This window comes from Streptomyces sp. NPDC051582, from assembly GCF_040681715.1.
In the GTDB taxonomy this organism is placed as follows: Bacteria; Actinomycetota; Actinomycetes; order Streptomycetales; family Streptomycetaceae; genus Streptomyces.
Window position 1 is genome coordinate 57,672 of the sequence record NZ_JBFAZJ010000024.1, and the last position, 57,671, is coordinate 115,342.

Annotated in this window: 46 protein-coding genes (2 of these 46 cut by a window edge); 27 read left to right on the top strand and 19 right to left on the bottom strand. The window is 72.9% G+C overall.

What is annotated here, in order from left to right:
• From AB0M92_RS27530 to AB0M92_RS27555, 6 genes are all read right to left on the bottom strand, one after another.
• On the bottom strand, positions 1-277 hold the start of the coding sequence (locus AB0M92_RS27530) for an MFS transporter (RefSeq protein ID WP_366104992.1). Its footprint begins 983 nt before the window's first position; the window shows 277 of its 1,260 coding nt (coding positions 1-277); the start codon lies at positions 275-277; its stop codon lies beyond the left edge, outside the window.
• Positions 274-1,578 carry a cupin domain-containing protein gene (locus AB0M92_RS27535; RefSeq protein ID WP_366104993.1) on the bottom strand — a complete coding sequence of 435 codons (1,305 nt, stop codon included), beginning with the start codon at positions 1,576-1,578 and terminating at the stop codon, positions 274-276. The genes AB0M92_RS27530 and AB0M92_RS27535 overlap by 4 nt, the downstream gene beginning before the upstream one ends.
• Before the next feature lie 143 nt (positions 1,579-1,721).
• The gene (locus AB0M92_RS27540; protein ID WP_366104994.1) at positions 1,722-2,930 is read right to left on the bottom strand and encodes a cupin domain-containing protein; all 1,209 of its coding nucleotides are present in this window, start codon (positions 2,928-2,930) and stop codon (positions 1,722-1,724) included.
• Between the two features lie 2 nt (positions 2,931-2,932).
• Positions 2,933-4,027 carry a SagB/ThcOx family dehydrogenase gene (locus AB0M92_RS27545; RefSeq protein WP_366104995.1) on the bottom strand — a complete coding sequence of 365 codons (1,095 nt, stop codon included), beginning with the start codon at positions 4,025-4,027 and terminating at the stop codon, positions 2,933-2,935.
• 641 nt (positions 4,028-4,668) lie between these two features.
• Positions 4,669-6,231: an MFS transporter gene (locus AB0M92_RS27550; protein ID WP_366104996.1), complete on the bottom strand. Its 1,563-nt coding sequence runs from the start codon at positions 6,229-6,231 to the stop codon at positions 4,669-4,671.
• Positions 6,228-6,638: a DUF3291 domain-containing protein gene (locus tag AB0M92_RS27555; protein ID WP_366104997.1), complete on the bottom strand. Its 411-nt coding sequence runs from the start codon at positions 6,636-6,638 to the stop codon at positions 6,228-6,230. Before AB0M92_RS27555 ends, AB0M92_RS27550 begins: the two co-directional genes overlap by 4 nt.
• Positions 6,639-7,111: 473 nt before the next feature.
• On the opposite strand from AB0M92_RS27555, the gene AB0M92_RS27560 reads away from it, so the two are divergent.
• The 21 genes from AB0M92_RS27560 (at position 7,112) to AB0M92_RS27660 (ending at position 41,171) form a co-directional block, all read left to right on the top strand.
• Positions 7,112-8,413, top strand: a complete 1,302-nt coding sequence (locus AB0M92_RS27560; protein ID WP_366104998.1) for an FAD-dependent oxidoreductase — start codon at positions 7,112-7,114, stop codon at positions 8,411-8,413.
• A 14-nt stretch (positions 8,414-8,427) separates the two neighbouring features.
• A complete protein-coding gene (locus AB0M92_RS27565; RefSeq protein WP_366104999.1) occupies positions 8,428-8,694 on the top strand; it encodes an acyl carrier protein in 267 nt (88 codons plus the stop codon).
• Positions 8,678-9,565 (top strand): alpha/beta fold hydrolase, encoded by an 888-nt coding sequence (locus AB0M92_RS27570; protein ID WP_366105000.1) that lies wholly within the window; start codon positions 8,678-8,680, stop codon positions 9,563-9,565. Before AB0M92_RS27565 ends, AB0M92_RS27570 begins: the two co-directional genes overlap by 17 nt.
• Before the next feature lie 55 nt (positions 9,566-9,620).
• Positions 9,621-16,649, top strand: a complete 7,029-nt coding sequence (locus AB0M92_RS27575) for an SDR family NAD(P)-dependent oxidoreductase (RefSeq protein ID WP_366105001.1) — start codon at positions 9,621-9,623, stop codon at positions 16,647-16,649.
• A gap of 211 nt (positions 16,650-16,860) precedes the next feature.
• Positions 16,861-24,288 (top strand): beta-ketoacyl synthase N-terminal-like domain-containing protein, encoded by a 7,428-nt coding sequence (locus tag AB0M92_RS27580; protein WP_366105002.1) that lies wholly within the window; start codon positions 16,861-16,863, stop codon positions 24,286-24,288.
• A gap of 30 nt (positions 24,289-24,318) precedes the next feature.
• Positions 24,319-25,941: a PfaD family polyunsaturated fatty acid/polyketide biosynthesis protein gene (locus tag AB0M92_RS27585; RefSeq protein WP_366105003.1), complete on the top strand. Its 1,623-nt coding sequence runs from the start codon at positions 24,319-24,321 to the stop codon at positions 25,939-25,941.
• Positions 25,938-27,845, top strand: a complete 1,908-nt coding sequence (locus tag AB0M92_RS27590; RefSeq protein WP_366105004.1) for an acyl-CoA dehydrogenase — start codon at positions 25,938-25,940, stop codon at positions 27,843-27,845. The genes AB0M92_RS27585 and AB0M92_RS27590 overlap by 4 nt, the downstream gene beginning before the upstream one ends.
• Positions 27,842-29,599 (top strand): acyl-CoA dehydrogenase family protein, encoded by a 1,758-nt coding sequence (locus AB0M92_RS27595; protein ID WP_366105005.1) that lies wholly within the window; start codon positions 27,842-27,844, stop codon positions 29,597-29,599. The genes AB0M92_RS27590 and AB0M92_RS27595 overlap by 4 nt, the downstream gene beginning before the upstream one ends.
• A gap of 22 nt (positions 29,600-29,621) precedes the next feature.
• Positions 29,622-30,392, top strand: a complete 771-nt coding sequence (locus AB0M92_RS27600; RefSeq protein WP_366105006.1) for a 4'-phosphopantetheinyl transferase superfamily protein — start codon at positions 29,622-29,624, stop codon at positions 30,390-30,392.
• A gap of 255 nt (positions 30,393-30,647) precedes the next feature.
• Positions 30,648-31,280 (top strand): sigma-70 family RNA polymerase sigma factor, encoded by a 633-nt coding sequence (locus AB0M92_RS27605; protein WP_366105007.1) that lies wholly within the window; start codon positions 30,648-30,650, stop codon positions 31,278-31,280.
• Positions 31,281-31,285: 5 nt separating this feature from the next.
• The gene (locus tag AB0M92_RS27610; RefSeq protein WP_366105008.1) at positions 31,286-31,699 is read left to right on the top strand and encodes a hypothetical protein; all 414 of its coding nucleotides are present in this window, start codon (positions 31,286-31,288) and stop codon (positions 31,697-31,699) included.
• A complete protein-coding gene (locus AB0M92_RS27615; RefSeq protein ID WP_366105009.1) occupies positions 31,692-32,087 on the top strand; it encodes a hypothetical protein in 396 nt (131 codons plus the stop codon). Before AB0M92_RS27610 ends, AB0M92_RS27615 begins: the two co-directional genes overlap by 8 nt.
• The gene (locus AB0M92_RS27620) at positions 32,084-33,496 is read left to right on the top strand and encodes an aldehyde dehydrogenase family protein (protein WP_366105010.1); all 1,413 of its coding nucleotides are present in this window, start codon (positions 32,084-32,086) and stop codon (positions 33,494-33,496) included. The genes AB0M92_RS27615 and AB0M92_RS27620 overlap by 4 nt, the downstream gene beginning before the upstream one ends.
• Positions 33,497-33,505: 9 nt before the next feature.
• Complete coding sequence (locus AB0M92_RS27625; RefSeq protein ID WP_366105011.1) at positions 33,506-33,985, top strand: DUF4188 domain-containing protein; 480 nt, start codon at positions 33,506-33,508, stop codon at positions 33,983-33,985.
• A 7-nt stretch (positions 33,986-33,992) separates the two neighbouring features.
• Positions 33,993-35,027: a helix-turn-helix transcriptional regulator gene (locus AB0M92_RS27630; RefSeq protein WP_366105012.1), complete on the top strand. Its 1,035-nt coding sequence runs from the start codon at positions 33,993-33,995 to the stop codon at positions 35,025-35,027.
• A gap of 120 nt (positions 35,028-35,147) precedes the next feature.
• Positions 35,148-35,681 carry a cobalamin-dependent protein gene (locus AB0M92_RS27635; RefSeq protein WP_366105013.1) on the top strand — a complete coding sequence of 178 codons (534 nt, stop codon included), beginning with the start codon at positions 35,148-35,150 and terminating at the stop codon, positions 35,679-35,681.
• The gene (locus AB0M92_RS27640) at positions 35,681-37,033 is read left to right on the top strand and encodes a methylaspartate mutase (RefSeq protein WP_366105014.1); all 1,353 of its coding nucleotides are present in this window, start codon (positions 35,681-35,683) and stop codon (positions 37,031-37,033) included. The genes AB0M92_RS27635 and AB0M92_RS27640 overlap by 1 nt, the downstream gene beginning before the upstream one ends.
• The gene (locus AB0M92_RS27645; protein WP_366105015.1) at positions 37,030-37,950 is read left to right on the top strand and encodes a transporter substrate-binding domain-containing protein; all 921 of its coding nucleotides are present in this window, start codon (positions 37,030-37,032) and stop codon (positions 37,948-37,950) included. Before AB0M92_RS27640 ends, AB0M92_RS27645 begins: the two co-directional genes overlap by 4 nt.
• 34 nt (positions 37,951-37,984) lie before the next feature.
• Positions 37,985-39,043 (top strand): aspartate-semialdehyde dehydrogenase, encoded by a 1,059-nt coding sequence (locus AB0M92_RS27650; protein ID WP_366105016.1) that lies wholly within the window; start codon positions 37,985-37,987, stop codon positions 39,041-39,043.
• On the top strand, positions 39,040-40,137 hold the full coding sequence (locus AB0M92_RS27655; RefSeq protein ID WP_366105017.1) for an aspartate kinase: 1,098 nt from the start codon (positions 39,040-39,042) through the stop codon (positions 40,135-40,137). Before AB0M92_RS27650 ends, AB0M92_RS27655 begins: the two co-directional genes overlap by 4 nt.
• Positions 40,138-40,142: 5 nt before the next feature.
• Entirely contained in the window at positions 40,143-41,171 is a 1,029-nt protein-coding gene (locus tag AB0M92_RS27660; RefSeq protein ID WP_366105018.1) for a TauD/TfdA family dioxygenase, read from the top strand.
• Positions 41,172-41,307: 136 nt separating this feature from the next.
• On the opposite strand, the gene AB0M92_RS27665 is transcribed toward AB0M92_RS27660, so the two are convergent.
• Positions 41,308-41,508 carry a hypothetical protein gene (locus AB0M92_RS27665; protein ID WP_366105019.1) on the bottom strand — a complete coding sequence of 67 codons (201 nt, stop codon included), beginning with the start codon at positions 41,506-41,508 and terminating at the stop codon, positions 41,308-41,310.
• Positions 41,509-41,668: 160 nt separating this feature from the next.
• On the opposite strand from AB0M92_RS27665, the gene AB0M92_RS27670 reads away from it, so the two are divergent.
• Both AB0M92_RS27670 and AB0M92_RS27675 read left to right on the top strand, forming a co-directional pair.
• Complete coding sequence (locus tag AB0M92_RS27670; RefSeq protein WP_366105020.1) at positions 41,669-42,682, top strand: LuxR C-terminal-related transcriptional regulator; 1,014 nt, start codon at positions 41,669-41,671, stop codon at positions 42,680-42,682.
• A 109-nt stretch (positions 42,683-42,791) separates the two neighbouring features.
• The gene (locus AB0M92_RS27675) at positions 42,792-43,691 is read left to right on the top strand and encodes a LysR family transcriptional regulator (RefSeq protein WP_366105021.1); all 900 of its coding nucleotides are present in this window, start codon (positions 42,792-42,794) and stop codon (positions 43,689-43,691) included.
• An 87-nt stretch (positions 43,692-43,778) separates the two neighbouring features.
• Here AB0M92_RS27675 and AB0M92_RS27680 read toward each other — a convergent pair whose 3' ends face one another.
• The 4 genes from AB0M92_RS27680 to AB0M92_RS27695 all read right to left on the bottom strand — a co-directional run bounded on the left by AB0M92_RS27680 (position 43,779) and on the right by AB0M92_RS27695 (position 46,999).
• Entirely contained in the window at positions 43,779-45,065 is a 1,287-nt protein-coding gene (locus tag AB0M92_RS27680; RefSeq protein ID WP_366105022.1) for an MFS transporter, read from the bottom strand.
• Positions 45,062-45,601, bottom strand: coding sequence for a winged helix-turn-helix domain-containing protein (locus tag AB0M92_RS27685; protein ID WP_366105023.1), 540 nt, complete (start codon positions 45,599-45,601; stop codon positions 45,062-45,064). Before AB0M92_RS27685 ends, AB0M92_RS27680 begins: the two co-directional genes overlap by 4 nt.
• Before the next feature lie 45 nt (positions 45,602-45,646).
• The gene (locus tag AB0M92_RS27690) at positions 45,647-46,099 is read right to left on the bottom strand and encodes a VOC family protein (RefSeq protein WP_366105024.1); all 453 of its coding nucleotides are present in this window, start codon (positions 46,097-46,099) and stop codon (positions 45,647-45,649) included.
• 186 nt (positions 46,100-46,285) lie between these two features.
• Positions 46,286-46,999, bottom strand: coding sequence for a hypothetical protein (locus tag AB0M92_RS27695; RefSeq protein WP_366105025.1), 714 nt, complete (start codon positions 46,997-46,999; stop codon positions 46,286-46,288).
• A gap of 611 nt (positions 47,000-47,610) precedes the next feature.
• Between AB0M92_RS27695 and AB0M92_RS27700 the strand changes: the two genes are divergently transcribed.
• From AB0M92_RS27700 to AB0M92_RS27710, 3 genes are all read left to right on the top strand, one after another.
• Complete coding sequence (locus AB0M92_RS27700; RefSeq protein WP_366105026.1) at positions 47,611-48,729, top strand: LLM class flavin-dependent oxidoreductase; 1,119 nt, start codon at positions 47,611-47,613, stop codon at positions 48,727-48,729.
• A complete protein-coding gene (locus AB0M92_RS27705) occupies positions 48,726-49,379 on the top strand; it encodes a CE1759 family FMN reductase (protein WP_366105027.1) in 654 nt (217 codons plus the stop codon). The genes AB0M92_RS27700 and AB0M92_RS27705 overlap by 4 nt, the downstream gene beginning before the upstream one ends.
• A 157-nt stretch (positions 49,380-49,536) precedes the next feature.
• Positions 49,537-50,382 (top strand): hypothetical protein, encoded by an 846-nt coding sequence (locus tag AB0M92_RS27710; RefSeq protein ID WP_366105028.1) that lies wholly within the window; start codon positions 49,537-49,539, stop codon positions 50,380-50,382.
• A 131-nt stretch (positions 50,383-50,513) separates the two neighbouring features.
• On the opposite strand, the gene AB0M92_RS27715 is transcribed toward AB0M92_RS27710, so the two are convergent.
• The 4 genes from AB0M92_RS27715 to AB0M92_RS27730 form a co-directional block, all read right to left on the bottom strand.
• Positions 50,514-50,945, bottom strand: coding sequence for a pyridoxamine 5'-phosphate oxidase family protein (locus tag AB0M92_RS27715; RefSeq protein ID WP_366105029.1), 432 nt, complete (start codon positions 50,943-50,945; stop codon positions 50,514-50,516).
• Positions 50,946-51,035: 90 nt separating this feature from the next.
• Positions 51,036-52,034, bottom strand: coding sequence for a hypothetical protein (locus AB0M92_RS27720; protein ID WP_366105030.1), 999 nt, complete (start codon positions 52,032-52,034; stop codon positions 51,036-51,038).
• 332 nt (positions 52,035-52,366) lie between these two features.
• Entirely contained in the window at positions 52,367-52,726 is a 360-nt protein-coding gene (locus tag AB0M92_RS27725; protein ID WP_366105031.1) for a DoxX family protein, read from the bottom strand.
• Between the two features lie 45 nt (positions 52,727-52,771).
• On the bottom strand, positions 52,772-53,296 hold the full coding sequence (locus AB0M92_RS27730) for a cupin domain-containing protein (RefSeq protein ID WP_366105032.1): 525 nt from the start codon (positions 53,294-53,296) through the stop codon (positions 52,772-52,774).
• An 80-nt stretch (positions 53,297-53,376) separates the two neighbouring features.
• On the opposite strand from AB0M92_RS27730, the gene AB0M92_RS27735 reads away from it, so the two are divergent.
• Positions 53,377-54,255 (top strand): LysR family transcriptional regulator, encoded by an 879-nt coding sequence (locus tag AB0M92_RS27735; protein ID WP_366105033.1) that lies wholly within the window; start codon positions 53,377-53,379, stop codon positions 54,253-54,255.
• Positions 54,256-54,288: 33 nt separating this feature from the next.
• Here AB0M92_RS27735 and AB0M92_RS27740 read toward each other — a convergent pair whose 3' ends face one another.
• The 4 genes in view from AB0M92_RS27740 to AB0M92_RS27755 are tightly spaced (at most 58 nt apart) and all read right to left on the bottom strand, a layout consistent with a single transcriptional unit that may run on beyond the window.
• Positions 54,289-54,876 carry a flavin reductase family protein gene (locus tag AB0M92_RS27740; RefSeq protein ID WP_366105034.1) on the bottom strand — a complete coding sequence of 196 codons (588 nt, stop codon included), beginning with the start codon at positions 54,874-54,876 and terminating at the stop codon, positions 54,289-54,291.
• A 58-nt stretch (positions 54,877-54,934) separates the two neighbouring features.
• Positions 54,935-55,675 (bottom strand): amino acid racemase, encoded by a 741-nt coding sequence (locus AB0M92_RS27745; protein WP_366105035.1) that lies wholly within the window; start codon positions 55,673-55,675, stop codon positions 54,935-54,937.
• On the bottom strand, positions 55,672-56,865 hold the full coding sequence (locus tag AB0M92_RS27750; RefSeq protein WP_366105036.1) for a hypothetical protein: 1,194 nt from the start codon (positions 56,863-56,865) through the stop codon (positions 55,672-55,674). The genes AB0M92_RS27745 and AB0M92_RS27750 overlap by 4 nt, the downstream gene beginning before the upstream one ends.
• Before the next feature lies 1 nt (position 56,866).
• Positions 56,867-57,671: the 3' portion of a class I SAM-dependent methyltransferase gene (locus tag AB0M92_RS27755; RefSeq protein ID WP_366105037.1), read on the bottom strand. The gene runs 389 nt beyond the window's last position; the window shows 805 of its 1,194 coding nt (coding positions 390-1,194); the start codon falls outside the window, past its right edge; the stop codon is at positions 56,867-56,869.

Genomic DNA, 57,671 nt, shown 5'->3' on the forward strand with positions numbered 1-57,671 from the left:
CGAACAGGATCCGGGTGCGCTTCATGCGGTCGGCGAGTACGCCGCCCACCAGAAGGCACAGGACCAGCGACACGGCGCGGCCGCCGAGGACCAGGCCGACATCGCCGGCGCCGCCGCCCGAGTGGAGGACGTACAGGCTCAGTGCCACCGGCAGCAGCTGGTCGCCGACCGCGCCGCTGGCCTGGCCCAGCCACACCCGCAGGAACCTCGGGTGCTCGCGCAGCGTCCCGGCGGTGGTGGCCGGGGCGGCTCGTTCGGGTGCCACTTCGGTGCTCATGCGGCGACGCCTTCCGTGTCCGCAGCCGTGCCGGCATCCGCGCCCGTGTCCGCATCGGTATCCGTGTCCGTGTCCGCGGCCGCGGCCGACGCCCGACCGCGGGCGTGGTCGGCCGGAGTCACCAGCCCGATGCCGACCAGCGCCTCCGAGACCTCGGTGGCCTCCAGGACGCCGAGGGCCTCGGCCAGGGCGCCGAAGTTCAGCTCGGGGCCGCGGCGCAGGGAGTGGAGGACGGGTGCGACGGCCGCCGGTACGCGCGCCGTGCGGGTGCCGGTCGTCAGCAGCGCGGTGCCGTCCGGTTCTTCCGTCACCCGGAACACCGCCCCGTCGCGCAGCCGGTAGGGCGCGGACGCCGGCCCCGGCAGTACGGGAACGGGCTCGGGGACGACGGACTTGAAGGCGCCGGAGCGCACCGCCCAGAGCACGTCGGCGGTGTCGGTGGTCTTCGCGGACGCGGCCAGCCGCTCCGCCGCCTCGGCGAGCACCGTACGGGCCAGCTCCGCGTCCTCCTCCAGGTCGTCGAGCGAGACCGTCGCGCGCAGCCAGGCATCGTCCTGGACGGCCCTGCTGACCAGCTCGGTCAGCAGGTCGTGGCGGGTGACCGGCGGGATGGCGATCGTCAGGTGCATGGAGAGCTCCTCCTGCGTGCGCGGTGAGTGGAAGGTGCCGCGCGGGAAGTACAGCGAGTCGCCCTCGCGCAGCACCAGTTCGGTGAGGGGCTCACTGGCGGCGCGCAGCTCGTTCCGCCGCCGGTCCGTGGAGTGGAACCAGGCGTGGGCCGGCAGCGGATCGGCGAACGGCTGGGTGCGCAGCTCCCAGCTCTTGCTCCCGGTGATCTGGAGGACGAGCACGTCCTCGGTGTCGTAGTGCAGGTCGACGCCCTGCGAGTGCGGCGGGGTGACGAAGGCGTTGATGCGTACGGGATGGCCCAGTTCGGCCGACAACCGGTGGGCGAAGCGGCGCAGCGGCGGGTGGAAGCGCTGCAGGGACCGGATGATGAGGGTGTGCCCGGAAGCGAGCGCGGCGCGCACGGTGTCCGTCGACACGAACGGCGCAGAGCCCGGGGCGTCGCCGTCCTCGACGGCGCTGCCGCGGGAGACGGGCGCCTCGGCGTTGTCGCGCAGCAGCCGGATGGAGGAAGTGCGCAGGCCCGCGCTCAGGACGTCGTCCAGGGCCTCGGGCGAGAAGAGGTCGCCGAAGCCGCCGGGCAGTTCGGCGGCCGTGCTGTGCAGGTACCGACGGCCGAATATCCGGGTGCGGAAGGTGTCGGGTGATGCGGAGGTGCAGCGTTCCAGGGCCATGGTCCGCTCCCTTCGGGTGGTCGGATCTTCGGTCGTCGCGCCGGGACGGAGAACAGAGGACGGGGGGACAGGGGGCAGGAGGCAGGAGGCAGGAGGCAGGAGGCAGGAGGCAGGGGGACGAGGACGGGGGGACAGGGCGGGGATCAGGGCGCGAGGCGCAGGGCTCCGCGTACCAGGAGCAGGCCCAACGGGCCGCTGCCCGCAGCGCCGTCGGCGGTGAACTCCTGCGCGCCAACGGTGTCCCCCGCGGCGAGCCGTTCCAGGAGCCCGCGAGCGGACGGCGGGAACCGGGCCCGGAAGCGCCCGAAGTCGGCCACCACCGACCCGTCGTCCTCGTACGTCAGGCCGATGTCGCCGCTCGCCGCGTAGCGGGTACCGGGAGCGGCCAGGGCCGCGAGTGCCCGCAGAACGCCGGCCAGTGCGGCCCCCTCCCGCTCCGCGCCGTCGCCGACGGGCACGGTGTCCAGGCGTTCGAATGCGCCGGACGCGTGCGCGTGCACCAGGGCGCCGATCTCCTGCGCCGGGTCGAGGCTGTTCAGATCGCGGTCGGGCCCCGACGCGCGCAGCGCAGCGAGCAGGGTGTCGGCGGCGAGGGCGCCGAGGGTGGGCCGTCGGGCCGCGAGGGAGAGGTGCAGGGAGTGGCCGCCGGTGGACTCGGCGTGGTGCGGGGTGCCGCGCGGGACGTACAGGACGTCGCCGGGCTCCAGCAGCGGGGTGAGCGCGACCGGGCCGAGCGCGGAAGGGGGCAGCGCGCCCGCGGTGAGCGGTACCGGGCGCAACTGCTCGTGCACGGTCCACTGCTTGCTGCCGGACAGCTGGAGGACGAAGACGTCCTCGTCGTCGATGTGCGGGGCCAGGCCCTTGCGGGCGGGCGGTGTGAGGAAGGCGACGGCGTCCACCGGGCAGGACAGGGAGGCCACGAGCCGTTCGCAGAGCGACCCGACGGCGGGCACGAGCAGTTCCACGGCGTCGAGGACGAGGGTCGCGCCGAGACCGAAGTGGCTGAGCACCTTCTCGGGGACGATCGCGTCGGTCACGGTTCCGTGCCCGATGCGGCGGACGCCGGTGTACGTGCTCTCGGCGACCTGCTGTCCGTCGCGGACCAGGCGGACGTGGGGCAGCCGCAGGGCCCGGGCGGTGAGGAGGTCGGCGAGGTCCGCCAGTGAGAGGAGACCGGCGAAGGCCTCGGGGGAGACGGCTCTGCGCAGCAGGGGGGTGCGGGTCCAGTGCCGGCGCAGGAACTCCTCGGGGTCGCCCACGAGCGTGGCGAGTGCGCCGCCGCCCTCCGAGGGGGCGGCGGGCGCCGGCGCGCGGGGTGCGGTCGTGGCCGTGTCAACGGTTGCCGTTCGCATCGTCAGACCTTCGAAGGGGGCGGGAAGGCGAAGTCGGCCGGGACCAGCGGCCCGGGGCCGTCGGGGACACCGGCGGAGAGCAGGTACACCGCGAACTCCTCCGCGGGGTCCACCCCGAGGAAGCGCTCCACCTCGTCGTCGGCGAACGCGACGGTCTGGAAGGGGCCCAGACCCAGCGCCGTGGCGGTCAGGGCGAAGGTCTGGCCGTAGTGGCCGGCGTCGTACATCCACAGGCGGTACGCGCGGGGGTGGCGGTACTTCCAGGCGAGCCGGTTGGCGACGGCCGTGGTGAAGATCGTGAACGCCCCCTCGTACGAGGGCTCTTGGTCGTACGTCAGCTCCGCGATCCGTTCCCGCGGGGCGTCGGGGTCCAGCAGTTCCAGGGCGTGACGGGCGGGCGCGTAGTGGTAGAGGCCCGGCTGGACGCCTTCGACGTCGTAGACCACCACGTACGCCTCGACCTCGTGGCGGCCGCCGGCGGAGGAGCTGACCCGGCACTGCTGGGGGCCGAACGGGCCGCCGTGGATGAACCGGTGCGGCGCGAAGCTGTGGAAGAGCAGGGTCCCGAGCTGGTCCAGGGAGACGGGGGCGCCGGTGAACCTGCGGTGCGTGCGCCGGGTGGCGAAGACGTCCTCGACCGGGGCGTCGAGGCGCAGCGGCCGGCGGGGCAGCATCACGACCGGGTTGTCGGGGTACTCCTTGAAGATGTCCGGAGCGCCGCCCTCGGAGGTGATTTCCTCGACGAGCTCGACCCGCTGGGGGGAGTGGACCAGGTAGTTGGCGTTGCGGGCCTCGTCGTGGAAGCGCTCGGTGACGGCGCCCCAGCGCTCCCACAGCTCGGGAAGCGGCGGAGCGTCCTCGTTCGGAACCAGGACGCCGAGGCCGGTGAGGGTTTCCACGGCCGTGCGCACCCGGGCGCGCTCCTCGGCGGGGTGGCGCTCGGCGAGCTCCTGCGCATCGGCCCCGTCGCCGGCTTCCGTCAGGAGTGCGAGCAGATCGGGGGTGACCTCGATCCAGCGGCGCTGCCCGGGGATTCCCATCCGCAGTCCGTCCGGATGCCAGCTGAGGACCAGGTGTTCCCGGCGGCGGACCTTCATGATCGAATCTCCTCATCGGTGTCCTGGGCGCGTTGCGGGGCTTACGGTGGAATCAGCACGGTCCCTTGGTGGAGCGCAACGTCCGGCTGCGAGACACAGCCCGTCTCGCAGCCGGACGGTTTTCTGTGCGGACCCCGTTCACGTGCGGGCCCTGGGCTCACTACAGGCTCGGGTGGTGAGCCACGACCTCGCGGTCCTCGATGATGACGATGTCCATTTCCTTACCTCCCTTCGGGAACTCGGAAATGCGTCGGTCGTCAGAGGCTCGGGTGGTGAGCGACGACCTCACGGTCCTCGATGATGACGATGTCCATTTCTCTGCACCTCCCCTCTGTTTCCGGTTTTCCGCGGTGTGCTTTCCGCGTTGGATTAATAACACCATTTCCGGGGCGCCGGGCAAAGGGTTTTCTGCGGTGAATCCGGAGGGCATCGCCGTTCCCGAATCCTTGTTTCTGGAATTCCGATCCGGGCATCGGCCCCCGGAACGGCGAAGGCGGCTGCGGCACGTCGTCCGTGCCGCAGCCGCACACAGGGGGCCGGGTTCGAGCCCGCGGTGTCCTTCCGGCGCCCTCCCGGACACCTTTCCGGACACCTTTCCGGACAGCTTTCCGGACAGCTTTCCTGACGCCTTTTCCCACCGCTCAGGCGCCGGCGCCCTTTTCCTTCCGGGAGAGGAATGCCAGGGACAGGGCGGCCGCCAGCGCGGACACTCCCGCCACCACCCACATACCGGTACCGATGCCCGCGTTGAACGAGGCGTTGACGGCCTCGGTCACCGAGGCCGAGGACCGGCCGCTGCCATTGCCGCCGCTGCGCGCCACCTCGACGACCGCCGACGCGACCGGCTGGGGCACGTGCGCCGCTGCCAACCGGTCCGGGAGCACGCCGATGAACCGTACGGCCAGCACCGAGCCCAGGACCGCGGTCGCGAGCACCGAACCGACCTGCCGGAAGGCGGTGACCGCGTTGGAGGCCGAGCCCATCTGGGCCGGCTGGACCACCGCGAAGGCGGCTGCCGTCGACGGCGCGACCACCAGACCACTGCCCAGCCCCAGCAGGGCCAGGCCCAGGGCCGTGATCCCGTACGCACTGTCCGGCTGCTGCCCGACCAGGACGACCGCGGCGGCGCCCGTGACCACGGAACCGGCGGCCAGCAGCCGGCCCGGTCCCACCTTCGCCGCGATCCGCTGCGCCACCAGGGTGGACAGCACGAACGCGACCATCGCGGGCAGCAGCTTCAGGCCCGTCTCCAGCGGCGGGGTCGCCTGGACCCGCTGGAGGTACATCACTTCGAGGAAGATGACGCCGACGAAGGTGAACAGCGCGCTCGCCGACACCACCAGCGTGGCCGAGACCCGCAGCGAACCCATCATCCGGACGTCCAGCATCGGCACGGGAGCCCGCCGCTCCACCAGCACCAGGGCGGTCAGCGACACCGCGGCCACCACCAGTGAGGCCACCACCACCGGGTCGTCGTACCCGGCCCGCCCGCCGACGGCGATCCCGTACACCAGGGTGCCCAGGCCGACGACGGACAGGAACTGGCCGCCCAGGTCGAGCGCCCGGTCGGCGACCTTGGTCTCCTTCACCGCGTACAGCGCCAGCGCCACCGTCACCACGGCGATCGGCGTGTTCACGAGGTAGACGGCCGGCCAGTCGAAGCGGTCGAGCAGCGCGCCGCCGAGCAGGGGCCCGACCGCGAGACCCACGCCGGACATGGAGACCCAGATGGTGATGTAGCGCAGCATGCGCGGCAGGTCGACGAAGAAGGTCGTGGTGATGATGGCCAGCGACGTCGGCAGCACCAGCGCGCCGCCGATCCCGCTGATCGCCCGCCCCACCAGCACCTGCGCGAAACCGCTCGCCGTCGCGACCACGAGCGAACCGGCGGCGAGCGCCACCACGCCGGTGACGAACACCCGGCGCCGGCCGAAGCGTTCGCCGAGCGCCCCGCCCGAGAGCACGCAGGCCGCCACGACCAGGGTGTACGTGCTCGACACCCAGCTCAGGTCGGCGGGCGGGACCTGCATGTCCACCTGGAGGGCGCGCAAGGTCGAGATCGCGGCCGTCACCTCGATGAAGGACATGAACAGTCCCAGACAGGCGACGGCCAGCACCAGCCTGCCGTGCTCGATCACCGGCTTCGCCGGCGCCGCCGCCTCGGCCTGCGCGTCGGCCGGCGTCCGGCCCATGGTGGTGCTCATCGGCCACCCTCCTTCTCCGCCAGCCGTGCCACCGCGTCGTCCCAGGCCACCGGCAGGTCATCGCGGCCGACCGGATAGAAGACGAACACCGAACGGTCCATCACCTTCCGCAGCCGGCTGACGATCCGGGCATGCGGGTCGGACCGGGAAAACCGGTCGAGGGACTCCTGGTCCGACCACGCGGACAGGGTCCAGAAGGTCTTCTTCATCGGCTCGGCCCGCAACGAGGCACCGATCACCCCCGGCGCCGACCGCACCTGCTTCCAGACCACCAGCGACAGCAGGAAGAACCGGGGGACGTGGAGCAGGGAGGTGACCTGGAGCTTGGACGCCATGACCACGGCCTGGCCGGTGTCGGCTGGCGCGGCTCCGGCGGCGGCCCCGGGCATCCAGGGAATGGTGGGCATGGAGCTCTCTCCTCTACTACGGCATGCAACGCAGGACCACGGCGGAACGACCCGCCTCTGACAAGAGGCGGACGGGCGGCGCATCCGGACAGCACGGAAGGAGGAACTTCATATCGTGGGAACAGTTGGCTCGATTCCGCCCTGTGCGTGAGGACGCCCGGATCCGGACAACGGCCCCCCGCCCCATCGGCCTTTCCGATGGGCGCCCGGGCATCCGTGATGCGCCGTTTGACCCCGCGCGGCGCCAGACCTACGTTTCGAGCCGTGCCGGCCCGCCACCGCCGCCGCCGTCACCATCCCCACACCGAACCTCGCGCCCCGCCACGGCTACCGCCACCGTCACCGCCACCGCCGTGCGGGCGACAGCACGAAGTTCCGCCCCCCACCAGAGGTGTCACCCCTCTGCGCTCCAGCCGCCGTCGCGCAACGCGACCGGTTCCATGACCAACGCTTGAGCCGAAGGGCTGCCTGCCATGACCACCCGAGTCGCTGTCGTCGGTGCCGGCATATCCGGACTGTCCGCCGCCCACCACTTGCCGGACGACGTCGAAGTCACCGTGTACGAGAAGGACGACCGGCCCGGCGGCCACGCGCTGACCGTCGAGGTCGAGGAGGAGGACGGCCGCACGATCGGCATCGACACCGCCTTCGTGGTCTTCAACTCCCGTACGTACCCGCAGATCACGGCCTTCTTCGAGGAGATCGGCGCCCCTTCCCTCGACCACACGGGCGGCTTCGACTTCTTCGACCTCGACCGCGGCCTCGACTACGGGACGGCCGAATTCGAACTCTCCGAGGAAGAGATCGCCCAGCGCTATCCGGCCGACTTCCTCACCCTGTGGCGGGACGCCGAACGCTTCCACCGCGAGGCCCCCCGCGACTTCCTGCGCAAGCGCACCGACATGGCGCTCGGCGAGTACCTGCGGCGGGGCGGCTACTCCGACGCCTTCAAGTACGGCTACGTGGTGCTGCTCGCCACCGCCGTCTGGTCGGTCCCCGCCGAACTCATCTGGGAAATGCCCGCGACGACCGTCATCGCCTTCTTCATGTCGCACGACCCCGGCGGCCTCGGCGGACGCACCGTCGCCTGGAAGACCGTCGCCGGCGGCAGCATCGAGTACGTCCGCAGGGTCGTCGCCGGCATCAACGGCAAGGTGCGCACCTCCAGCCCGGTCACCCGGGTCCGCGAAGAGGCGGACGGCGTGGTCGTCACCACCGCCGACGGCGAGGAACGCTACGACTACGCCGTCCTCGCCTCCCACGCCGACCAGACCCTCGCGATGCTGGAACGGCCGAGCGCCCTCCAGGCCGAGGTCCTGGGCAAGGTCCGCTACAGCTCCACCAGTGCGGTCCTGCACACCGACCCCGCCGCCATGCCGCCCCACCGCGAGCGCTGGCAGAGCTGGAACTACGGGCTCAAGACGGTCGACGGCCGCACCCGCACCTGGGTCGCGTACTACATGAACTCGCTCCAGGGCTTCACCGCCCGCAAGGACTACTTCGTCACGCTCGACTCCCCGATCGTGCCGCGCGACGAGTTCGTCATCCGCGAACTGCCCTTCACCCACCCGATCATCGATCTCGGCGTCCGCACGATGCAGCGCACCATCTACGACGTCAACGAGACCGGCCGGATCAAGCTCGCCGGCTCGTACTTCCACTCCCCGAAGATCGGCCACGACCTGATCGGGTCCCACGAGGCCGGATTCGTCTCCGGACTCAAGGCCGCCGAGTCCATCAACCGCGACATCAACCCCCGCGCCGTCAAGAAGTGAATCGAGGCAGTCCCATGCAGACCGTCACCGCACTGGAAGCACAGGCCTGGCTGGTGGAGAAGCTGGCCGTCCGGCTCGGCGTAGAGCCCGCCGACATCGACGTCGACCGCTACTTCGACGAGTTCGACCTCGACTCGACCGAAGCCCTCATCCTCGCCGGCGAGCTGGAGAAGTGGCTCGGCTTCGAGCTGGAGGCGACCGCGCTCTGGTACCACCCGACCGTCGCCGCGCTGTCCGAGCACATCGCCGAGGAGAGCGCGCGCAATGTCGCCGCGGCCTGACCCGACGGCCCCCCGTCCGGTCCTGCGGCTCCTGCGGGACGCGGACGGCCCGGCCGGCCGGCGGATCTGCGCCGTCCACCCGGGCGCGCTGGCGGCAGCCGAGTGGGAAACGCTCGCCGCACGGCTGCCCGCGGACACCGCCGTGTACCTGCTCGACCTGGGCAACGTCCCCGAGTTCCTGACCGCCGCCCTCGACCCGCGTGCGCCGGCCGTCTCCATCGGGGACCTGGCCGCCCGCTGCCTGGACGAACTGGCGGCGGCACGGATCGACACCGGGCCTTTCACGCTGGCCGGCTGGTCCTTCGGCGGCGTCGTCGCCTACGAGATCGCCGCCCGCCTCGACGCGACCGGCCGCGGCGCGCTCCTGCGGGACCTCGTCCTGCTCGACAGCATCGCACCCGTCCCCGCCTTCAAGCGCACCGACGAACTGCTCGACGCGGCGATGCTCCTCGACTGGTTCGCCATGTACCTCGGCGCCAAGCGCCGCAGTCCGTTCACCGTGAGCATCCCGCCCCTCGCCGTGCCCGAGGACGGACTGCACCTGGTCCTCGACGCCGCCATCGCCCAGGGCCTCCTGCCGGCCGACACGGAACTCGCCGGACTGAGCAAGCTGTACGCCGCCTACCAGGGCGGCCTGTCCCGCAACAACCGCTGCACCGCACCCTACGAGCCGGGCCCGCTGGAGCGGCCCCTCACCCTCGTCAAGCCGGAGCGCTCCCTGCTCCCCGCCGAAGGCGACCTCGGCTGGAGCGGCCTCAGCAGCCGTCCCGTACGGCAGGTGGACGTCCCCGGCGACCACTACACGATGCTTCGGGACCCCGAGGCAGTGAACGCGCTCGCCGGCCTGCTGGCCGGCTCGGCCGTCGTCTGAAAAACCGTGGATTTCGGGCCCCGCCCACCCGCCGCACTCGAACGAGAGGACCGTCGTGCACCACTCACGTCTGGCCGAGACACCCATCGCCATCGTCGGGTTGGCCGGCCTGTTCCCCCAGTCCCGCAACCTGCGCGAGTTCTGGCACAACATCGTCGAAGGAAACGACTGCATCGAAGACGTTCCGGCCGGCCACTGGAACCTCGACGACTACTACGATCCGGACCCCACCGCCGAGGACAAGACCTACGCCCGGCGCGGCGGGTTCCTGCCCGAGATCGCCTTCAACCCCATGGAATTCGGTCTGCCGCCCAACACGCTGGAGGTCACCGACATCCTCCAGCTCCTCTCGCTGACCGTCGCGCGCGACGTCCTGCGCGATGCCGGCACCGAGAACTCCGGCTGGTACGACCCCTCGCGCACCGGTGTCATCCTCGGCGTCACCGGCGCCAACTCCCTGACCCAACCGCTCTCCGCACGCCTCCAGACCCCCATCCTGAAGGAGGTCGTGCGCAGCGTCGGCCTCAGCGAGGCCGAGGCGGACGAGGTCGCCGAGCGCTTCAAGAAGGCCTACATCCCCTGGGAGGAGAACTCCTTCCCCGGCATGCTCGGCAACGTCGTCGCCGGACGCATCGCCAACCGCTTCGACCTCGGCGGAACCAACTGCACCGTGGACGCGGCCTGCGCCAGCGCCCTCGCGGCGGTCAAGCTCGCCGTGAGCGAGCTGGTCGAGGGCCGCTCCGACCTGATGATCACCGGCGGCTGCGACGCCGAGAACACGATCCTCATGTACATGTGCTTCAGCAAGACCCCGGCCTTCTCCAAGACCCAGATGATCAGGCCGTTCGACGAATCCGCCGACGGAACGCTGATCGGCGAGGGCATCGGCATGCTCGCCCTCAAGCGCCTCGCCGACGCCGAGCGCGACGGCGACCGGATCTACTCCGTCCTGCGCGGCATCGGAACCTCCAGCGACGGCCGCTTCAAGAGCATCTACGCCCCGCGCGCGCAGGGCCAGCAGCTCGCCCTGCGCCGGGCGTACGAGGACGCGGACGTCGCGCCCGGATCCGTCGAGCTCTTCGAGGCACACGGCACGGGCACCGCCGTCGGAGACCACACCGAGCTGTCCGCCCTCGGATCCTTCGTCGCCGAGGAGCAGGACGACCGCGGCTACGCCGCCATCGGCAGCGTCAAGTCCCAGATCGGACACACCAAGGCCGCCGCCGGCGCGGCCGGGCTGATCAAGCTGGCGCTCTCCCTGCACCAGAAGGTCCTGCCGCCCACCATCAACGTCGAGAAGCCCAGCAAGGCCGTCGACCCCGAGCAGACCCCCTTCTACGTCAACTCCCAGGCACGCCCCTGGATCGCCGACCCCGGTCGCGACAAGCGCCGGGCCGCCGTGTCCTCCTTCGGCTTCGGCGGCACCAACTTCCACATGGTCCTGGAGGAGTACGACGCCGCCGGCGGCAAGGTCCTCGGCCCCGTGGCCCGCACCGGCCTGTGGCACGCGGCCGACCCCGAGGCCCTCGCCCGCCGCCTGGAGCAGGGCGCCGCCCCCGACCCCCTCGGTTGGATCCCCGCCGGCGACGCCCGCATCGGCATCGCGGCCCGCTCGGACGCGGAGTTCGACGCCCTGCGCTCGACCGCCGTCGGACTGCTGCGCGCCAAGCCCGGCGCGGAGGCCTGGCAGCACCCCAAGGGGATCACCTACCGCCGCTCCGCGCTCCCCGCGGGGGCCAAGGCCGCCGCGGTCTTCGCCGGCCAGGGCAGCCAGTACACCGGCATGGGCCGCCGCGCGGCGCTCGCCGTGCCGCCCGTACTCGCCGCGTACGACCGGGCGAACCGGCTCACCGGCGGGGCCCGGACGCTCGGCCGGGTCGTGTTCCCGCCGCCCGCGTTCGACGAGGCCACCCGTACGGCCCAGGAGGAGACGCTGCGGCGCACCGAGTTCGCGCAGCCCGCGATCGGCGCCCTGTCCGCCGGCCAGTTCGCCTGGTTCCGTGAGCTCGGCTTCGCCCCCGAGGGCGTGATCGGCCACTCCTTCGGCGAGCTGACCGCGCTGTGGGCGGCCGGTGCGCTGGACGACGCCGGCTTCGCCGAGCTGGCCCGGGCCCGCGGACTGGCGATGGCGCCGCCCGCACAGGCCCCCGCCGACTTCGACCCCGGTGCCATGGCCGCGGTGCGCGGCGAGCTGAAGGCCGTCGAGGCCCTCATCGCCGGGTACCGGGACGTGGCCGTCTGCAACGTCAACGCGCCCGGCCAGATCGTGGTCGGCGGCCCGACCGCCGAGATCGACCGTCTCGTCGCGGACGCCGCCTCCGGCGGAAAGATCCCCGCCAAGCGGCTCCCCGTCTCCGCGGCCTTCCACACCCGGTTCGTCGCCCACGCCGCCGATGCCTTCCGCGGGGCCGTGGAACGCGTCGACCTGTCCGCGCCCCGGATACCCGTGTACGCGAACACCCCGGGAGCCTCCTACGGCACGGACACGGCGGCCGGCCGGCGCACCCTCGTGGACCAGCTGCTGCGCCCGGTCGGCTTCGCCGACCGCATCGAGGAGATGTACGCCGACGGCTTCCGCGTCTTCGTCGAGTTCGGACCCAAGCGGGTCCTCTCGGACCTCGTGGACAAGGTCCTCGAAGGCCGTGAGGGCGTCGTGACCGTGGCCGTGGACGGCGGCCCGGCCAAGGACAGCGAGATCGCGCTCAAGTACGCCGCGATCGAACTGGCCGTCCTCGGCCTTCCCGTCTCGGGCATCGACGACCACACCGCCGCAGTGGTGGCGGCGCCGGCGGGCAAGGGCATGGCCATCCCGCTGCGCGGCATCAACTACGTCACCGACGCCCGGCGTGCCGCGTACAAGGAGTCCCTGGCCGAGCCCGTCGCCCGGGTCGGAATCGAGTCCTTGCCGACGCCGACGCCGACGCCGACGCCGACTCCCGCGCCCGTGCCCACGTCGGCGCCGATCGAGTCCGGCTCCGAGGCGGAGGGTCTCGGCGAGGTCGCCCGCGAGGGGCTCGGCCTCCAGGCCGAGATCCTCGACGCGCACGCCGAGACGATCCGCGAGGCCGTCAAGACCCTGGAGGCGTCGGTCCGCTCCGGTACCCACCCCGACGCGAACGCGGCGCTGCGCCTCATCGAGCAGCACGGCGCCTCGATCACGACGGCGCACGACCGGGCGACGCGGCTTCTGATCGAGGCGCTGCGGGGAGACGGACAGCCGCCGACGAAGACCCCGGCCCCGGCGCCCGCCGCTGTGACCGAGGCCGCTCCTGCTCCTGCGTCTGCTCCTGCTCCGGTGGCGGAGGTTCCTGCCGCCGTCCCTGCTGCCCCCGCTGTTTCGGCCGAGGTCGATGCGGCGGTGCTGGAGGCTCTGCTGGAGGTGGTGGCGGAGAAGACGGGCTATCCGGTGGAGATGCTGGAGCCCGGTATGGACGTCGAGGCCGATCTGGGGATCGACTCGATCAAGCGGGTTCAGATCATGGGTGCGTTGCAGGAGCGTTTCCCGGTGTCGGGTGACGTGGATCCGGAGCGCATGGCCGAGCTGCGGACGCTGGACGACATCGCGGGCTTCCTGGCGGAGGCTTCCGGTACGTCGGCCCCGGCCCCGGTGGCTGTCCCCGCCCCGGTGGTCGAAGTTCCCGTTGCCGCTCCCGCTGCCGCTCCCTCCGCCGAGGTCGATGCGGCGGTCCTGGAAGCGCTGCTGGAGGTGGTGGCGGAGAAGACCGGTTACCCGGTGGAGATGCTCGAACCCGGTATGGATGTCGAGGCGGACCTCGGTATCGACTCGATCAAGCGGGTTCAGATCATGGGTGCGTTGCAGGAGCGTTTCCCGGTGTCGGGTGACGTGGATCCGGAGCGCATGGCCGAGCTGCGGACCCTGGATGACATCGCGGGCTTCCTGGCGGAGGCTTCCGGTACGTCCGCCCCGGCCCCGGCGGCTGTCCCCGCCCCGGTGGTCGAAGTTCCCGTTGCCGCTCCCTCCGCCGAGGTCGATGCGGCGGTCCTGGAAGCGCTGCTGGAGGTGGTGGCGGAGAAGACCGGTTACCCGGTGGAGATGCTGGAGCCCGGTATGGATGTCGAGGCCGATCTGGGGATCGACTCGATCAAGCGGGTTCAGATCATGGGTGCGTTGCAGGAGCGTTTCCCGGTGTCGGGTGACGTGGATCCGGAGCGCATGGCCGAGCTGCGGACGCTGGATGACATCGCGGGCTTCCTGGCGGAGGCTTCCGGTACGTCCGCCCCGGCCCCGGCGGCTGTCCCCGCCCCGGTGGTCGAAGTTCCCGTTGCCGCTCCCGTTGCCGCTCCCTCCGCCGAGGTCGATGCGGCGGTCCTGGAAGCGCTGCTGGAGGTGGTGGCGGAGAAGACCGGTTACCCGGTGGAGATGCTCGAACCCGGCATGGATGTCGAGGCGGACCTCGGTATCGACTCGATCAAGCGGGTTCAGATCATGGGTGCGTTGCAGGAGCGCTTCCCGGTGTCGGGTGACGTGGATCCGGAGCGCATGGCCGAGCTGCGGACCCTGGACGACATCGCCGGCTTCCTCGCCGAGGCCTCCGGTACGTCCACCCCGGCCCAGGCCCCGGCGCCGGCTCCCGCCGCAGCGGAGGCCCCGCTCCTCGTCACGTACCCCGAGGCGAACGGCGTCGGACGGACCTTCGCGGCCGTACGCGAGCTGCCGGCGCCCTGCCGCCTGGTCGGGGCGTATGCCGAGCGCCGGACCGCGCTCGTCCTGGACGACGGCTCGAAGCTGACCCCCGCTCTGGTCGACGGGCTCAGCGCCGACGGCTGGCAGGTGGACGTCGTCGGACTTCCCGGCGCCGCCGCGTTCTCCGGGCGGGCCGACTCCGTCCGGTCGCTCCGTACCTGGGACGAGGGCGAACTCGCCGCTGCCGTCACGGCCGAGCGGCTCGACCTCGTCGTGCAGATGACCGCCGAGGGCGGCCGGGAGTGGGCCGACGGGGTCCGCCGCCTGGCGCACACCGTCCTCGTGGCCAAGCGGACCCAGGCCCCCCTGAAGGCCGCGGCCGCGGCCGGAGGCAGGGCCGCGTTCGTCGCGGTGACCCGGCTGGACGGCGCGAACGGCTACCGCGGCAGCGGCGGCGGGGCGGCACTGCTGGGTGGCGTGAGCGGTCTCGTCAAGACCCTCGCCATCGAGGTCCCGGCCCTGTTCACCCGGACCGTCGACCTCGCCCCCGGCCTGGACGAGCGCACCGCCGTGACCCGCTTCCTGGACGAGATCCACGACGTGTCGACCGACACCGCGGACGTGGGCCACGACGCGGAGGGACGACGGACCGTCGTACCGTCCGCCGAGCCGCCCGCCGGCCACGTCACGGCCGTACCGGAGATCGGCGCACAGGACCTGCTCGTCGTCACGGGTGGCGCCCGCGGGATCACCGCGGACTGCCTCCGGGCGCTGGTGGAGGCCCGTCCCGCGGGTCTGCTGCTCCTCGGACGCAGCCAGGTGGGCGCCGAGCCCGAGTGGGCGCGGGGCCTTGAGGGCGCGGCGCTCAAGGGCGCCATCGTCAAGAGGATCACCGGCGCGGGGGAGAAGCCCACCCCGCGCGGGGTCGAGGCGGTCTACCGCGAGGTGACCGGCAGCCGTGACGTCCGGGACAACCTCGACCGGCTGCGGGCCACCGGCGCGGACGTCGAGTACCTGGTGGTCGACATCACCGACACCGCCGCGGTCCGCGGCGCCCTCGCACCGTACGCGGCGCGCGTCACCGGCGTCGTGCACGGCGCGGGCGTCCTGGCCGACCGGCTGATCTCCGACAAGACGCCGGAGGAGATCGAGCGTGTCCTCGGTACGAAGATCGTCGGCCTGGGCAACGTACTGGACGCGCTCCGCGGCACGGCCGACCTGCGCCACCTGGTGTTCTTCTCCTCGGTCGCCGGGTTCTTCGGGAACCGGGGCCAGTCGGACTACGCCGTGGCGAACGAGGCCCTCAACCGGCTCGCCGTACGCCTCAAGCACGAGCTCCCCTCGGCCCGGGTGACCTCCGTCAACTGGGGTGCGTGGGACGGCGGGATGGTCACCGACGACCTGCGCGCGATGTTCGCCTCGCGCGGTGTGGTGCTGGTGCCGGTCGCGACCGGCGCGGGCATGTTCGCCGAGCAGTTCACGGCCGCGCGCGGCCAGGACACGGTCATCGTCGCCGGCCCGCTGACGCCGCTCTCCGCGCCGGCCGAGGCCGACGCGTCCGCCCCGGTTTCGCTGCTGATCGACCGTACGCTCGCCGACATCGCCGCCGAGCCCGTGCTCGCCGACCACGCGATCGACGGCAAGCGGGTGCTGCCCGCCACCGCCGCGCTGGGCGCGCTGGTCAACGCGACGGAGCGGGTGACGGGCGAGCCCGTGACCGAGGTGTCCGCGTTCAAGGTCTTCAAGGGCCTGGTGATGGACGCGGCCGAAGGACCGGCGGCCTCGCGGCTGAGACTGTTCATCGAGCCCGGACCGGCCACCCGCCCCGACTCCGTCGAGGTGCTGGCCTCGGCCGTGGACGAAGCCGGACAGAGCAGGCCCTCGTACGGAGCCAGGCTCGCCGCGGTCGCGCACCCCGCACCCGCGGACCGTACGGACCTCGCCCGCGCCGCCCGTGAGGCGACCCGCACGGACGCGGCCCCGTTCTACCGGAACGGCACGCTCTTCCACGGCCCCGCGCTCCGCGGCCTGCGCTCGGTCCTCGTCGCCGAGGAGCGGTTGCTGCTGCTCGCCGCCCGGCTCGATGACGGACGGCCGGCGCGCGGCGCGTACCACGGGCGGTTCCACAGCCCCGTCCTGGCCGATCTGCTGCTCCAGTCCGCGCTGGTGTGGGTGCGGCGCTTCCGCAACCGGGCCTGCCTGCCGATGGAGGTCGCCAGCGTCCGCTTCCACGCGGAGCTCCCCGCCGACCAGGAGTTCCTGATCGCCGTGGAGAACGTGGTCGCCGGACCGGGCGGCATCTCCTGCTCGGTCACCGCCCTCGACCGCGAAGGCCGCGTGCTCCAGGTGCTGGACGGCGTCTCGCTCGTGGAAGACCCGCAGCTGGAGGGCAAGTTCGGGGCGGCCGAGCGCACCGGCGCCGCGCCCGTCTCGGTCTGACCCCCTCGGACGCGGGTCCGGGTCCGGATCCTCCGGGCCCGGGCCCGGACCCGCGCCCACCCGGACCACCGGGTCGCGACCCGGGTCCCGACCCCGGGTCCCCACCCCGACCCCAAGTCGCCACCCCAAGTCGCCACCCCGACTCCCGAACCCGACTCCCGAACCCGACTCCCGAACCGATCCATTCGGACACCCGGAGGCTGACCCAACCATGGGCAAGTACGCGATCGTCGGCCTGGCCTGCCTCTTTCCGGGGGCGGGAACACCCGACGCCTACTGGCGCAACCTGATCGGCGGCGTGGACTCGCGCACCGACGGGGACGAACGGATCTTCGGGCACGCCCCGCAGACCCGGGAGACCGACCCGCAGGACAGACACCGCATCTACTGCACCCGGGGCGGATTCCTGCGCACGTACGACGAGAACGCCACGGGCGCCGAGGGCTTCGATCCGCAGGGCTACCTCCTTCCTTCCGACTACCTGGCCGGCCTGGACCGCTCGTTCCACTGGGCGCTCCGGGTGGCCGGGGACGCACTGGCCGACGCGGGACATCCCCCGACCGCGGCCGGCCGGCAAGGCCGGAGGACCGGGGTGGTGTTCGGGAACTACCCGTTCCCCACCCCGGCCTCCGGGAGGTTCGCCGGTGAGTTCTGGGACTCGGCCGTGGCCCGGGGCCTCGCGGACGCCGGACTGTCCGTCCCCGGCGAAGCGGTCGTCTCCGGCGGCGCACCCGAGCCCGGCGCGGTCACCGCGCACAACCTCTGGGCGGGCGGCATGCCGGCCCGCGTCGTGGCGGCCGCCCTCGGCCTGGAGGGGCCGAGGTTCACCCTCGACGCCGCCTGCTCCTCCGCCCTGTACGCGCTGAAACTGGCCTGCGCGCACCTGCAGACCGGACGCGCGGACCTCATGCTCGCGGGCGGCGTCTGCGCACCCGATCCGACCGTGATCCACCTCTCCTTCTCCGACCTGAGGGCCTATCCGCAGGACGGTTTCAGCCAGCCCTTCGACGCCCGCTCCCGAGGCATCGTGACCGGGCAGGGGGCCGCGATGATCGCGGTCAAGCGGCTCGCCGACGCACGGCGCGACGGCGACCGCATCCACGCCGTCATCGACGCCCTCGCCCTGACCAACGACGGTCCCGGCAAGCACCTCCTCGCGCCCAACGAGGCCGGGCAGCTCGCCGCGTACGACCTCGCCTACCGCGAGGCGGGCGTCGACCCGTCCGCGATCCAGTACCTGGAGTGCCACGCCACCGGGACCCCGCTCGGCGACACCACCGAACTGGCGGGGGCCGAGGCCTTCTTCGGCCGCGGCCCGCTGCTCGGGTCGGTGAAGGCCAACATCGGCCACCTGCTGACCGTGGCCGGCATGTCCAGCCTCCTCAAGGTCGTGCTGTCCCTGTCGCACGGCGTCATACCGCCGACCATCGGTGTCGAGCGGCCGCTGCCCGACACGATCGCCGACCGGGTCGTGCGCGAGGCCGTGAGCTGGCCCGAACCGGCTCCGGGCGCTCCCCGCCGGGCGGGTGTCTCCGCTTTCGGATTCGGCGGTACGAACGCCCACGTCGTGCTGTCGGCACCGGAGGCCGGGGCCGCGGAGGCCGCCGGGGCAACCGGGGCAACCGGGGCCGCCGGGGCCGCCGGGGCCGCCGAGCCGCCGCCGCTCGCCGTGATCGGCATGGGCGCCCACTTCGGCTCCCACGCCACCCTCGACGCGTTCGAACGCGCGGGATACGAGGGGCTGGGCGCGGTCAGGGACCTGCCCGAGCAGCGCTGGCGCGGCTTCGAGACCGTCGAGAACGGCCCCCTGGACCGGGCCGGCCTGGGCGGCGGCGCGGCCCCCCGCGCCGCCTACATCGAGGACTTCGAGGTCGACACCACCTCGTACCGCATCCCGCCCAAGGACCTCGACCACTTCAACCAGCAGCAGCTGCTGATGATGCGCGTCGCCGACGAGGCGCTGCGCGACGCAGGGTACGAGCGCAAGCGCCCGGGCGCCGCCGCTGCCGGCTCCGGCCCGCGCCGGATCGGCGTGGTCATCGGCATGGAGATGGAGCCCAGCGCGCACGGTCACGGCTCCCGCTACGAACTGGGCCGCAAGCTCGCCGAATGGTGCGCGGCCGCGGGCGCCCTGCCCTCCGCGGAGCAGCTGGCGGCCCTCACCCGCGCCGCGCGCGACGGCGTCCACGACTCCATCGAGCCCAACGAGGTCCTCAGCTACATCGGCAACATCATGGCCAGCCGGGTCTCCTCCCTGTGGAACCTCACCGGCCCGTCCTTCACGCTGTCCTCCGACAGCGCGGTCGGCGTCGAAGCCCTCGACGTGGCCCGGCTGCTGCTGCTCGACCCCACCATCGAGGCCGTGCTCGTCGGCGCGGTCGACCTGGCCGCCGGACCGGAGAACACCCTGGCGCGAGAGCTGCTCGAACCGGGGACCGTCCGTGACGGGCTGCGGATCCTCGGCGAAGGCGCCGGCGCCGTCGTCGTCACCCGGCCGGAGGCGGTGCCGCAGGGGCACCGGGTGTACGCCACGGTCGAGTCGATCGCCGTGCACCACGCTCCGGACGTCACCCCCGCCGTGCGCGGCGAACTCGTGGAACGAGCCGCGCAGGACGCCCTCGCCGCGGCCGGTCTCGGCCCGGCGGACGTCGAACTGGTGGAGGCGGGAGCCGGGCACGCGGCCGAAGTCGACGCTCTCGCCCGGGTCTGGACCGCGGACCGGGCGGGCGGAGAGCTGCGCACGGCCCTGTCATCGGTCCGCGCGACCGTCGGCGACACGGGATGCGCCTCCGGGCTCGCCGGGCTCATCCGGGCCGCGCTGTGCCTGCACCACGCCTACTTCCCCGTCGCCCCGGAGGGGATCGGGGCCGGCGCGCCCGAGGGCTCGGCCTTCTTCCTGGCCGCCGATTCCCGGCCCTGGCTCCGCGCCCACCGCGACGGCCGGCGCGCCGCCTCCGTCAGCGTCGTCGGCACGGCCGGCAGCCACGCCCACCTCGTGCTCACGGGGGGCCGGGTCCGCGGTGAGATCGCCGAGGCCGACTGGAGCCGCTCCGGCGGGAGCCTGGTCGTACCGGTAGCCGCGGACGACTTCGACGGACTGCTGGGCCGGCTGGCCCGGCTGCGCACGGCGATCACGGACGGCGGGGTGACCCCGGACTGGTGGGCGGAGTTCGCGGACCGCCCGGCGGAGCTCAAGGCCGTGCTGGTGGCCGACGACCCGGCCGGACTCGTCCGGCAGATCGACCAGGCCCTGAAGGACCTGCCCGGCGTATGGCGGTCCGGCGGCGAATGGTCCTCCCCGTCGGGCAGCTGCTTCACCGCGCGACCCCTCGGTCCCGGCGCCAAGGTCGCCCTGGTCTTCCCCGGGGCCTTCAACTCGTACCTGGGACTGGGCCGCTCGATGTTCCGGGCCTTCCCCGGACTGCTGCCCCGCTTCGAGGCCCAGGCCGAACGCCCCGCCGAACTCCTGCGCGGCGCGGCGCTCTACCCCCGATCGCGCGAGCCGCTGGGCCGGCGCGAGCTGATGGGGCTCGAAGGCGAACTGGTCGAGGACATCCCGCTGATGCTGGCGGCCGGCACCAGCTACGCCCTGCTCTCCACCGACCTGGTGCGGGAGGTCCTGGGCGTCCCGGTGGACGGAGCCTTCGGCTACAGCCTGGGCGAGAGCAGCATGCTCTTCGCCACCGGCGGCTGGGTGAAGAGCGCGCGCGGGGACGAGAAGATCAGTGCCTCGCCGCTCTTCGACGACATGCTGCGCGGACCCAAACGGACCGTGCGCGCGCTGTGGGGCCTGGGCGACGAGGTCCCGGACGCGCAGGTGTGGGCCACGCACGTGCTGCTCGCGCCGGCCGAGGACGTACGGGCGGCCCTGCCGCGCTACGAGCGGGTGTTCATCACCCACGTCAACACACCGCAGGAGACGGTGGTGGCGGGCGATCCCGGACAGTGCCGGGACCTGATCGCCGAGCTGGCGTGCCGCAGCGCCCGCTCGCCCGCCAACCACGTCATGCACTGCCCCGTGGTGGACGGCGTCCTGACCGACCTCGCCGACCTCAACCGCTACCCGACGGGTGACGTGGGGGACCTCGTCCTCTACAGCAGCCGCCACTACGCGCCGGTGACGGACTTCGACGCGGACGCGGTGGCGGGGAACATCGCCGTGACGCTGCGCGAGACCGTGGACTTCCCGCGGCTGGTACGGCGCGCCCACGACGACGGCTACCGCTGCTTCATCGAGGTCGGCCCCAGCAGCACCTGCGCGCGCTGGATCCACGAGACCCTCGCCGGGGAGCCGCACCTGGCGGTGTCGGTCGACCGGCGGGGCGCCCGGGGGGCGACGGACATCGCCCGCCTGGCCGCCCGCCTCGCCGCCCACGGCATCCCCGTGGACCTCGGGGCCTTCGCCCCCCTGCCGCACGGACCCCGCCCTTCGCCCGGCCTGCGGGTCTTCCCCACGGGCGGCGCCCCGGTCCCGCCCCTGGTGGCGGCCGCGGCGGCCCCGACCGCAGGGGCCCTGGCGGCGGCTCCGGCGCGGCCGTCCGCACCGGTCACCATCGCCCCCACCGCCATCCCCGCCCCCACCGCCATCCCCGCCCCCAGCCCCGCCCCCGTACCCGCGGCCGTCCCCACCCGCGCGACCGCCCCCACGCCCACGCCCCACCTCACCCCCACGCCCGCCCGCTCCCGCACGCCCTCCCGCACGACCGCCACCATCCCCGCAGCCCTGTCCGCCCGTCCCGCCGCTCCGCTCGTGGCGCCGGCGGGCGGGGGCCTGGCGCAGGCCGCTCCCGTCGCCGGGGCGCAGGGCCTCTTCACTGCCGATCCGGCGCCTGCCCAAGGCTCCGCAACCACCACGGAATGGGACACCGCGATGCCGACCCACCCCTCCGCGCAGCCGCCGGCGCCAGCCCTGGCGCTGGAACGGGAGCCCATCACGATGATTCCGGCCGGCGCCGCCCTGCCGCCGGCCGGGCCGCGCCCGACCACCCCCGACGCCCCGCCCGGGAGCGCCGTCCCCGATGCGCGCCGGCCGGCACCGCAGCCCGTGCGGACCCCGGCGAGCGCGAGCGAGGAGACCACCGCCACCCTCGTGCGCGGGCTCCGCAGCGAGATGCTGGAGGCGCACCAGGAGGTGCTCCGGGCCCAGCGCGACCTGCGCGAACAGCTCGTCGCCCTGCTCTCCGCCGGCGAGGCCGCCCCGACGCCCTCGGCGCCGCAGACCCCCCGCCCTCCCAAGCCCGAGGGCGTCGTCTGGGACGAGCACGACCTCCTGGAGTTCGCGACCGGAAAGATCGGCAACGTCTTCGGCCCGCGCTTCGCGGAGATCGACGGGTACCGCCGCCGCGTCCGCCTGCCCGCCCCGCCCTACCACTTCGCGACCAGGGTGACCGCGCTGGAGGCCGAACCGGGCGAGTTCAAACCCTCGTTCATCCGGACCGAGTACGACGTACCGGTCGACGCCTGGTACGCGGTCGACGGCCAGGTCCCCCCGGCCGTCACCATCGAGGCCGGCCAGTGCGACCTGCTCCTGATCAGTTACCTCGGCGCCGACTTCACCAACCGCGGCGACCGCGTCTACCGGCTGCTCGACAGCACCCTCAGCTTCGAAGGCGATCTGCCCCGCGTCGGCCAGACCCTGCGCTACGACATCTGGATCGACCAGTTCGTGCAGCAGGGCGACACCCTCCTCTTCTTCTTCCACTACGACTGCTACGCCGACGGCGAGCTGATCCTCAAGATCCACAACGCCTGCGCCGGCTTCTTCACCGACGAGGAACTGGAGAGCTCCCTGGGCATCCTCCAGGCGAAGGTCCGCCCGCCGGCCGGCGACGGCACCTTCTCCGGGTCCAGCGCGTTCAAGCCGCTGGCCCGCACCGACCGCACCTCGCTCACCCCCGAAGACCTCGCACGGCTCGCCGAGGGGCGCATCACCGAGGTGTTCGGCCCGGCGCACCGCCAGCCCGCCGACTGCAACACCTCCCTGCGGCTCCCGTCCGAGCGGCTGCGCATGGCCGACGAGATCACCCTCCTCGACCGCAAGGGCGGCCCCGCGGGGCTGGGACGGATCGAGGCCGTCAAGCACCTCGTCCCGGACGGCTGGTACTTCACCAGCCACTTCCCGGACGACCCGGTCCTCGCGGGCTCGCTCGTCGCGGAGGGGGCCGTCCAGCTCCTGGAGGTGTACGCCCTCTCCCTCGGCCTGCACCTGTCCTTCCCCGACGCCCGCTTCCAGCCCGTCCCCGGCCTCAAGACGGACGTCAAGGTCCGCGGCCAGATCACCCCCGACACCGAGAAGATCGAGTACCGGGTCGACATCACCTCGCTCACCCTGCTGCCCCGCCCGGCGATCACCGCCGACGTGATCGTCCTCAGGGACGGCAAGGCGTCGATCGGCGTCACCGGCCTCGGCATCCGGCTGGTGGAGAAGCCCGGCACCCCGTACCGCCCGGAGGCCGGCGGCAAGGTGCCGCACTTCCTCGGCCGCCTGAGCCCGGCCACCGGCCGGCCGGCGCTGCTGAGCGAGTTCCACATGGCGCACGCGGCCAAGGGCGACCTGGCCACGGCGATGGGTCCCGAGTTCGAGGTCTACGCCGACAGCCGCGCCCCGTACATCCCCAACGGCGACTTCCTCTTCGTCGACCGCGTCATGGAACTGGAGGGCACCCGGGGCGTCCTCAAGCGCGGGGCCGTCATGGTCACCGAGTACGACTCCCCGGACGACGCCTGGTACTACGACCACAACGGGCACCCCTCCATGCCCAACTGCGTGTACATGGAGTCGAGCCTCCAGGCGGCCATCCTGCTCGGCTACTACCTGGGCGCCACCCTGCCCTTCCCCGAAGAGCAGTTCAGCATCCGCAACCTCGACGGGCGCGCCACCCTGGTCAAGGACGTCGACCTGCGGGGCAAGACCATCCAGCACCGCTCGACCCTGCTCTCCAGCGACCAGATGCCGGGCTCCATCCTCCAGAACTACCGCTACGAACTCTCCGCGGACGGCGAGGTCTTCTACACCGGCGAGTCGCTCTTCGGGTACTTCAGCGCGAAGGCCCTGGAGAACCAGGTCGGCCTGGACAAGGGCAAGCACGTGCTGCCCTGGCTGGACCGGTCCTCGCCGCGGCCCGCGGACGTCCGCCGCGTCGACCTCGCCGCCTACCGCGCCGCCGAGGCCGCCCGGCAGTCCCCCCGCCTCGGCGCGGGCCACCTCGACCTGGTCGAGTGGATCGACGTCGTCCCCGCCGGCGGCGACCACGGCCGCGGGTACCTGCGCGGACACCGCTCCATCCGCCCCGACGACTGGTACTTCTCCTGCCACTTCCACCGCGACCCGGTGATGCCCGGTTCGCTCGGCGTGGAGGCACTGCTCCAGGGCCTCCAGGTGTACGCCGTGGAGACCGGACTCACCGACGGTCTGGTCAACCCGCGCTTCGCCCTCCTCTCCGGCACCGAGACGACCTGGTCGTACCGCGGCCAGATCCTGCGCGACGACCCCGACATGGAGTTCGACGTGCACGTCAAGGAGGTGCGCCGCGAACCGGGCCGGATCCGGGTCCTCGGCGACGCGAGCGTCTGGAAGTCCGCCCTGCGGATCTACCAGCTGGGCGGCATCGGCATCGAGATCCACCACGACCAGGTCTGATCCCCGCGCACGACCGACAGGAGACGCAGCATGACCAGCGATCAGTACCGCCCGAGGTGGACCGGGCCGGGAGAGCCGGCCGTCGGCGACACCGGGGTCTACGAAACCCTGATGCGCCTCGACGAGCCCGTCCACATCGTGCGGGGTCCGTACGGGCTGGGCGCGGCCGCCGGCGGGCGGCTCACCGCCGACGGCCCCCACGAGATCGTCGCCGCCGTACCCCCGCTCGGCCCCGAACGGCTCGGCAGCGCCGCCTTCCTCGCCGCGCACGGCATCCGGCAGGCCTACATGAGCGGTGCCATGGCCAACGGCATCGCCTCCGCCGACATGGTCGTCGCCATGGCCCGGGCGGGCTTCCTCGGCTCGTACGGGGCGGCCGGACTGCTCCCCGAGGCGGTGGAGAAGGCCCTGATCCGCTTCCGCGACGAGATCCCCGGCCTCGGCTACGCCTGCAACCTGATCCACAGCCCGAGCGAGGACCGCCTGGAGCGCTCCGCCGTCGAACTCTTCCTCGCGTACGGCGTGCCCTGCGTGGAGGCGTCCGCCTTCCTCAAGCTCACCCCCCACCTGGTCCGCTACCGGCTCGCCGGGCTGCGCGCGGGCGGCCCGCACGGGGTCCTCGCCGCCAACCGGGTCATCGCCAAGATCTCCCGCACCGAGACGGCCGAACTCTTCATGCGCCCCGCGCCGGAGGCCATGGTGCGCCAGCTCCTCGCGGACGGCCTCATCACCGAGGAGCAGGCCCGGCTCGCCCCGCGGGTCCCGCTCGCCGACGACATCACCGTGGAGGCGGACTCGGGAGGGCACACCGACCGCCGTCCGCTCCCCGCCCTGCTCCCGGTCATCATGCGGCAGCGCGACGCGATCATGCAGGAGGCCGGCTACCCCGAGCGCATACGGGTCGGGGCCGCCGGCGGCATCGGGACCCCGGACGCGGCCGCCGCCGCGTTCGCGATGGGCGCCGACTACATCGTCACCGGCTCCGTCAACCAGTCGTGCCTCGAAGCCGGTACCTCCGCGCAGGTCAAGCAGATGCTCGCCCAGGCCGGCATAGCCGACTTCGAGATGGCCCCGGCGGCCGACATGTTCGAGATGGGCGTCGAGCTCCAGGTCCTCAAGCGCGGCACGTTCTTCCCGATGCGCGCCAAGCAGCTCTACGAGCTCTACCGCACGTACGAGGGCATCGAGGAGATCCCCGCCGAGGTGCGCGAGCGGGTGGAGAAGCAGATCTTCCGCAGGCCCCTGGAGAGCGTCTGGGAGGAGACCGCCGAGTACTTCCGGCGCCGCGACCCCGACCAGCTCGTCCGGGCGGAAGGGCACCCCAAGCGGCGGGCGGCGCTCGTCTTCCGCTGGTACCTGGGGATGGCCTCGCGCTGGGCGAAGACCGGTGAGGCCGACCGCGCCGTCGACTACCAGATCTGGTGCGGACCGGCGATGGGCAGTTTCAACGCATGGGTCCGCGGGACGTACCTGGCCGCGCCCGAGCACCGCAGGGTCGCCGACGTGGCCCGGCAGATCATGACGGGTGCGGCGTTCCACCAGCGGCTCGCCATGCTGCGGGCGGCCGGAATCGCCTTCCCCGCGGGCATCACCACCCGGCCGTCCCCGGAGGACACCACCTCCTTCGACCGTGCCGTCGGGGTGGGACGGTGACGGTCGCGAGCCCGCCCGCCGCGAGCCCGCCCGCCGCAGGCCGCACCCGCGTGCCCGGCGCGGCCCCCACCGCGCCGGCCGGGCCCCACCCCGAAGCCGAGCGCCTGGACGGCCGGCTCGGCGACCCCTGGTCGCCGGAGAACCCCTTCGGCTTCGCGGCCGGCGCGGCCCGGGACGCCGAAGAGGAGTACCCCCGGCAGGCCGAGGCGCTGCTGCGCGCGGAGGGCTTCCACCTGTGCCACCTCCCCGCCTCGCTCGGCGGGAACCTGCGCTCCTTCGAGGACGCCCAGATCCTGGTCCGCGTCTGCGCCCGCCGCGACGTCAACGTCATGCCCGCCACCATGTTCAGCATCTCGGCCCTCATGACCGTGCTCGCCGCCGGCACGGCCGAACAGCACCGGCTGGTGGCCGGCTGGCTGCGCGAGGGCCGCACGATCGCCTTCGGGCTGTCCGAGGAACAGGCCGGCAGCGACGTGCTCGCCAACACCTGCCGGCTGACCGGCGAGGGCACCCTGCACGGCACGAAATGGCTCGTCGGGCGGGCGAACACCGCCGACGCCGCCGTGATCGTGGCCCGTACCTCCGAGCGGGGCGCCGGCGCCTTCACGGCGGTGCTCCTCGGGCCCGAGGAGCTCGCCGACCCCCGCGTGCGCAGGGCGGCGCCGCAGCGCACCACCGGGATGCGCGGCATCGACTTCGCGGACCTGGAGTTCGACGGGCTCGCCGTTGCGCCGCACGCGCTCGTCGGGGACGTGGGCAGCGGTCTGGAGGGCGCGCTGCGCGCCCAGCAGATCGTCCGGCTGATGAGCACGGCCGGCTGTCTGGCCACCGCCGACACGGCGCTGCGCACGGCGCTCCGGTTCGCCCGGGGGCACCGTACGGGCGGCGTACCGGTCGCGGACACGCCGTACGGATCACGGGAACTCGCCCTGGCCGCCGCCGAACTGATCGCCACCGACCTCGCGGTGCTGGTCGCCGCACGCCAGGTGCACCTCGCACCCGGCGCCTTCGGCCTGGCCTCCTCGGTCGTCAAGCACGTCGCCACGCGCCTGACCGCCTCCTGCGCCACCCGCGCACGCGCCGTGGTCGGCGCCCGGTCGGTCCTGAGGGACGGCCCGGGCGGGGTCCTCGACAAGGCGGTACGGGACAACGCGATGGTCTCGGTCATCGACACGAGCGTGCTCGGCAACCTGCGCGCCCTGGCGATGCACCTCCCCGCGTACGCGCCGGCGTTCGCGGACGCCGCCGGGTCCGAGGGCGCGGCCGACCCGGAGCGGGATCGGCGGCTGCGTGCCCTGTTCGCCCTGGGCGACCGGACGTCGCTGCCCGAGCTGCGGGCCGCCGACCTCGACCTCGGGGTACGGCCGAAGGACGACGTCCTGCTCGGATTCGCCGCGCACGCCCACGAGATCGCCGCCGAACTGCTCGGCCGGGGCGAGGCCCGGGCCGCGGAGCTGGTCGCCGGGGTACGCGCCGCCCTGGCCGCCGTGACCGGGAGCGCCGCCGAAGCGCAACGGGACCGCGCCCGGTCGGCGAAGGCCTCCCCGGAGCCGCTGGACCTCGCCGACCGCCTGTGCGTGCTCCACACGGCCGCCACCGGGGCCCTGGCCTGGTGGTACCACCGCGACGGCCGCGGCCTCTACGCCGCCGCCCCCGGTGACGCCGGGTGGCTCACCGCGGTCCTCGCCCTGCTCGCGGCCCTCGCCGACGGTCGGGACCCGCGCACCGCGGCGGGCCGCGACCTCGCCCCGGCCGGCCGGGCGGCCGCCGCCCTCGACGGGGCGGGGCTGCTGTTCACCGCCCTCCCGGTCCGGCTGAGCGACTCCGGCCCGCAGGACGGGAACGACGCGAAGAACGAGAAGACCCCGACGCACGACAGGAACGAGGAGGCCGACCCGCGATGACCGATCTGCCGGCCCTCATGGCCGATCTGGAGCGCCACCTGGGCGACCCGTTCGCCCAGGACGGCCCCATGCCCTTCAGCCGCGTCCTCGACATGGACGAACGGGAGGAGTACCCGCACGAGTTCGTCGACCTGCTCGCCTCCTGGGGGCTGTACGACTGGATCATCCCCGTCGAGGCCGGCGGCCGGGCCGTCCACGTCCAGGACGGCTTCAATCTCTACCGGCTGGTCGCGCGCCGCGACCCGACCACCGCGACCGCGATGGTCATCACCACCCTCAGCTACATGTCGGTGTGGACCGCGGGCACCCCCGAGCAGCGCCGCCACTTCGCCGACGTCATCAGGAGCGGCCGCAAGCTGGCCTGGGGCCTGTCCGAACGCAGGCACGGCAGTGACGTCCTCGCCAACGAGACCACCGCCCGCCGCACCGAGGGCGGCTGGCTGCTCGACGGCGAGAAGTGGACGATCGGCAACGCCACCGTCGCCGACGTGGTGATGGTCTTCGCCCGTACCTCCGACAAGGGCGGCCCCGGCGGCTACACGGTGTTCGCCGTCGAGAAGGGGCCGCTCGCACCGGGCTCGTGCGAGCCCCTGCCGCACGATCCGCTGCACGGCCTGCGCGGACTCGACATGAGCGGCGTACGGCTGCGCGAGTGCTTCGTACCGGACTCCGCGGTCGTGGGACGGGTCGGCCAGGGCCTGGAGGTGGCGCTCAAGAGCAGCCAGCTCGCCCGGGTGGCGATCACCAGCATCGCCATGAGCTGCACGGACACCGCGCTGCGCACCACCCTCGACTTCGCGACCCGCCGCATGATCTTCGGCGGGCCCGTCTCCGAGGTGCCGTACTCCCGGCGCCGGCTGGTCGAGAGCTACGCGGACCTGCTGATCGCCGACGCGCTGACCACCGGCGCCGTGCGCAGCCTCCAGCTCGCGCCGGAGCAGGCCAGCATCTGGTCGTCGGTCGTGAAGTACTTCGTCCCCACCCTGCTCCAGGAGACGCTGGCACGGCTCGCGACGGTGCTCGGCGCCCGCCACTACCTGCGGACCCACCCCAGGTACGGCATCTTCCAGAAGGCGGTCCGGGACTTCGCGATCGCCGACTTCGCCGACGGGAACACCGTGGTGAACCTCAAGAACATCGCCCTCCAGCTGGGGAACCTGGTGGCCACCGCCGTCGACCAGGACCCGGTGAAGGTGGCGGGAGCGGTGGAGAGGACCGCCGCCCTCTTCGACCCCGCCCACCCCATGGAGCCCTACCAGCCCGCCGACCAGCAGTTGTTCAGCCGGGGCGTGGACGACCCGGTGCTCGCCCTGCGCTCCGCGGTCGACGCACTGCACCGGGCCGCGGCCGAGGCCTCGGGAAGCGACGCCGCGAGCCTGGCCGCGGCGGCGGACACGGCCGGCGAGATCGCCGGCGAACTCGACCGCATCGCCGAGGAGCACCGCAAACTCTTCTCCGACCTCGGCAAGGAGGCGGGTCAGTCCGCCGAACTGTACGACCTGGCCAAGCAGTACACCTTCGTCTCGGCCGCGGCCGCCCTCGTCCACCTCCACCTGCACGGCCGCGACACCATGCATCCGTCCCTGCGCTCGCCCGCGGTGCTCCTGGTCTGCCTGGAGCGGATGCTCAGGCGGTTCCACCCCACCCGTCGGGTGACCGGCCCGCAGGAGGTCGCCGAGGTGGCCGAGGCACTGTACGGCGCGCACGGCGAGGGCCGGCTCTTCTCGTTCCGGTCCTTCCCCGTCAACTGGTAGCTCCAGGAAGGAGGCATGTCTCATGGACGGCACCGCTGCGTTCGCCGACCCGCTCGCCGACACGGCCGAGGTCTGGCTGCTCGCCGAGGAGGACGTCGACCGTTTCGCCGAGGCGACGGGCGGTGTCGAGCTGCTGACGGACGAGGAGCGGGCCCGGCACGACCGGCTCCTGTTCCCCGCCGCCCGCAGGCGCTTCCTCGGCGCCCGGCTGCTCTCCCGGCAGGTCCTGTCCCGCTACGCCGACGTCCCGCCCGACTCCTGGCGGTTCCGGGCCGGCACGTACGGCCGCCCCGAGGTCGAGGGGTGCGCCTGGGGGCTCGACTTCAACATCACCCACACCAACGGCCTCATCGCCGCCATCGTGGTCCGCGGGCGGACGGCGGGGGTGGACGCCGAGGCCACCCCCGCCAACCCCGAGGCGATGCAGTTCGCCCCCAAGGTGTTCACCCCGCTGGAGAACGAGGTGCTCCGCCGCAACCGGGAGGACCAGCGCGGGCACGCCTTCGCCGACTCGTGGGTGGCCAAGGAGGCGTACACGAAGGCCACCGGAATGGGCATGTGCCGGGGCTTCGACGCCTTCTCCGTACACCGCCTGCGCGACGGGGGCCTCGCCGTCGTCGACGAGGACATCCCCGAGACGGAACGGGACCTGTGGCAGGTACAGGTCCTCCAGGTGTGGGACCGCTTCGCGCTCGGCGTGGCCATCCGCGCCGACCGCAGCGACCGGGGGCCGCTGCCGGTCCGGCTGCGCTCGGCCATCCCCGAACTCCTGCCGGCCGCGGCGCGCCCCTGACCGGCCGCGGCGGCGGCCCGGCGCAGCGGCCGCGGCGGCACACCGGACCGGCGCTGTCCACCAGTGGCCGGTCCGCTAGCTGACAGCCGGTCCCGCTTGCCGCTGCCGACCGCGACGGCTTCCATGGAAATCGCCGCTTCGGAACACATCCCGGTATCCCGCACAGCCCACCCCGGAGGAATTCTCATGCCCCGAAAAGGGAACGCGGAACTGCTCGCGGGGTGCTCGCGGGGAGAGCAGGATTCCTGGGACGAAATGGTGGAACGATTCGGAAGGCTGGTCTGGTCCGTCGTGCGGAGCCACCGCATGAACGCCGTGGACGCCGAGGACGTACGCCAACTCACGTGGCTGCGCCTCGTACAGAACGTCGACCGCATCCGCGACCCCGACCGCATCGGCGACTGGCTCGCCACCGTCGCACGCCGGGAATCCCTCAAAGTCCTCGTCCGGGGAAACAAACTCGTCATGGTCGGCGACAGCGACACCCTCGACGGGCTCTCCGGCCGCACGGAGAGCCCCGAGCAGATCATCCTCCGCGCCCAGCGCCGGGAAGAGACGCTGCGCGCCATCGACACGCTTTCCGAGCAGTGCCGCGGCGTCCTGATGCTGGCGCTCGCCGATCCGCCGGCCTCGTACGACGAGATCTCCACGGCCCTGTCCATGTCCGTCGGCTCGGTCGGTCCCATCCGCACCCGCTGCCTGCGGCGACTGCACCGCCTGCTCGCCGCCGAGGACGGCGAGCGGCTCCCGCAGGAGCTGCTGCGGGCCCGGTGCGGCGCCGCCGCATCGCCGCATCCGGACGTGTCCGGTCCGCGCCGTGTGAAGGCTCTGGTAGGGGGAGGCCGCGAGACGGCGGCCCGACAGGCCGGGCAGGCCGGACAGGAGTGATGCGCATGTCCCACTACGACGTCGGCGAACTGGTGAGGTCCATCGTCATCGACACGCTGGACATCCCCGCCGCCCTCTATCGAACGGATCTGGTCTTCTCCGCCGACCTCGGCCTGGAATCCCTGGATCTCCTCGACATCTTCTTCCGCATCGAATGCAGCGCACCGGTCGTCCTCACGGTCGAGAAATGCGGCCGGTACCTCCAAGGAGACGTCCCCGACACGGAATTCTGCGACGCGCGGGGAATCATCAGCGGGCGCGGACTGAGCCGCCTGCACACGGTCATGCCCCAACTCGACACCGACCGGTGGGCGGGAAGGCTGACCCTCGACCGCATGCTCTCCGAACTCTCGATCGAGAACCTCGTCTCCATGGTCGAGAACCTGCTCGCCGAAGGACAGGCCGCCGCCCATGCCTGAGTACGGCGACGGAGTCCTGCGCGTGGGCAGCTACAGCGTCGACGCGGCCGCCGTCGACTACCTGATCGCCCGGCACGGACGCGAGGCGCTGCGACTCCCCGGCACCGGCTCCCCGGCCGTCCGCTGGGCCCTGCGCCAGGCCACCCTGCGCGCCCTCGCCGCGCCGCCCCGGATCGCGGCCAGATGGGGCGACATCGCGCTCCGCGGCGACGGCGAGGGCCCCTGGACGCTGCTGTTCAAGGGGGAGGTCGCCCCGTACGCGCGCAGCGTCCTGCACGGCGACGTCGCCCTCTCGGTGACCACCCGCGCCGGCCGGGTCACCGCCCACGCCGTCCTCACCCGCGCCGCCACCCCTCCCGCCCCCCGAGAAACCGAGGTACCCAGGTGAGCACCGTCACCGAAGCCGGCCTGCTGACGAGCCGCGAGATCACCACCGGCGAGGAACTGGGCAGCGTCCCGCTGGCCACCCCCGGCTCGGTGCGGTCCGCGGCCCGCCGGGCGGCCGCGGCAGCCCCGGCGTGGGCCGCCAGGCCCGGCGCCGAACGGGCCGCGATCCTGAGCCGCGCCGCCGACCTGCTGCTGGAGCGCGCCCAGGAGGCCCAGGACCTCCTCGTGCGCGAGGGCGGATCCATCACGGGCAAGGCCTTCTACGAGGTCCACGCCGGCGCCGCCGAGCTGCGCCACGGCGCCGAACTGGCCACCGCTCCCGCCCCGGCGCACGGCCCCGGCTCCGACCCGGGCCGCGACAGCGAGGTACGGCGCCTGCCCCTGGGCGTCGTCGGGGTGATCGTGCCCTGGAACTTCCCGCTCCTGCTCGGCATGCGCTCGGTCGCCCCCGCCCTCGGCCTCGGCAACACCGTCCTGCTCAAGCCCGATCCGCACACCCCGCTCAGCGGTGGCCGCCTGTTCGCCGAAGTCCTCGCCGAGGCCGGACTGCCCGAGGGCGTACTGGAAGTGGTGTACGGCGACGCGCAGGCGGGCGCGGCGCTGGTGGAGGCGCCCGGCGTCGCCATGGTGTCGTTCACCGGATCCACCGAGGTGGGCCGCGAGATAGGGGCCACCGCGGGACGGCTGCTCAAGCGCGTGGTGCTCGAACTGGGCGGGCAGAACGCCTTCGTCGTCCTGCCGGACGCCGACATCGAGGCGGCGGCCTCCGCCGGCTCCTGGGGCTCCTTCCTCCACCAGGGCCAGATCTGCATGGCCGCCCGCCGCCACCTCGTCCACCAGGACGTGTACGAGAGCTACACCGAGGCCCTCGCCCGCCACGCCGCGGCCCTGCGCATCGGCGACCCCTACCGGACGGACGCCCAGATCGGACCGGTCATCGACCGCGGGCAGCTCACCAAGATCGCCTCCGCCGTCGAGGACGCCGTCGCCCAGGGCGCCCGCCTGGTCACCGGCGGGCGCGTACAGGGCGCGTACTTCCCGCCGACGGTCCTGGCCGACGTGACACCGAAGATGTCCGTCTTCCACACCGAGGTCTTCGGACCCGTGGCCTGCGTCACCTCCTTCGCCGACGAGGCGGAGGCGGTCGAGCTCGCCAACACCAGCGACTACGGGCTCACCGCCGCCGTCTACACCTCCGATGCCGACCGGGGCCGCGCCCTCGCCGCCGAACTGCGCTGCGGCGTGGTCCACGTCGGCGACCAGCCGGTCAACCACGACCCGCGGCTGCCGTTCGGCGGGGTCGGGGCCTCGGGCAACTCCTCCGGCTTCGGCGGCGAGGCGGCCCGCGAGGCCTTCACCCGCTGGCACACCCTCACCACCAGCACCCCGGCGCGTTCCTACCCCTTCTGAGAGGAAACCATGGACCTCAAGGTCGTCACGGAACCGCGCATAGCCGCGGCTCCGGAAGGCACCGTGGTGCTGCTGATCGGCATCCGCGTCAACAAGTTCTGGATGGTGCACCGCTGGGTGCCGGCGTTCTGCGCGATGATCCCGATGCTGATCGAAGTGAGCAAGGAGAAGGACCACGGCTTCCTGTACTCGCGGACCTGGTTCAACCGGACCGTGATCGTGCTCCAGTACTGGCGCACCATGGAAGACCTGATGCGCTACTCGCACAACGCGGCCGCCAAGCACCGCTCGAAGTGGGCCTGGTTCAACCGCGCGGTCGGCAACGACGGGGCCGTCGGGATCTTCCACGAGGCCTACGTCGTCGACCCCGAGCGGATGCACACCGTCTACCGGAACATGCCGGTGTTCGGCATCGCCGCCGCCACCGAGTCCGTCCCGCAGCGCACGCGGCCCCCCGTGCCGGGCGGCAGCGGTGCGGGGAAGGCCTGAGGCCGGCGTGAGCACGGCCCCGGAACACGAGGTCCTCCTGTCCGACGGCCCGCTCACCCCCCAGGACGTCGCCGTCTACCGCCAGTTCCTGGAGGTGTCGCCGGACGCCGACGAGGCGGCCGAACGGCTCGGCATCCCGGCCGCGCGCTTCGCCGAGTCGGTCGGCCGGCTCACGGACCGCGGGCTCCTGAGCCCGGACGGACCGTACCGCCACGAGGCGCTCTCCCCGGGGCTCGCCGCGCTCGCGCTGACCGCCTCCGCCCACGTCCAGGTGCAAGAGCTGACGCGCCGCATCGACTCCACGCGCCGCGAACTCGGCCCGCTGGGCGCGCTGTACGAGGGCCACCGGCGCCGGGAGCTGGAGGGGACCGGGACCGAACTGCTCACCGACGGCGCCGCCGTACGACGGCGGTTCGCCGAGCTCTCGGCCCAGGTGCGCCGCAGCGTGCTGACGGTGCACCCCACCCTGGGCAGCCCCGAGACGCTGCACGCCGCCCGGGAACTCGACCGCGACCTCCTGGCGCGCGGGGTGCGGTACCGGACGGTGCTGCCGCACACGGCCCGCCGCCAGCGCGAGGCGCTGCACCACATGACGCTCCTGGGCGGCCTCGGCGCCCAGGTCCGCACCGCCGCGGTGGTACCGGGGCGGCTGATCCTCCTCGACGAGGAGACCGCGGTCGTCCCCGCGGGGACGGGCGGCGCAGCGGTGCTGCGCGACCCGACCGTGGTCGCCTTCCTCACCGTGATCTTCGACCACATCTGGGAACACGCGGAGCCGGTCGGCGCGGGTGGCCCGGGCGCCCCGGGCAGTGAGGCCGGCCATGTCTTCGAGGACGTCGAAGCGGCCGTCCTGCGGCATCTGGCGCGCGGCCGGTCGGACGACTTCATCGCACGCAAACTGGGCATCTCCACCCGCACCATGCGCCGTTACCTGGCCGGACTGTGCGAGAAGCTCGGCGTGGAGACCCGCTTCCAGCTCGGCGTGGCGGCCGAGCGGCTCGGCCTCCTCGGGGACCCCCGGGAGCAGGACCGCGACGCATAGGAATGCCTGATCGGCCGCATCGGCATTCGCCGCCCGCGCGGCTGGACCGGGCCGTCGGGCGAAGTGGATAGTTGCCACGACTGATCGCTCAGATACCCCCGGGGGGATCGAATGAACGGCATGATCTCCACAAAGCGCCGCTTGCGGACCCTCGTCTCGGGCCTGTCCTCGGACGCCCACATGTGGAACCTGGTCTACCTCCAACTGCTCCTGGAGGACCGGGGCCACCAGGTGTCGAACCTCGGCAGTACGACGCCCGACGCCGAGATCCTCCGGGCCTGCCGCACCGAACGCCCCGACCTGCTGGTCATCAGCTCCGTCAACGGCCACGGCCGGCTCGACGGCCTGCGCCTGATCCGCGCCCTGCGCGCCGTACCGGCCCTGCGCGGCCTGCCCGTCGTCATCGGCGGCAAGCTCGGCGTCGACGGCGGCCCAGGCGTCGACGGCAAGCTCGGCGCCGGCGGCCGCGACCACGCGAGTGCCACCACCGCGCGGCTGACCGCCGCCGGATACGACGCCGTCTTCGACGACGCGGCCGAGGGCGGGCCCGAGGCGGGCCTCCTCCGCTTCGAAGCCTTCCTCGCCGCTCTCGCCGCTCGCTCCGACGGCCGCCCGCTCACGCGATCCGCCGCGGGACCCGGGGCAGCGGCCTGATGGACGGCACCACCGACCGGTTCACCGGCTTCGTGCGACGCGCCCGCGACGCCGGACATCTCGTCGTCCAGCCCCGGATGGGCTTCGGCGAACTCCACCGCATGCGCGCCGGCCTGCGCGCCGTACGCGACGCGGACGCCACCACCGTGGGCACCGTCACCCTGGACAGCTACACCCGGTGCCACGAGGACGGGGCCGCCCTGCGCGCCCTGCGCGAACGGCCCGCCGACCTCAACGGCTTCCCGCTCCTGGCCCACGGGGTCCCGGCGGTGCGCACCCTCCTCCAGGAGGTCGCGTCGGCCGACTTCCCGGTCCAGATCCGCCACGGCACGCCGCGCCCGCTGCGCCTGCTGCGGGCGATGGCCGAGGCCGGCGCGGACGCCACCGAGGGCGGACCCGTCTCGTACTGCCTGCCCTACGGCCGGGTTCCGCTGGCGCGGGCGGTCGCCGAATGGAGCGCCGGCTGCGAACTGCTCGCGGCCCGGCCCGTACCGCCCCACGTGGAGACCTTCGGCGGCTGCATGCTGGGCCAGCTGTGCCCGCCGTCCCTGCTGGTCGCGCTCTCGGTCCTGGAAGCGATCTTCTTCCGGGAGCACGGGCTGCGGGGGATCTCCCTCAGCTACGCCCAGCAGGTCCACCCCGGGCAGGACCTGGAGGCCCTCGCGGCGCTGCGCCGGCTCGCGGACGAGCGGCTGTCCGGCAACGCCCACCACATCGTGCTCTACACCTTCATGGGCGTCTTCCCGCGCACCGGGCACGGCAGCCGCCGCCTCCTCGCGGACAGCGCCCGCCTCGCGGTGCGCGGCGGCGCCGAACGGCTCGTCGTCAAGACCCCGGCCGAGGCGCACCGCATCCCCACGGTCGGGGAGAACGTGGCCGCACTAGCCCACGCGGCCCGCGCGGCGGAGGCGGAAGCGGCCGGCGCGGCCGGGACCGGCGCGGCCCGGACCGGTGCCGAGGCCGCGGGCGGCGTCGCCCCGTGGACCCCCACCGAGTCCGGCCTCTACGAAGAGGCCCGTACCCTCGTCGACGCCGCGCTGGAGCCGGGCGGCCCGGGCGGCACGGGCGCCACGGTCGGCGCCTGCCTGCTGCGGGCCTTCGCCCGGGGGATCCTCGACGTGCCCTACTGCCTCCACCCCGACAACGCCAACCGCACCCGCGCCACCATCGACGCGACGGGGGCGCTCGGCTGGAGCCGGGCCGGCGGCATGCCCGTGACCCCCGCGCCCACGGCCGCCGCCGCCCCCGTCACCGCCGCGCAGCTGACCGAACTGCTCGGCTTCAACCGCCGCCGCTTCGACGGCCGGTCACCCGGGGCCCCGTACGGGGCCCCGTACGGGCGTGCGTCGTGACGCGCCCGGCCTCGACGGCCACCCTGCGGGCCGTACGGGTCCGCGGGGCCCTGCGGGCCGCCGTCTCCCAGGGCATCCACGGCCTGTCGCTGCGCACTCCCGGCGGACGCTGGACCGGTCTGGACACCGACATCGCCCGCGCCGTCGCCGCGGCCGCCCTCGGTGACCCCGAGGCCGTCGACTGGCGCCCCGTCAAGGCCGACGACCGGCTGGCGGCGCTCGAAGCGGGCCGCGCGGACCTGACGGTCTGCAACCTGACCTGGACGATGGGCCGCGAGGCCGCGCGACGGGTGCTCTTCGCCGGCATCACCTGCTACGACGGCGAAGGGTTCCTCGTCCCCGCGGACGCGGGCTTCACCGGGCCCGCGGACCTCGCCGGCCACCGCCTCGCGGTCCACCGGGGCTGTACCACCGCGGTCAACCTGGACGCCTGGTACGGCCCCCGCGGCCTGAGCGTCGAACCCGTCGCCTACGACGACCCCGCCGAGGCCCTGGCCGCCTACGCGGACGGGTCCTGCGCCGCCTACGTACTGGACCGCACCGCCCTCGCCGGCGCCCGGGCGGGACTGCCCAGGCCCCGCGACCACCACATCCTCCCGGTTTCGATATCCCGGGAGCCGATGGCGGCCGCGGTCCACGAGACCGACCCGTACTGGTTCAGGCTGGTCCGCTGGGTCCTGCAGCTGCTCCTGGCCGCCGAGTACGAGACGCCCGGGGCCGCGGCCCGTCGCGCGAACCCCCACGGTCCCGCCGTCGGACTCGACGAGCAGTGGGCCGACCGGGTGCTCGCCGCGGTCGGCACCTACGCGGACGTCTACGAACGCAACCTGGGCGCCGCCTCCGGCCTCGACGTGCCGCGCGGTCTCAACCGGCTGTGGACCGCGGGCGGGCTGCACTACCCGGTACCCCTGCACTGACCCGCCGTCCCCTCGTCCCGAACGGAGAAGTCTGATGACGCTCGTCACCGACCCCGCCGCTCCGCGCATCGCCATCGTCGGCGCGACCGGAGCCGTGGGCAGCACCCTCATCGAGCTGTTGGAGGAAAGGGCGCTGCGCCACCGCGAACTCCACCTGGTCGCCTCGTCGCGCAGCGCGGGCCGGCTGATCCCGGTGGGCGGCAGGCCGTACGAGGTCCAGGCCCTGGAGGACTTCGACTTCGGCCTCGTCGACCTGGCCTTCTTCTCCGCCGGCACCGGCGTCAGCGCCGAGTGGGTGCCGGGCGCCGTGGCCAAGGGGGCCCTGGTCATCGACAACACCAACGCCTTCCGCATGGACCCCGGCACCCCGCTCGTCGTGCCCCAGGTCAACCACCGCGCCCTGGACGAGCCGCCGGAGAGCGGCATCATCGCCAACCCCAACTGTTCGACCATCCCGCTGGTCCGCGTGCTCCAGCCGGTGGAACGGCGCTGGGGCGTGCGCCAGGCCGTGGTCAGCACCTACCAGGCCGCGTCGGGCCAGGGCCACCACGGCGTCGAGGAACTGCTGGAAGGCAGCGACCTGGCGCTGCGGGACCCCGACGCGGAGCTGCCGGCCGAGCGGTTCCGGCCGCCGCTGGCGTTCAACGTGGTGCCCTTCATCGACGTGCTCCAGGACAGCGGGTTCACCCTGGAGGAGGAGAAGATGGTCCGGGAGTCCCGCAAGATCCTGGGCCTGGCCCATCTGGACGTCACCACCACCTGCGTCCGCGTCCCCGTCGTCAACTGCCACTCCGAAGCGGTGTGGATCGAGGCGGACGCCCCGGTCGACCGCGACGAGCTGATCGCGCTGCTGTCGGCGCAGCCCGAGGTCACCGTCCACGACGCCGAGAACCGGGCGGCGTTCCCGACCCCGCTGAAGGCGGGGCACCCCGATCACGTGCACGTGGGCCGGGTACGGGTGTCGCCGCACAATCCGCGGGGGTTCTGGCTGTGGCTGGTCTCCGACAACCTCCGCGTCGGCGCGGCCCTGAACGCGATCCAGATCGCCGAGTACGTCCTGGGTCGCGGCTTCCTGGCGGGCGGCATCCGGTGAAGACTCCCGTGGTACTGAAGTTCGGCGGCTCGACCTTCCCCACCCACGGCGCCTACGACGAGCTCGCGCGCGGGCTCGACGAGCGCATCCGGTCCGAGGCCCGCCCGATGGCCGTCGTCGTCAGCGCGATGCACGGCGAGACCGAGGGATTGCGCGGGCGGCTGCACGAGGTCAACCGGCAGCCCGAGGCCGCGACCGGCGCCGGCCTGCTGACCACCGCCGACCTGGTCAGCGCCCATCTGCTGGCCACCGCCCTGCACCGCAGGGGGCGCAGCGCCACCGTGCTCGCGGGCCACCAGCTCGGACTGACCACGAACGCCTCCTTCCTGTGGGCCCGCGTGGTCGACACCGACCCGGCCCCGCTGCGCAAGGCGCTGTCGGAACACGAGGTGGTGGTGGTGCCTGGGGGACAGGCGGTGGACGGCGAAGGCCGTCCGACCTGGCTGGGCAAGAACAGCTCCGACCTGTCGGCCCTGGCCGTGGCCCGGGCAGTCGGCAGCCGGGTGTGCGAGATCCACTCGGACGTCGACGGGATCTACACCTCCGACCCCCACCTGATCGCCGGGGCCCGCATGCTCCCGGAGGTCTCGTACAACATGGCGGCGCTGATGTCGCTGTACGGGGCGAAGGTGCTGCACCGCCGCTCCGTTCAGCTCGCACTGCGGCACCGGATCGAGATCGTGCTGCGACACAACCGCGCCCCCTACGGGACGGGCACGACGATCAGCGGGGTCGGAACCCAGACGACGGCGGTGGTCTTCGACCAGCGCTCCCTGGTGCTCGACTACCGCGACGACGCGCACGCGGACTCCGCCCACCACGCGTTCCACCTCGAAGGACTCGACACGGTGCGGCTGAACCGCCGGCCGTCGGTGGCGGTCGTCGGCGGGTACGTCGACACGGAGGCCCTTCAGCGCAAGCACGGCGTCAAGGCGGGCCGGGCCGCGGGCGTGCCCGTGGCCGAGGTGCGGGGCAGCAGGGTGACCATGCACGTGGCCCCCGGCGGCGAGGACGCCGTGCGCCTGGCGCAACGGCTGCACGACGCAATGGACTTCCCGGCCGCGAGCCGGACCGGCGTACGAGTGGAGGCGTGAGCGACATGAGCGGAACGACCATGACCATGGCCGGCAACAGGGACGCGACCTTCGCGGACCTGGCGCTGCCGGATGCCGTGCGGGAGGCGATCGGCCGGGAGCTGCTGGCCCTGCCCGATCCGGGCCCGGACATCGACCGGGCGACGGCCCGCTGCCACCAGGTGTTCGCGATGCTGCCCCTCGACCTCCTGCGCTGCGTCCTGGACTTCGGCCGGCACCACGACACGCCCGGCGTCGCCCTGGTGCGCAACCTGCCCGTCGACGCGGAGACCGGCCCGACGCCGCTCGACGGCGGGCCGGGCCGGGGCAAGAGCGGGTTCGTCAGCGAGGGCGTGCTGCTGGGCCTGAGCGGGCTCCTGGGGGAGCCCCTCGGCGTGCTCACGGAGAAGGCCGGCCGGCTGATCCACGACGTCGTCCCGGTCGCCGGCGGGGAGCGGACCCAGACCAACCAGAGCTCCGCGGTCTTCCTGAACTTCCACAGCGACATCACGTACGACGCGACGGGCCGCTACGACCTGGCCAATCCGGACTTCCTGGTGCTCAACTGCCTGCGCGCCGGCCCCTTCGGGGACGCGGTCACCTACTACGCCGATGCCCGCGACATCTGCGGGCAGCTGCCGCCGGACGCGCTGGAACTCCTGCGCGGTCCGTACTTCCGGCTCAACGCGCCGGGCAGCTACACCCGCAGTGTCGCGGGCGGTGCGGAGGTGCTCTCCGAACCGGTGCCGATCATCAGCGGCGGCGAGGCCCATCCGGAGATCACCGTGTCGGCCAATGGCGTGCGCGCGCTGAACCGGGACGCCGGGGCAGCTTTCGAGAGGCTCCAGGAGACGTGCCGCGCGGTGGCGCACGCCGTTCGGCTGGAGCCGGGTCAGGCCCTGCTGGTCAACAATCGCAAGGGCGTTCACGCCCGGTCGCGTTTCGGCGCCCGCCATGACGGCCGGGACCGCTGGCTCCAGCGGACCTATGTGCGGCGCAGCCTGTGGGACATCCGCTACCGGGTGACTCCCCAGGACCGCCGGGTGTACTTCTGACCGGCCGGGGGGCGGGGGCGTCTACGAGAGCCGCCGCGGCCAGTGGAGGGTTCCGGAGTCCGCGCGGAGAACCTGGTGCGCATTCGCGGGGAATCGCGTAAGGGACACGGTGAATCCTCGGTTCTGTGGAGTCGAATCAGGAATTTCCGTCGCCGGGAACGGGCGTCTGAGTACCGTGGGGGATGGGAATGTCCCACTTGTCGTCGGCGTTAATCACCGTGTGCTGCCGCGTTTCTCCGGCGGAAGCCGTCACGCCCGCCAGCCCGGCTGAATGAATCACTCCGATTGCCAGAACTGCGGCGGCGATGCCCTGGGTCAGGAAAGTTCGTGCGCTCATGTCGCTATCCCCTGGTATGCCTCGGTTGTGTGCGGTGCTCTCTGCGCCGCACTCGAAATCTCACACTTCTAAAGATCGAGTTCGAGTGGCCGGGGATGTCCTATGATGGAGCGGCCATAAGTGGATAGCGGCAAATCGGACATTCAGGCGGGGGCTGACCGTGACCGAGCACCACCCTTTGGACGAAGTCGCCGTTGCGACCTATGAGTACGCGCTCCGCACGGGTTCGTTCGTGGACGACGACGTCGCCCGCTCCCTCGGGGTCGAGGTCCACTTGGTCACCGAGGCCCGCAAGGTCCTCCAGAGCCTGCGGCTGCTGGCCTCCGCGGGGGACGACCGTGCCGTGGTGGCGCTCGACCCGGAGATCGCCGAGGCCGAGCTGGTGACGCCGCTGGAGCTGGCGATCGCCCAGCGGCGCCGTGAGATCTCCGGGATCCACCAGCAGCTGCAGGCACTGTCGGCCATGTACCGCTCGCGCGCCCTGCCCGTGGCCGAGGACGTGCCCATCCGCGTCCTGGACGACTTCGAGGACGTCCGGCGGGAGATCGATCTGGCGAGGCGGCGCTGCACCGAAGAGCGCATCACCCTCCAGCCGGGCGGCGGCCGCAGCGCGGAACTGCTCGAACAGGACCTGTTACAGACCCTGGAGCTCCGCCAGCGCGGTGTCCGCATCCGGACCCTCTACCAGAGCACCGCCTCGGCGAGCCTGGCCACGCGCTCCTACGTGCGCCAGATCTGCGAGGCCGGCGCCGAGGTCCGCGTCGCGGAGGAACTGTCCGAGCGGCTCATCATCTACGACCGCAAGCTGGCCTTCATACCCAAGGAACGCAAGGGCAAGGTACCGCCCGGCGCGGCCCTCGTGACGGACCCCACGGTCGTCGCCTACCTGTGCCGCTCCTTCGAGTCCGACTGGCAGGGCAGCCAGGCCTTCGACACCGGCGGCGCCGCGGAGTACCACCACACCGAGGAGCTGAGGATGTCGGTCATCCGGCTGATGGCGATGGGACTGAAGGACGAGGTGATCGCCCGGCGCCTCGGAATGGCCACCCGAACATGCCGCCGCCATATTTCCGCCATCATGAACGAGGTCGGTGCCACCAGCCGTTTTCAGGCTGGGATAGTTCTCACCCGCCAGGGATTGATCCTCGACGGCGATGGTGTGTCAAGTTCCTGACGGGCGGTGTCCGCTACTTGACATGCGGATTTTCTGGCCGCCCGTTCCCGTTGCTGATTCCCTTGTGTCGGCGCTGCAAGTTCGGCGAAAACCGAGCCATGGGGGAGACATGGACATTCGGCAGTTGGCGACGTTCCACAAGGTGGCGACGCTGCTCAGCTTCACCCGCGCGGCGATTGAACTGAAGTACGCGCAATCCAGCGTCACGGGCCACGTCAAGAGCCTGGAGGAATCGCTGGAGGTGAGCCTTTTCGACCGTCTCGGCGGTCGGGTCGAACTCACCGAGGCCGGCCGCCGCCTCCTGCCGTACGCCGAGCAGATGCTGGCCCTCGCCGGCGAGGCGCGGGGGGCGGCGCTCGGCTCCGACGAGCCGGCCGGGGTGCTCACCGTCGGCTCGATGGAGAGCATCACCTCCTACCGCATGCCGATGCTCCTGGAGTTCTTCCACCACCGCCACCCGGCGCTCCAGATCGTCCTGCGACCCAGCCTCTGCGCCGAGACCTGCCACGCCCTGCGCCAGGGCCTGTTCGACCTCGGCTTCCTCATGGAGGCCGAGACGCGCCACCCCGGCGTTCAGACCGAGATCCTCGGCTCCGAACCGCTGACCGTGGTCGCCGCCCCCGGCCACCCGCTGACCCTGGCGGAGAAGGTGACCACCGAGGACCTGCGGGGCGTACGCGTCATCTCGGCCGAGGCCGGCTGCGCCTACCGCGAGCTCTTCGAGGCCGAGCTGAACGACGGAACGGGCGAGTCGCTGCCCTTCCTGGAGTTCGGCACGATCGAGTCCATCAAACGGGGCGTGGCCGCGGGCCTGGGCATCAGCCTGCTCCCCACGGCCACCGTCGCCGACTCCCTGGAAGCCGGCACCCTGGAAGCCCTCCCCTGGCCGATCCCCTTCGAGGTCCACACGCAGATCGCCTGGCGCCGCGGCAAGACCCTCTCGCGCGAGATGCGCACCTTCATCGACCAGACGATCCGCTTCCTGTCCGAGGAGTACGCCGCCCACTGACCGCGACGACGCTTCCCCGCTGCCGCACCCCGCCTGCTGCCGCACGCTGCCGCACCCCGCCCGCGGCGGTGCGCAGGCCGCGAAGCCCTAAAGGGCGGGCTCCCGAACGGGCTCCGCGGATCGCGGGTGGTCGGGCGCATCGGCCGGGGTGGCGGCGCGCAGGGCCGCCTCGACCCGGCGGTTGCCGGTCATGGTCGCGGTGACGGCGGTCATGGCGAGGAGGAGGCCGCCGGCGGCGTAGAGCGGGGTGCGTACGTCGTAGGTGGTGGCCAGCCAGCCGCCGAGGAAGGCGCCGAACGGGGCGGCGCACATGGCGAGCATGCGGGAGGTGGAAGTGACCCGGCCCATCAGGTGGGCGGGGACGATCGCCTGCCGGAGGGAGGGGCTGAGCACCATCGTGGCGCCCATGCCCGCTCCGCAGACGGCGAGCGCGAGGCCGGCGACGTACGGGTTCTGGGCGAAGGCAAGGCCCACGATGGCGAGTCCCTCGACCGCGGCCGTGCAGGTCAGCGCGGTGCCGGTGCCGAGGCGTCGGCCGAGGACGGAGGCGATGCCCGCGCCGAGCAGACCGCCGGCGGCCTCCGCCGTGAGGAGCAGACCGAAGCCGAAGGTGCCGATGCCCAGACGATCGTGCGCGAAGAGGGCGAGTACGGTCTCCACCGCGAGGAAGGCGATGTTCCCGACCGCCGGACGCAGCGCGAGCCCGAGCAGCAACTGATTGCGGAACACGTACGAGGCGCCGTCCCGCGCCTGGCGCAGCAGCGATTCACGGGCCTGCGGTACGGGCCGGGGCGCGGCGGGCAGCGATCGTACGAGCAGTGCGGAGAGTGCGAACGACACCGCGTCGGCGAGCAGCGGAACCGCGCGCCCGAGTGCGAGCAGGGCGCTGCCCGCGGGCGGCCCCGCGAAGCCGGAGGCGGCTGTCTGGGCGCCGCGCAGCCGGGAGTTGGCGCGCTCCAGGAGCGCCGGGTCGCGGCCGACCAGATCGGGCAGGTAGGCCGTCGCGGCCGTGTCGAAGAAGAGTCCGCCGAGGCCGAGCAGGAAGGCGACCGCCGCGAGCAGCGCGATGCTCAGCACGTCGAGCGCCGCCGCTGCCGCCGGTATCGCGAGCAGCACCGCACGCGCCGCGTCCGTGACCCACATCGTGCGCCGACGGTCCCAGCGGTCCACCAGCGCACCGCCGAGCACCCCGAACAGCACCCAGGGCAGCGTCCCGGCGGCCGTGACGACGGCGAGCGCCATCGGATCCCGCGTCAGCGTCAGCGCGAGCAGCGGCAGCGCGGCGTGCGTCACCCCGTCACCGAGCGAGGACACCGACTGCGCGGCCCACAGTCGTCCGAACCCGGTCGGCAACTTCCTCATGTCCGTGGTCATTCGGCGCCCCCTTCGGCCTGCACGCGCGATGCCGGGTGGAACAGCGCGAAGACGAGTGACGCGTCCGGAAGCGACGGATCGGACAGCTGCCGGTACTCGTCCGCCAGGGCCGCCAGCCGCGCCCCCAGCTCCGAGAACTGCTCATCGGTGAGCCGCAGGTGAGCCATGCGCACGTGCCGCTCGCCCTCCGCCGGTGCTGCCTCCAGGTCCGCCACCGCGTGCCGCATCAGGACGTCCGGCCCTCCGTCACCCGTGTCCGGCAGCACGAGGGCCCGCGCGGCCATCGCGTAGTACCGCTCGGTGACCCCCCGGACCTTCCGCGTCCGCACCACCTTCACCAGGCCGGCCCGCTCCAGCAGCCGTACGTGGTAGCTGGAGCTGCCCTTCGCGAGGCCCACGCGCTCGGCGATCTGAGTGATGGTCGCGGGCTCGAAGCGGAGCACGGCCATGATCCGGTGGCGCGTGAGATTGGAGACGGCGCGCAACTGCTCGTCAGTGGTGAGGTGTAACGACTCGGGAAGCTCATCGGTAGCCATGGCCCCAATGGTCAACGTTTCTTGACCATTGGGCAAGGGGTTTCTTCAATCCGTTGCGGGACGCTCGCCGTCCGGCGTGCGGGCCGGGGTGGTGAGTTCGACCTCGAAGCCGTCGGTGTTTTCGAGGTACGCGGTGTGCTGGCGGGTGCCGCCGGCATGGGGGTGGCGCTCGGGGAAGAGGAGCGTCCAGCCGTTCTCGCGGGCCTTCGCCGTCAGCAGGTCGACCCGGTCGGGGGTGTCGACGTGGAAGGCGAGGTGGTTCAGGCCGGGCGCGCGGCGCTCGTGGTGCGTGCCGGTGAGGGCGGGGGACTGTTCGAAGACGAGGTAGGTGGGGCCGAGTTTCCAGCTGCGCCCGTGCTCCCAGCTCTGGTGGAGGGTGTAGCCGAGGTCTTCGAAGAGCCAGCCCCACTCGGCGATGGTGCGGGCGAGGTCGGGTACCCAGATCTCGATGTGGTGGAGCGTGCCGGAGACCGGGGTGGACGGCGGCTGGTCTGTCACGGAGAGTGCCTTCTCGGGGGAACGGTGGGCGGGCAGCCTACCCCGGTGGCCAGGCCGGACCAGCAGGTTCGCCATCAGGCCGCGGCACCTGTCAGATGCCGTTCCACCACGGACGGTTGATGCCGCCTCGCCTCGACCTCGCCTCGCCCCGCCCCGCCTCGCGTCACGGTTGAGGTGCGCGGGCACTCACCGGGGCGGCTCGCACTCCCGGGGGAGCGTGACGGTTCCGGGCCGGTGCTCGAAGGTGTCCATGACCAGCCACTCGTCCAGCTCGGGGTCGTAGAGGTTCTGGACGCCGAACTGCAACACCTGCCAGAACGTGCCCCGGTCGTGCTCGTCGACGTAGATGTCGCCCAGCGCGAGCGGCACGCGCGGGTGGTTCCCGGGAGGCAGCTGGGGGAAGACCACGCCGACCCTCCAGTGGTTCACCTGCCGCTGCGGAGTGCGCCGCAGGGTCTCGCGCCCCACGAACCGGGCGCCCTCCAGCCCCTGGTTCAGATCCTCCAGATCGAAGCCCGGGATGCGCGAGCAGGGATGCTCGTCCAGGCCGGGCCACTTGTAGGTCAGCGTGTAGAGGGTGCCGTGGTGGATCAGGTTGGTGAACCAGATCGGGTACTGCGGGCCACCCGCGGTCATCTGGCTGTCGCCGTCCTTCCCCTGCCAGGTGAACGGCACCGTGATGTCCAGGTCCCGGACGATCCACTCGCCCTTGCCGCGGAAGTCGCGGGGGAGGCGTGGCGGAGACGGAGTCGAGGAGGCGTCCTGCCGTGCGGCAGCGGTCCCGAACGGCGGCGGGGCGGTCCCGGTCCGGGGCTCGGCGCCGACCGGAGGCGCGGCCGCCAGGACGAGGGCGACCAGTGCGGCCGACGCGGCCGTCCGACGTGTGCCGTTCCAACCCATGTTCTTCCTCGGATGCCGCGTCAGGCGCCGTCGCGGCGCAGAGGACGATCACGACGAATGGTGTCACATCGCCCTCTGGATCGCGGGTTCCGAAACCGCCGGAAGCCACTGGACCTGCACCCGCGACGGACGAGTGCGCGGCACCCGCCATGGGGCAGGCTGGACGCGTCGCTGGACGATCGCGGGTACGCGGACGGTGCGCGCCGCCTCCGGCGAGGTGATCCAGTACGGAGTCCGGGGCCCCGCGCACGGCCTCGGGCTGCTCGTCTACTCCCGCGAGGGACGGGGGAGCGGGGGGCTAGGGGGTGTCCGCAAAGTCCCGCCTGTCCCGCGGTGCCCGGTGCGCCCGCCCTGAGGTCGGACGCCGCCGCTTCGCGGACACCCCCTAGGCCTCGCGGGCGTCGTGTGCCCCCGCCCGAAGGCGCTCACGGGGTGGCCGGCGGGCCTGACGATCCCGTGCCGGACCGGACCGGACCCGGCTCCCGCGGATCCGGGCTGCCGCCGGCCCGGCCCCGGCCCCACCCGCCGACCTGATCGATATCGGGAATACCTGGTGGGCGCTCCCGGTTGCAGGGTATAGTTGAATTGTAAACAACTTTGGAAGGGGAGCCATGCAGTTCGGGATCTTCACCGTCGGTGACGTCACGGCCGATCCGACGACCGGACGCACGCCGAGCGAGCACGAGCGGATCAAGGCGATGCTCGCCATCGCGCAGAAGGCCGAGGAGGTCGGCCTCGACGTCTTCGCCACCGGCGAGCACCACAACCCGCCGTTCGTCCCCTCCTCGCCGACGACTCTGCTCGGCCACGTCGCGGCGCGCACCGAGAACCTGATCCTGTCCACCTCGACGACGCTGATCACCACCAACGACCCGGTGAAGATCGCCGAGGACTTCGCGATGCTCCAGCACGTCGCCGACGGCCGCGTCGACGTCATGATGGGCCGCGGCAACACCGGACCGGTCTACCCCTGGTTCGGCAAGGACATCCGCGACGGCATCGACCTCGCCATCGAGAACTACGCGCTGCTGCGCCGCCTGTGGGACGAGGACGTCGTCACCTGGAAGGGCAAGTTCCGCACACCCCTCCAGTCGTTCACCTCGACCCCCCGCCCCCTCGACGGCGTCGCCCCCTTCGTCTGGCACGGCTCGATCCGCTCCCCGGAGATCGCTGAGCAGGCCGCGTACTACGGCGACGGCTTCTTCCACAACAACATCTTCTGGCCCGCCTCCCACACCAAGCAGATGGTCAACCTGTACCGGCAGCGCTACGCCCACTACGGCCACGGCACCCCCGAGCAGGCCATCGTCGGCCTCGGCGGCCAGGTCTTCATGCGCAAGAACTCCCAGGACGCGGTCCGCGAGTTCCGCCCGTACTTCGACAACGCACCCGTCTACGGCCACGGCCCCTCCCTGGAGGAGTTCACCTCCCAGACCCCCCTGACCGTCGGCTCGCCGCAGCAGGTCATCGAACGCACGCTGTCCTTCCGCGAGTACGCGGGCGACTACCAGCGCCAGCTGTTCCTGATGGACCACGCCGGTCTGCCCCTGAAGACCGTCCTGGAACAGCTCGACCTGCTCGGCGAGGAAGTCGTACCGGTGCTCCGCAAGGAGTTCGCGAACCTCCGCCCCGCCGGAGTGCCGGACGCCCCGACGCACGCGGCCCGGGTGACGGCGGCCCGCGGCACCGACCGGCCGCAGGACGCCGGGAACGAGGAGGCGCGGGCATGAAACTCGTCGTCGTGTCCGCAGGCCTGAGCTCGCCCTCCTCGACCCGCCTGCTCGCCGACCGCCTCACGGCCGCGACCCTCGCCCACGTGGACGCCGAACCCGAAGTGATCGAGCTGCGGGAGCTCGCGACGGAGATCGCCCAGCACTTCGTCACGGGGTTCCCGTCCGCCCGGCTCGCCGCCGCGCTCGACGCGGTGGCCGCGGCGGACGGCCTGATCGCCGTGACCCCGGTCTTCGCGGGCTCCTACAGCGGCCTGTTCAAATCGTTCTTCGACGTCATCGACAAGGACGCCCTCACCGGCAAACCCGTCCTCCTCGGCGCGACCGGCGGCACGGCCCGCCATTCCCTGGTCACCGAACACGCCCTGCGCCCCCTCTTCACCTACCTGCGCGCCCTCGTCCTCCCGACGGCCGTCTACGCCGCGTCCGAGGACTGGGGCGAAGACGGCCTGGCCCGGCGCATCACCCGCGCGGGCTCGGAACTGGCCCGCTTCATGGCTCCCGCCACCGCCGACGCGCCCCTGAACGTCGACACCGCCGCCGCGATCGCACCGCGCTCCCTCACGGGCGCGATCACGTCGGTGGACCCGGCGGACGGATTCGAAGTGGTCCCGTTCGAACAACGCCTGGCCGCACTGCGAGCCCGGTAGCGGAGGGAGGGCGGTGCCGGTCACGGGACGCCGGTCACGGGGCGGTCGGCCGTACGGGAGCGGGTGAGGGGAGCCCGCCCGGCCGGGGCCGGCCTCGCGGGAGGAAGGGTACGTTTCACTGTGAGTCGGGCACCGCGCACGGGTCTAGGCTCGGGTCGTGGGACAGCCCGAGCAGCGCGCCGAAGGCGCAGGACCGTTCACCACCCGGCTCACGTGGCACCGCCCCGAAGGGACGACGGTGGTGTGGGACTCGCGGCTCGCGCGCAGGCGCGGGGCGCTGTCGGTCCGCGGTCCGGGCGGCGACGCCGTCACCACGGCCCCGACCGCCGATGCCGAGGCCTTCGGCCGGCTCCGAAGGCTCAATGCCGTCGCCTCCGGCGCGTTCGTCATCGGCGGAGCGCTCTTCGCCCTCGGCGCCGCCATCGCCCAGTTCGGCTCGGGTGACGCGGTCGAGAGCGCCTCGGTCTACTTCGCCGGGGGCCTGTTCTTCAACACCGGGGGCTACACCTCGTTCCTGCAGGTCCTGAACGCGCCTCGGCACTCCGACGGAGGCGGCCCGCTGGTCACGGCCGGCTGGAGGTGGTGGGGGTACGAGCCGATGCGCCTGGCCTGGCTGAGCACGTTCGTGCTGTTCGTCGGGACGCTCGTCTTCGGCGTCAACCTGCTGGACTCCTTCCTGCAGGGGCTCACCGTCCGGCAGGCCAACCGGCTGATCTGGACCCCCGACGTGATCGGATGCGTCCTGTTCCTCGTCTCGGGGCATCTGGCGTTCGCCGAGATCTGCCACCGGTTCCGGCCGTGTGTCCGCTCCCGCAGTCTCGGCTGGTGGATCGTCGCCGTGAACCAGTTCGGGTCCGTGCTCTTCATGATCTCGGCACTGGCCGCCTTCACCCGGCCCGCAACCGGAAGCCTGGTCAACACCGACATCGCCAACTGGGGGACGCTGACCGGCGCGCTCTGCTTCTCGCTCGGCGGCGTCCTCCAGGCCTTCGAACGCCCCTGAAGGGTGCCGCGGACCTCCCGGCCGCCGAGCTCCGCGCGATCGGCCACGCCGGCCGCGTCCCCCGTCCCGCGTCCCCCGTCCCCGACTCCCCGGCGGCCGCACGGCGCGGCCGCGCGGCCGCCGGCGCGTTCTCAGACGTTGCCGAGGTCCGAACTCACCCACCTCTGCGGACGCATGTGGATCACGACCTGCTCTCCGTGTTCCTTCCAGGCGAAGTCGACGTAACCGTCGACCTTCTCCGCCGGCAGGTACCGGGCGGACATCTCCACCAGCTGCTCGCGCTTGGCCGCAACGGTCGAGACGACCGGACCCTCGACCGACACGTACCGGACGGTGGGCTCAAGACGATCCACCATCAGGGTGAACCGGCCCGCGGCCCGGATCAGATCGGCCTTGCGCGAGTCCCGGCCGGTCAGGATCCAGACGTCGCCGCCGGGCGCGTACTGGTACCAGATGGGGACCGCCAGCGGCGCACGACCACCGTCCGCCCCCGCGGTCACCGCGAACGCGGCGACGTGGGGCTCGGCGAGGAACTGCTCACGTTCGCTACGGGACAGGGCCACGGCACGCTCCTTCGGCAGGGGGATCCCCGCGAGGGATCCCTTCACTCCAGAACCTGCCCCGTCGCGCGCCGGCTTCCCGCCCGCCACGCCTCAACCGCGCCGTGCGCGCTTCCACAATTCCTGGGCGAGCTGGAACGCGGCCAGGTCGGCGGTGGTGGCGAGGGTGAAGCAGGCCGAGGCCGTGCCGCCCAGGGTGACGACCGCGAGGGCGTGGCCCACGGTCCGGCCCTGCCTGCTGAGCTTCGTTATGCGCGACCAGGGGATGGGGCGGTTCGCGCCGGGCTCCCGGCTGATGAACCCGCCTGCGGCGAGCAGAAGTTCGGGGTGGCCGTGCCGGCTGAGGGTCGGATACGACAGCGATGTGAAGTCCGGCTCCACGGGAGACAGGCGGAACACGCCCGCGTCGTTCAGCGCCCGGTACACCTTCGCCTTCGCGGCCTCCACGGCGACCTCCGCGACCCGCGAGACGAACTCCTGGTCCCCGGTGAAACCCTCGATCTTCAGGGGTTCGACGTTTCCCTCCGCGTGGATCCAGAGGGTGTAGTCGGTGTTGCCGTACCGGAGACCGGAGCGGGTGTCCTCGACAGAGGTGACCCGGTCCCATCTCACCCACCGCTCATCGCCGGAGCGGGAGCCCGAGCCGGGCTTGAAGCACAGCGCGTGCGCGTACAGCTCGACCCGGCCACCGCCCGGCAGCTCCTGCGAGCGGTCCTCCAGCCGACCGGGGTCCGGCGGCCGGTCCCACGTGTCCCGGGCGGCGCGTGCGCGGTGCTCGGCGTCGGACCTGCGCCGTCCGACGGCGTACCGGAGGTCCTCGGCCCCGGTGCGCACGGCGAAGCCGAGGGCGCCCAGGATCACGACCCCGCCGATGACGGACAGGATCGCCCTCTTGTTCTGCCGGTTCTCGGCGTCCACGGCCGCGATGTCGTCGTAGCCGTACGCCTCGTGCGAGCCGGTGCAGGAGTCGCCCGGCCGCATCTCGTGCCCCGCGCACTCCTTGGCCCCGTCGCCGAAGTCGGGCGTGAACCCGAGGAGGACGATCAGCGCCCCGATGGCGGCCGCGACCAGCGGTTTGGTGTACCCGCTCACGGCCCCTTCCCCTCTTTCGCCGCCACTTGCCCTGTCACTTCGCCGCTCCCGTCACCCGAGCCGGCGCCGGAGACCTTCTGCGGCCGGCGCCCTGACGTCCCGATGCTGGTGCCCCGGACCGTCCGACCGACAGGCCACGGCACCGGCCATTGGTGACCGGCGTCCGGAGACCGGCGTCCGGCGTCGGCCGCGCCGCTCGTTACGGGCCCCGGCCGCGCGAGCGGGTGCTGCCCGGCGCGCCACGGCGCGGCGCGCTCGTTGCGTGGCCGCCGTCACAAGGGGATCGGGGGATCCGGGTGCTCATCGTCGACGGGCCGCGCCCGCGTACGGCGTCACAGCCATATGGTGGCCGTCCAGGTCGTCGCGGTCGCCGCGAGGAGGAGCGGGATGTTGATGCCGTACCGGCGGTCGGTCTTCAGGTGGACCAGGATCGCGCCGATCTGCAGGACCACGAACCCGGCGGCGGCGGCCGGCGCCAGCACCGGCGCGACGCCGGTCAGCGGTGGCAGGACCAGGCCGGCCGCGCCGAGGACTTCGACCGTGCCGATGCCGCGGACGGCGGGCATCGGCGTCCGGTCCACCCATGCCATCATCGGCCGCAGTTGCTCACGGGTCTGGAGCGTCTTCATCGTGCCCGCGTAGAGGTAGAAGAGGGCGAGGGTGCCCGCCAGGAGCCAATAGGCGATGTACATGTTTCCTGCCGTCGTGTCGGGAGTCGGTGGCGGAGGTGGGCGGCGTCAGCGCCGGGGCGATGCCCCGGCGGCCGGTGCGGGGAAGTCTGTGGCGGGCTCCGTGGCGTAGCGGCGCATCGTCTCGATCGTGGCCTGCGGGGTCAGTTCCCCGCCGCCGGTGATCACGTCCTGGAGGTCGCGGAGGTACTGCACGTACAGGTCGGGCGTGAAGACGGTGAGCAGGACGGCCGGGTGGTCGGTCACGTTGGCGAAGGTGTGCGGGGCTCCGGGCGGGACCATCACGAGCGTGCCGGCGGCCGCGTCGTGGACCTGGTCCCCCACGGTGAAGCGCACGGTGCCGGAGACGACGTAGAAGCCCTCGTCGTGCCGGGCGTGGCGGTGCTGCGGCGGTCCGGGCGTGTGCGGGGCGAGCACGGACTCGACCAGTCCCAGCCGGTGCCCGGTGTTGCTTCCGTCTTCGAGGATGCGCCCCCGCGTGGTGCCCAGAGTGATCGTCTCGCCCTCGCCCGGCCGGACCACCCACACGGCGGGGTCGGAGGTCGCTTCGCTTCTCATCGGTTCGTCAGCCATGCGCCGATTCCACTGCCCGCGCACGGCGGCTGTCCAAGACCCGTTCTGCCGCCCCGATACCGCATCGGTATCGTTGCAGCATGGAGCTACGGACGCTGCGCTACTTCGTCACCGTCGCGGAGGAACTCCACTTCGGCCGGGCGGCCGCCCGGCTGCACATGACCCAGCCGCCCCTGAGCCGGGCGATCCGCCAGCTGGAGACCGAGCTGGGCGCCCCGCTGCTCCTGCGTTCCCCGGCCGGCGTCACGCTCACCCCGGTGGGGTCGGTGCTGCTGGCCGAGGCGCGCGCCCTGCTCGACCGGGCCGACCGGCTCCGGGTGCGGCTGGCCATCGCCACCGGCACGGCGACCCTGACCGTCGGCATCCTGGGCGACAGCACCGACCCGGGCGCGACGCGGTTGGCCGCCGAGTACCGCCGACGCCACCCGGAAGCGGAGGTCCGCGTCAGGGAGACCGATCTGACCGATCCCACCTGCGGCCTGCGCACCGGACTGGTCGACGTCGCCCTGACCCGCGCACCGTTCGACGACACCGGCCTGGCGGTCCACGAGCTGCGCGCCGACCCCGTCGGGGCGCTGCTGCGCGCGGACGACCCGCTGGCCGGACGCGACTGCGTGCGGCTCGCCGACCTGGCCGGGCGGCGCTGGTTCCGGTTCCCCGACGGAACCGACCCGCTGTGGCAGTCGTACTGGAGCGGCGGCGAGCCGCGCGAGGGCCCGGTGGTGCGCGGGGTCCAGGAGTGCGTGCAGGCCGTGCTGTGGAACGGCACGGTCGGGATGATCCCGCTCGGACACGACCCGTCGCCGGAGCTGGCCGTGGTACCGCTGACCGACATGGCGCCGAGCCGCGTGGTGGTGGCGTGGAACAAGGGGGACGCGAACCCGATGATCCGGTCGTTCGTCCGGATCGCGACGGGCGCGTATCGCGATGGGCCGCACCTGCCGCACGCCCCCGACTGAGCCGTGTACCGCCCGGGTCGCTGCTGGACACCCCTAGCCGGACGGCTGCACACCCTCCGCGGTGTGCAGCCGTCCGGCGAAGCTGAGCAGGGGAACCTCGGGGGCGTGCGCGCCGCCGGTGACCTCGGCGAGCAGGAGGTCGTGGTCGCCGACCTGGTGGCGCTCCAGCACCCGGCAGGACAGGTGGGAGAGCGAGCCGTCGAGCAGCGGGGCCCCGCTGAGCGGGTCCGCCGTCCACGCGAGGCCCGTGAACTGGGCGTCTCCCGAGGGGCGTTCGGGATCAGCGAACCGTCGGGCGGCATCGCCCTGGCCCGCGGCGAGCACGTTGACGGAGAACGTGCCGGCGCGGAGCGCCAGGCGGGTGAAGACGGACGCGGGGCGCAGGGACACCCCGAGGATCAGCGGCTCCCGGGAGACGGCGACCACCGAGCTGGCCGTGGTGCCGTGCCGGGCCCCCGCACCACCGTCGACGGTCAGTACGGTCACTCCGGAGGTGAGCCGGCGCAGCGCCTTGCGGGCCGCGGCCGGGTCCCCGTCTCCGGGCGGCCGGCCCCTCGGGCCGGTGTGCCGGTGCGTGCTGTCGCGGTCGGCCGGTGATCGGGCCGGGTTCTCGGTGTCCATGTGCCTTCCAGTGGCTGTGCTGTTCGGTGGCTGTGCTGTTCCGGTGGAGGTGCCCCGCCTACGAGGGGTGGACCGGGGCTCCGGTACGTCCCCGCAGGGATGCCGTGACCAGTGCCTCGACGTGCACGTCCACGGTGTCGACGACCGCCGGTGAGACCCGTTCGGCGGGAGTGAGGAGCAGGCCGAGTTCGGTGCAGGCGAGGACGGCGCCGTCCACGCCGTCGCCCCGCAGCCGCTCCCGCAGGTCCGTGAACGCGGCCGCCGCCCAGTCGCTGACGGTGCCCCGGCACAGTTCGTCGTAGATGATGCGGTCGATGAGCCGCTGGTCCCCGGCGCCGGGCCGCACCGGTTCGACGCCCCGGGCGGCCAGCGCGCCGTCGAACAGCCCGCCCTGCGAGGTGAACCGGGTGCCGAGGACCGCCGCGCGGGCGATGCCGCGCCGGCGGGTGGCCTCCGCGGTGACCTCGACGATGTCGATCAGGGGGAGGTCGCAGGCGGCGCGCACGGCCCCGGAGACCCGGTGCATGGTGTTGCAGGCGATGGCCACCATGTCCGCGCCCGCCGCCGCCAGCCGCCGGGCGCCCGCGGCGAGCAGCTCGCCCGCCCCCTCCCAGTCCCCGGCCAGTTGGAGGCGCTCCACCTCGGCGTAGTCCTGCGACCAGATCACCACGCGGGCCGAGTGCGATCCGCCGAGGGCCTTCCCGACGCCTTCGTTGACCGCCCGGTAGTAGGTGAGGGTGGACGGCCAGCTCATCCCGCCGAGCAGGCCGATGACGGCCGGTTCGTCGGCGTGGGTCATGCCGCGGCCCTCCTGAGCCTGGCGAAGGCCGCGGGCTCGATCGAGCTGAAGCACCGGTCGTCCCCGCACGGCATGGCGTGGCGCCGGAGCTGGTCGCGGAGGTCCTCGACGACGGGTGAGGAGTGGCCGCAGAGACGTCCCGAGCGCAGCTCGAACACGGCGACGCGGTCCTGGAGCCGCTGCCGCTCGGCCGGGCGGTCGTCGAGGGCGAGGACCGCGAGCGCCTCGCCGGGCGGCGGGGGCGCCGGCCACGGGTCGTCCGCAGCGAGGAGGACGACCCGGGTGCGGTGCGAGCCGTCCGCGAGGCTGACGGTCAGCGGGCCCGGTGCCCCGGACCGCTCCTGCCACTCGACGGGGCAGCCCTTCCAGTCGAGTTCGGCGCGCCAGCCGCGCAGTACGCCGAGGACGGCCTCGCGGGCCCGGTCGTTACCGACGGGCCGCAGGTCGAGGTCCCTCTTCACCCGGGCGGGGACTCCGCCGGCGAGTACGCCCGCGGGGAGCGGGGCGGTGACGACGGAACCCGCGGCGACCACGGTCCCCTCGCCGACATCGGCGCCCGGCAGCAGGGTCACGTGGTAGCCGAGCCAGACGTCGCGCGCGACGTGGACGGGGGCGTAGGCGGGCTCTGTGCCGTTGAGGGGGCCGTGCCCGAAGTGGTAGCCGTGGGTCCATACGGCCAGGTAGGACCCGGTGCCGACACCGTCGCCCAGGGTGATCTCGTGGTTCGCGTTGAGGATGGTGTGCTGGCCGATGGTGACCCGGTCGCCGATGCGGACCCGGGACGTCGAGGTCGTGGTTCCCCCGTAACCCACGCGCGCGCCGTCGCCGAAGTAGAACAGCCGGCCCGCCGTGAACTCCCGGCACACCACGTGCACATCGGGGGCGATGCGCGTGGCGCCGCCCACCGCGAACCGCTCCGCGACCAGCAGGCGCACGCGGGGGCCGATCTCGGTGCCCGGGCCCAGGCTCAGCGTGCCGGCCCGCAGGTCGCAGTCGGGGCCGATGACCGTGCCGTCGCCGAGTACGACGTCATCGCCCACGATGGTGGTGCCGGCGCCGATCCGTACGCCCTCGCCCACGGTCAGCCGGCCGGCGCGGATGCGCACGCCCGGGCCCGTACGGCACGAGTCCGGCAACTGCCCGGGGTCCACGGGCGGCAGGGCGGCGGACCGGTCGGTGGTGGAGGTCATGTCAGAGCCAGCTTTCGGGAAGGTCCAGGAGTGCGCGCCGCCGGGCGAACCGGTCGACGTCCGGGTCGCTGCCGGCGAGCCCCGCGCGGGCCGCGGCCACGGTGGCCCGGGGAGGCCGCGCGAGATCGCGCAGGTACGGCCAGCCGTCGGTGAACTCGCGGGCGAACTTCTCGTCGGGCCAGACGGGCCCGTTGTCGGTCAGGAGCGGATTGACGCTCAGCGGGCGCCCCGGCACGGTCCCGGTGAGCCGTCCGGGGGTGGCCGGGGCTTCGCTCGTCCGGCAGGCGAAGGCCGGCGCCGCCGCGTCGCGCAGCTCCTCACCGCGCACCGGCGCCGCCGTACGTCCGTGCAGTGCCGCGTCGGTGAGGGCTTCGTCGTCGTAGCAGTGGTCGGGGTCGAGCGCTTCGAGGTACGCCTCGGTGGGCAGCGGGTGGCCCGCGGAGTAGTTGTCGCGCGAGGCGTTGTGGACGTGGCCCAGCAGGACCGGCCCGGTGCCGCTGACGCGCAGCAGCTCCGCCAGGACGTGCCGCTTGTCGCGGAAGTAGTGGAAGCTGTCGTGGCTGAGGGCCGCCCCGGCGGCGCCGTCCGCGAGCGGGAAGGCGCCTTCGGCGTCGAAGCAGACCAGGTGCGCCGCCGGGGCGCAGAAGGTCCGGGCCAGCCACAGGTGGGAGAAGACCAGGTCGGAGCCGATGGCGGGACCCGAGCGCTCCGTCCAGGTGCGCAGGAAGTGTCCGGCCCCGCAGCCGATCTCGAAGAGGGTGGCGCCGGTCGGTACGTGCGTGTCCAGCAGGGCGAGGCCGCTGAGG

Bases quoted from the DNA above. Each gene is read 5' to 3' on its own strand.
- AB0M92_RS27635 (WP_366105013.1), top strand. From the start codon at position 35,148: ATGATCTCCACAAAGCGCCGCTTGCGGACCCTCGTCTCGGGCCTGTCC.
- AB0M92_RS27595 (WP_366105005.1), top strand. From the start codon at position 27,842: ATGACCGATCTGCCGGCCCTCATGGCCGATCTGGAGCGCCACCTGGGC.
- AB0M92_RS27565 (WP_366104999.1), top strand. From the start codon at position 8,428: ATGCAGACCGTCACCGCACTGGAAGCACAGGCCTGGCTGGTGGAGAAG.
- AB0M92_RS27725 (WP_366105031.1), bottom strand. From the start codon at position 52,726: ATGTACATCGCCTATTGGCTCCTGGCGGGCACCCTCGCCCTCTTCTAC.
- AB0M92_RS27700 (WP_366105026.1), top strand. From the start codon at position 47,611: ATGCAGTTCGGGATCTTCACCGTCGGTGACGTCACGGCCGATCCGACG.
- AB0M92_RS27665 (WP_366105019.1), bottom strand. From the start codon at position 41,508: ATGAGCGCACGAACTTTCCTGACCCAGGGCATCGCCGCCGCAGTTCTG.
- AB0M92_RS27695 (WP_366105025.1), bottom strand. From the start codon at position 46,999: ATGGGTTGGAACGGCACACGTCGGACGGCCGCGTCGGCCGCACTGGTC.
- AB0M92_RS27650 (WP_366105016.1), top strand. From the start codon at position 37,985: ATGACGCTCGTCACCGACCCCGCCGCTCCGCGCATCGCCATCGTCGGC.
- AB0M92_RS27600 (WP_366105006.1), top strand. From the start codon at position 29,622: ATGGACGGCACCGCTGCGTTCGCCGACCCGCTCGCCGACACGGCCGAG.
- AB0M92_RS27580 (WP_366105002.1), top strand. From the start codon at position 16,861: ATGGGCAAGTACGCGATCGTCGGCCTGGCCTGCCTCTTTCCGGGGGCG.
- AB0M92_RS27640 (WP_366105014.1), top strand. From the start codon at position 35,681: ATGGACGGCACCACCGACCGGTTCACCGGCTTCGTGCGACGCGCCCGC.
- AB0M92_RS27730 (WP_366105032.1), bottom strand. From the start codon at position 53,296: ATGGCTGACGAACCGATGAGAAGCGAAGCGACCTCCGACCCCGCCGTG.
- AB0M92_RS27615 (WP_366105009.1), top strand. From the start codon at position 31,692: ATGCCTGAGTACGGCGACGGAGTCCTGCGCGTGGGCAGCTACAGCGTC.
- AB0M92_RS27750 (WP_366105036.1), bottom strand. From the start codon at position 56,865: ATGACCTCCACCACCGACCGGTCCGCCGCCCTGCCGCCCGTGGACCCC.
- AB0M92_RS27585 (WP_366105003.1), top strand. From the start codon at position 24,319: ATGACCAGCGATCAGTACCGCCCGAGGTGGACCGGGCCGGGAGAGCCG.
- AB0M92_RS27610 (WP_366105008.1), top strand. From the start codon at position 31,286: ATGTCCCACTACGACGTCGGCGAACTGGTGAGGTCCATCGTCATCGAC.
- AB0M92_RS27675 (WP_366105021.1), top strand. From the start codon at position 42,792: ATGGACATTCGGCAGTTGGCGACGTTCCACAAGGTGGCGACGCTGCTC.
- AB0M92_RS27660 (WP_366105018.1), top strand. From the start codon at position 40,143: ATGAGCGGAACGACCATGACCATGGCCGGCAACAGGGACGCGACCTTC.
- AB0M92_RS27535 (WP_366104993.1), bottom strand. From the start codon at position 1,578: ATGGCCCTGGAACGCTGCACCTCCGCATCACCCGACACCTTCCGCACC.
- AB0M92_RS27560 (WP_366104998.1), top strand. From the start codon at position 7,112: ATGACCACCCGAGTCGCTGTCGTCGGTGCCGGCATATCCGGACTGTCC.
- AB0M92_RS27740 (WP_366105034.1), bottom strand. From the start codon at position 54,876: ATGGACACCGAGAACCCGGCCCGATCACCGGCCGACCGCGACAGCACG.
- AB0M92_RS27540 (WP_366104994.1), bottom strand. From the start codon at position 2,930: ATGCGAACGGCAACCGTTGACACGGCCACGACCGCACCCCGCGCGCCG.
- AB0M92_RS27570 (WP_366105000.1), top strand. From the start codon at position 8,678: ATGTCGCCGCGGCCTGACCCGACGGCCCCCCGTCCGGTCCTGCGGCTC.
- AB0M92_RS27685 (WP_366105023.1), bottom strand. From the start codon at position 45,601: ATGGCTACCGATGAGCTTCCCGAGTCGTTACACCTCACCACTGACGAG.
- AB0M92_RS27705 (WP_366105027.1), top strand. From the start codon at position 48,726: ATGAAACTCGTCGTCGTGTCCGCAGGCCTGAGCTCGCCCTCCTCGACC.
- AB0M92_RS27550 (WP_366104996.1), bottom strand. From the start codon at position 6,231: ATGAGCACCACCATGGGCCGGACGCCGGCCGACGCGCAGGCCGAGGCG.
- AB0M92_RS27555 (WP_366104997.1), bottom strand. From the start codon at position 6,638: ATGCCCACCATTCCCTGGATGCCCGGGGCCGCCGCCGGAGCCGCGCCA.
- AB0M92_RS27745 (WP_366105035.1), bottom strand. From the start codon at position 55,675: ATGACCCACGCCGACGAACCGGCCGTCATCGGCCTGCTCGGCGGGATG.
- AB0M92_RS27605 (WP_366105007.1), top strand. From the start codon at position 30,648: ATGGTGGAACGATTCGGAAGGCTGGTCTGGTCCGTCGTGCGGAGCCAC.
- AB0M92_RS27735 (WP_366105033.1), top strand. From the start codon at position 53,377: ATGGAGCTACGGACGCTGCGCTACTTCGTCACCGTCGCGGAGGAACTC.
- AB0M92_RS27680 (WP_366105022.1), bottom strand. From the start codon at position 45,065: ATGACCACGGACATGAGGAAGTTGCCGACCGGGTTCGGACGACTGTGG.
- AB0M92_RS27545 (WP_366104995.1), bottom strand. From the start codon at position 4,027: ATGAAGGTCCGCCGCCGGGAACACCTGGTCCTCAGCTGGCATCCGGAC.
- AB0M92_RS27625 (WP_366105011.1), top strand. From the start codon at position 33,506: ATGGACCTCAAGGTCGTCACGGAACCGCGCATAGCCGCGGCTCCGGAA.